The organism is Kitasatospora sp. GP82, from assembly GCF_029892105.1.
Lineage (GTDB): Bacteria > Actinomycetota > Actinomycetes > Streptomycetales > Streptomycetaceae > Kitasatospora.
Genome location: NZ_JARZAJ010000036.1, coordinates 1 through 57,671, shown reverse-complemented (window position 1 = coordinate 57,671; position 57,671 = coordinate 1). Strand labels below are relative to the sequence as shown.

The 57,671-nt window shown below is 71.3% G+C and carries 39 protein-coding genes and 1 pseudogene (1 of these 40 running past the window's edge); 11 read left to right on the top strand and 29 right to left on the bottom strand.

Annotated elements, in window-relative coordinates; translation table 11 throughout:
• On the bottom strand, positions 1–727 hold the 5' end (the start) of the coding sequence (gene kdpB, locus P3T39_RS28530; RefSeq protein ID WP_280702014.1) for a potassium-transporting ATPase subunit KdpB. 1,424 nt of this gene lie to the left of the window's left edge; 727 of the gene's 2,151 nt are visible here — the first part of the coding sequence; its start codon is at positions 725–727; its stop codon lies beyond the left edge, outside the window.
• 464 nt (positions 728–1,191) lie between these two features.
• Between kdpB and P3T39_RS28525 the strand changes: the two genes are divergently transcribed.
• A complete protein-coding gene (locus tag P3T39_RS28525; RefSeq protein WP_280702012.1) occupies positions 1,192–1,719 on the top strand; it encodes a universal stress protein in 528 nt (175 codons plus the stop codon).
• A 136-nt stretch (positions 1,720–1,855) separates the two neighbouring features.
• Here P3T39_RS28525 and P3T39_RS28520 read toward each other — a convergent pair whose 3' ends face one another.
• From P3T39_RS28520 to P3T39_RS28510, 3 genes are all read right to left on the bottom strand, one after another.
• Positions 1,856–4,375, bottom strand: a complete 2,520-nt coding sequence (locus tag P3T39_RS28520; protein WP_280702011.1) for an ATP-binding protein — start codon at positions 4,373–4,375, stop codon at positions 1,856–1,858.
• A 228-nt stretch (positions 4,376–4,603) separates the two neighbouring features.
• The gene (locus tag P3T39_RS28515) at positions 4,604–5,125 is read right to left on the bottom strand and encodes an Lrp/AsnC family transcriptional regulator (protein ID WP_280702010.1); all 522 of its coding nucleotides are present in this window, start codon (positions 5,123–5,125) and stop codon (positions 4,604–4,606) included.
• Complete coding sequence (locus P3T39_RS28510) at positions 5,122–5,445, bottom strand: SAV_915 family protein (protein WP_280702007.1); 324 nt, start codon at positions 5,443–5,445, stop codon at positions 5,122–5,124. Before P3T39_RS28510 ends, P3T39_RS28515 begins: the two co-directional genes overlap by 4 nt.
• Before the next feature lie 333 nt (positions 5,446–5,778).
• Between P3T39_RS28510 and P3T39_RS28505 the strand changes: the two genes are divergently transcribed.
• Complete coding sequence (locus P3T39_RS28505; RefSeq protein ID WP_280702005.1) at positions 5,779–6,195, top strand: DUF3592 domain-containing protein; 417 nt, start codon at positions 5,779–5,781, stop codon at positions 6,193–6,195.
• Positions 6,196–6,277: 82 nt separating this feature from the next.
• Here P3T39_RS28505 and P3T39_RS28500 read toward each other — a convergent pair whose 3' ends face one another.
• On the bottom strand, positions 6,278–7,066 hold the full coding sequence (locus P3T39_RS28500) for a BTAD domain-containing putative transcriptional regulator (protein ID WP_280702003.1): 789 nt from the start codon (positions 7,064–7,066) through the stop codon (positions 6,278–6,280).
• Between the two features lie 474 nt (positions 7,067–7,540).
• On the opposite strand from P3T39_RS28500, the gene P3T39_RS28495 reads away from it, so the two are divergent.
• Positions 7,541–8,251, top strand: coding sequence for a TetR/AcrR family transcriptional regulator (locus tag P3T39_RS28495; RefSeq protein ID WP_280702002.1), 711 nt, complete (start codon positions 7,541–7,543; stop codon positions 8,249–8,251).
• Positions 8,252–8,269: 18 nt separating this feature from the next.
• On the opposite strand, the gene P3T39_RS28490 is transcribed toward P3T39_RS28495, so the two are convergent.
• Entirely contained in the window at positions 8,270–9,229 is a 960-nt protein-coding gene (locus P3T39_RS28490; protein WP_280702001.1) for a hypothetical protein, read from the bottom strand.
• Between the two features lie 391 nt (positions 9,230–9,620).
• On the opposite strand from P3T39_RS28490, the pseudogene P3T39_RS28485 reads away from it, so the two are divergent.
• Positions 9,621–9,878: pseudogene (locus P3T39_RS28485) on the top strand (cytochrome P450); the annotation flags it as partial.
• A gap of 179 nt (positions 9,879–10,057) precedes the next feature.
• Positions 10,058–10,855 (top strand): putative protein N(5)-glutamine methyltransferase, encoded by a 798-nt coding sequence (locus P3T39_RS28480; protein WP_280701998.1) that lies wholly within the window; start codon positions 10,058–10,060, stop codon positions 10,853–10,855.
• Positions 10,856–10,972: 117 nt separating this feature from the next.
• Here the strand turns inward: P3T39_RS28480 and P3T39_RS28475 are convergent, their stop codons facing one another.
• Entirely contained in the window at positions 10,973–11,158 is a 186-nt protein-coding gene (locus tag P3T39_RS28475; protein WP_280701996.1) for a flavin reductase family protein, read from the bottom strand.
• A gap of 321 nt (positions 11,159–11,479) precedes the next feature.
• Between P3T39_RS28475 and P3T39_RS28470 the strand changes: the two genes are divergently transcribed.
• A complete protein-coding gene (locus P3T39_RS28470; RefSeq protein WP_280701995.1) occupies positions 11,480–12,334 on the top strand; it encodes a helix-turn-helix transcriptional regulator in 855 nt (284 codons plus the stop codon).
• 17 nt (positions 12,335–12,351) lie between these two features.
• Here the strand turns inward: P3T39_RS28470 and P3T39_RS28465 are convergent, their stop codons facing one another.
• From P3T39_RS28465 to P3T39_RS28445, 5 genes are all read right to left on the bottom strand, one after another.
• A complete protein-coding gene (locus P3T39_RS28465) occupies positions 12,352–13,125 on the bottom strand; it encodes a maleylpyruvate isomerase family mycothiol-dependent enzyme (RefSeq protein WP_280701994.1) in 774 nt (257 codons plus the stop codon).
• Between the two features lie 94 nt (positions 13,126–13,219).
• Positions 13,220–14,854: an MFS transporter gene (locus P3T39_RS28460; protein ID WP_280701992.1), complete on the bottom strand. Its 1,635-nt coding sequence runs from the start codon at positions 14,852–14,854 to the stop codon at positions 13,220–13,222.
• A 193-nt stretch (positions 14,855–15,047) separates the two neighbouring features.
• A complete protein-coding gene (locus P3T39_RS28455; RefSeq protein WP_280701990.1) occupies positions 15,048–15,956 on the bottom strand; it encodes a sulfurtransferase in 909 nt (302 codons plus the stop codon).
• Positions 15,957–16,167: 211 nt separating this feature from the next.
• Positions 16,168–18,402, bottom strand: coding sequence for a prolyl oligopeptidase family serine peptidase (locus tag P3T39_RS28450; RefSeq protein ID WP_280701988.1), 2,235 nt, complete (start codon positions 18,400–18,402; stop codon positions 16,168–16,170).
• Complete coding sequence (locus tag P3T39_RS28445; RefSeq protein WP_280701987.1) at positions 18,375–20,159, bottom strand: N-acetylglutaminylglutamine amidotransferase; 1,785 nt, start codon at positions 20,157–20,159, stop codon at positions 18,375–18,377. Before P3T39_RS28445 ends, P3T39_RS28450 begins: the two co-directional genes overlap by 28 nt.
• Positions 20,160–20,662: 503 nt before the next feature.
• Between P3T39_RS28445 and P3T39_RS28440 the strand changes: the two genes are divergently transcribed.
• Positions 20,663–21,781, top strand: a complete 1,119-nt coding sequence (locus P3T39_RS28440; RefSeq protein ID WP_280701985.1) for a glycosyltransferase — start codon at positions 20,663–20,665, stop codon at positions 21,779–21,781.
• A 440-nt stretch (positions 21,782–22,221) separates the two neighbouring features.
• Here P3T39_RS28440 and P3T39_RS28435 read toward each other — a convergent pair whose 3' ends face one another.
• The 13 genes from P3T39_RS28435 to P3T39_RS28375 all read right to left on the bottom strand — a co-directional run bounded on the left by P3T39_RS28435 (position 22,222) and on the right by P3T39_RS28375 (position 49,541).
• The gene (locus P3T39_RS28435; protein WP_280701983.1) at positions 22,222–23,502 is read right to left on the bottom strand and encodes a cytochrome P450; all 1,281 of its coding nucleotides are present in this window, start codon (positions 23,500–23,502) and stop codon (positions 22,222–22,224) included.
• Positions 23,499–28,592: a non-ribosomal peptide synthetase gene (locus P3T39_RS28430; RefSeq protein ID WP_280701976.1), complete on the bottom strand. Its 5,094-nt coding sequence runs from the start codon at positions 28,590–28,592 to the stop codon at positions 23,499–23,501. The genes P3T39_RS28435 and P3T39_RS28430 overlap by 4 nt, the downstream gene beginning before the upstream one ends.
• A gap of 129 nt (positions 28,593–28,721) precedes the next feature.
• Complete coding sequence (locus P3T39_RS28425; RefSeq protein WP_280701974.1) at positions 28,722–30,296, bottom strand: PqqD family protein; 1,575 nt, start codon at positions 30,294–30,296, stop codon at positions 28,722–28,724.
• Between the two features lie 316 nt (positions 30,297–30,612).
• The gene (locus tag P3T39_RS28420) at positions 30,613–31,368 is read right to left on the bottom strand and encodes an alpha/beta fold hydrolase (RefSeq protein WP_280701972.1); all 756 of its coding nucleotides are present in this window, start codon (positions 31,366–31,368) and stop codon (positions 30,613–30,615) included.
• A gap of 68 nt (positions 31,369–31,436) precedes the next feature.
• Positions 31,437–34,463, bottom strand: a complete 3,027-nt coding sequence (locus P3T39_RS28415) for a beta-ketoacyl synthase N-terminal-like domain-containing protein (RefSeq protein ID WP_280701970.1) — start codon at positions 34,461–34,463, stop codon at positions 31,437–31,439.
• Positions 34,460–37,681: an amino acid adenylation domain-containing protein gene (locus tag P3T39_RS28410; RefSeq protein WP_280701969.1), complete on the bottom strand. Its 3,222-nt coding sequence runs from the start codon at positions 37,679–37,681 to the stop codon at positions 34,460–34,462. Before P3T39_RS28410 ends, P3T39_RS28415 begins: the two co-directional genes overlap by 4 nt.
• A gap of 78 nt (positions 37,682–37,759) precedes the next feature.
• Entirely contained in the window at positions 37,760–37,981 is a 222-nt protein-coding gene (locus tag P3T39_RS28405; RefSeq protein ID WP_280701967.1) for an MbtH family protein, read from the bottom strand.
• 47 nt (positions 37,982–38,028) lie between these two features.
• Positions 38,029–41,943: an amino acid adenylation domain-containing protein gene (locus P3T39_RS28400; RefSeq protein WP_280701965.1), complete on the bottom strand. Its 3,915-nt coding sequence runs from the start codon at positions 41,941–41,943 to the stop codon at positions 38,029–38,031.
• A complete protein-coding gene (locus P3T39_RS28395) occupies positions 41,940–45,263 on the bottom strand; it encodes an amino acid adenylation domain-containing protein (RefSeq protein WP_280701963.1) in 3,324 nt (1,107 codons plus the stop codon). Before P3T39_RS28395 ends, P3T39_RS28400 begins: the two co-directional genes overlap by 4 nt.
• Positions 45,264–45,327: 64 nt before the next feature.
• A complete protein-coding gene (locus P3T39_RS28390; protein WP_280701962.1) occupies positions 45,328–46,377 on the bottom strand; it encodes a MupA/Atu3671 family FMN-dependent luciferase-like monooxygenase in 1,050 nt (349 codons plus the stop codon).
• A 50-nt stretch (positions 46,378–46,427) separates the two neighbouring features.
• A complete protein-coding gene (locus tag P3T39_RS28385) occupies positions 46,428–47,885 on the bottom strand; it encodes an MFS transporter (RefSeq protein ID WP_280701957.1) in 1,458 nt (485 codons plus the stop codon).
• Positions 47,886–48,376: 491 nt separating this feature from the next.
• Positions 48,377–49,357 (bottom strand): NAD-dependent epimerase/dehydratase family protein, encoded by a 981-nt coding sequence (locus P3T39_RS28380; protein ID WP_280701956.1) that lies wholly within the window; start codon positions 49,355–49,357, stop codon positions 48,377–48,379.
• Positions 49,358–49,412: 55 nt separating this feature from the next.
• The gene (locus P3T39_RS28375; protein ID WP_280701954.1) at positions 49,413–49,541 is read right to left on the bottom strand and encodes a hypothetical protein; all 129 of its coding nucleotides are present in this window, start codon (positions 49,539–49,541) and stop codon (positions 49,413–49,415) included.
• A 215-nt stretch (positions 49,542–49,756) separates the two neighbouring features.
• Here P3T39_RS28375 and P3T39_RS28370 point away from each other — a divergent pair, with 215 nt between their 5' ends.
• From P3T39_RS28370 to P3T39_RS28355, 4 genes are all read left to right on the top strand, one after another.
• A complete protein-coding gene (locus P3T39_RS28370; RefSeq protein ID WP_280701952.1) occupies positions 49,757–50,689 on the top strand; it encodes a sugar ABC transporter permease in 933 nt (310 codons plus the stop codon).
• Between the two features lie 22 nt (positions 50,690–50,711).
• Complete coding sequence (locus P3T39_RS28365; RefSeq protein ID WP_280701951.1) at positions 50,712–51,611, top strand: carbohydrate ABC transporter permease; 900 nt, start codon at positions 50,712–50,714, stop codon at positions 51,609–51,611.
• 35 nt (positions 51,612–51,646) lie between these two features.
• A complete protein-coding gene (locus P3T39_RS28360) occupies positions 51,647–53,035 on the top strand; it encodes an ABC transporter substrate-binding protein (protein WP_280701949.1) in 1,389 nt (462 codons plus the stop codon).
• Between the two features lie 174 nt (positions 53,036–53,209).
• Positions 53,210–53,671: a GNAT family N-acetyltransferase gene (locus P3T39_RS28355; protein WP_280701947.1), complete on the top strand. Its 462-nt coding sequence runs from the start codon at positions 53,210–53,212 to the stop codon at positions 53,669–53,671.
• A 159-nt stretch (positions 53,672–53,830) separates the two neighbouring features.
• On the opposite strand, the gene P3T39_RS28350 is transcribed toward P3T39_RS28355, so the two are convergent.
• The 4 genes from P3T39_RS28350 to P3T39_RS37635 form a co-directional block, all read right to left on the bottom strand.
• Positions 53,831–54,820, bottom strand: a complete 990-nt coding sequence (locus P3T39_RS28350; RefSeq protein WP_280701945.1) for a hypothetical protein — start codon at positions 54,818–54,820, stop codon at positions 53,831–53,833.
• Positions 54,817–55,815 carry a TIR domain-containing protein gene (locus tag P3T39_RS28345; protein WP_280701943.1) on the bottom strand — a complete coding sequence of 333 codons (999 nt, stop codon included), beginning with the start codon at positions 55,813–55,815 and terminating at the stop codon, positions 54,817–54,819. Before P3T39_RS28345 ends, P3T39_RS28350 begins: the two co-directional genes overlap by 4 nt.
• 544 nt (positions 55,816–56,359) lie before the next feature.
• Complete coding sequence (locus tag P3T39_RS28340; RefSeq protein ID WP_280701942.1) at positions 56,360–56,632, bottom strand: hypothetical protein; 273 nt, start codon at positions 56,630–56,632, stop codon at positions 56,360–56,362.
• Positions 56,633–57,047: 415 nt separating this feature from the next.
• Complete coding sequence (locus P3T39_RS37635) at positions 57,048–57,392, bottom strand: hypothetical protein (RefSeq protein ID WP_348534395.1); 345 nt, start codon at positions 57,390–57,392, stop codon at positions 57,048–57,050.
• Between the last annotated feature and the right edge of the window lie 279 nt (positions 57,393–57,671).

Genomic DNA, 57,671 nt, shown 5'->3' with positions numbered 1-57,671 from the left:
TCTCGTTGGGGGTCTTCTTCCGCTCCGCGCCCTCGACCAGGGCGATCATGCGGTCGATGAACGTCAGTCCCGGCTTGGAGGTGATCCGCACCACGATCCGGTCGGAGAGCACCTTGGTACCACCGGTCACCGCACTGCGGTCGCCGCCCGACTCGCGGATAACCGGCGCGGACTCACCGGTGATCGCCGACTCGTCCACGGCGGCGATGCCCTCGACCACGTCTCCGTCGCCCGGGATCGTCTCACCCGCCTGGACCACCACGAAGTCGTACTGCCGCAGGTCCTCTGCCGCCACCCGCTCCTCGGGGCAGTCCGCCGCGCCGACCCGCCACCTGACCAGCCGTCGGGCGACCGTTCCGGTCCGCGCCTTGCGCAGCGACTCCGCCTGCGCCTTGCCGCGCCCCTCGGCGACCGCCTCGGCGAGGTTGGCGAACACCACGGTCAGCCAGAGCCAGACGCTGATCAGCCAGGTGAACACGCTCGGCGAGACCACCGCCGAGAGGGTGGTGAGCGCCGAGCCGACCTCGACCACGAACATCACCGGGTTCCGCAGCATCAGGCGCGGATGCAGCTTGCGCAGTGCCTCGGGGAAGGAGGTGACCAGTTGCTTCGGGTCGAACAGGCCGCTGGCTGCTCGATGGCGGTGCGCGGACGGGGAGTTCGGCGCGCGGCTGGTGGTGGCGGCCTGGGTGCTGATGACATCCCTCTCGGGAGCCTGATGAAGCATGGGGCGGACCTTCTCGGGCGGGCCTGCGACGGGGTTCGGCATCGGGGCGGCGGACAGCGGGCGGGCGGTGGCGTGCAAGCTCTGAGCTGTGGACTTTGAGCTGGGGGCTAAAGGCTGCCGGTGGACATGGCCCTGGCACGGGCCTCGCCGCAGCCAACCGTGCGGCCGACGCCGCCCGCCTTGGCTCTGACGCCTTCCTGACGGAGCGACTGGGAGAATTGACGCCCGCTTGACGCCTCTGCGACCGCTCCTGTGGGCCGGTGTCAAGGCCGCGTCAAGGTTGTCGGGTGCCGCGTACGGCATGCGTCAAGCACCGGTGACGGGCAGGCCCGGCGGGGGTCCAATGGAGCTGGGAAGTCACCAGGGTCGGCCGGGCCACGGCACGGCAGCGCCCTGCGGTGTTCTCACCCGAGGCGAGAGTCCTCGCCCGAGACCCGGATGGGACCGGATGGGAGCGAATGGCGATGATCGAGAGTACCCGTGTGATCGTGGGGGTCAACGGCTCGCTGAGCAGCCTGGCGGCCGTGCACCGCGCGGTGGAGGAAGCCGCCCGCCGCAACGCGGTCCTCGTCCCCGTCGTCGCGTGGAGCGCCACGGAAGGCGAACGGCTGCGCCCGCTCTCGGAGTTGGAGCACGCCGCCCGCCGCCTGATGGACACCGTCTTCGAGCAGGCCTTCGGCGGCTACCCCGACGGTGTGGTGATCCGCCCGATCGTGGTCCGGGCCGAGCCGGGACCGGCCCTGGTGGCGGTCGCCGACCGGCCCACCGACCTGCTGGTCCTGGGTACCGGCCGACGCAGCCGCCTGCAACACGTCATCCATGGCTCGGTGACCCGCTACTGCCGCGCCCACGCCGTCTGCGAGATCCTGGCGGTCTCCCCGTCCGAGCTGTTGCAGAGCCTGGAGCTCTCCGCACGCAGCGGGGCGCCGATGCCACGCCTCTCCGGCCGCGCCGCAACCTGGGGCCGCCCGGCCGACGCGACCGCACACTGAGGAACCCGGCTGCCGCGCCCCTTGGTTTGCTCGCCCCTGCCCCGTGGGACCCGCCCCGCTTGCTCGACGGGGGTCGGTGCGGCGCCGGGAAGTTCCGGTTTCGCGCTCCTGGGGTGGCGCCTGGGCGGCCGGCGGGTCAGTGGCCGGCTCGGCGAAGGCTGAAGATGAAGGTGGCGCCGCCGGCCGGGGTGTCCTCGACGGAGAGTTCACCGTGCATCGCCTCGACGAAGCCCTTGGCCACCACGAGTCCGAGTCCCATGCCCGTCTCACGTCTGCCGTACCGGGCCGCCGCGCCGGGCTGCGGCTGGAACAGCCGTTGGCGTTCGTCCGGCGGGATCCCCGGGCCCCGGTCGATGATGCGTATGTCGACCCGGTCGGCGACCGCCCCCGCGTCCACTCGTACCGCCGCTCCCGGCGGGGACCATTCCTGGGCGTTGGCCAGCACGTTGGCCAAGGCGCCTTCCAGCAGCCCGAGATCCGCCTCGACCGGCGGCAGGTCCGCGGTCGGACCGACCACGATCTCCGCCGCCGCGCCCGGAAGGCTGGCGATCGCTGCGGCAAGTGCCTCCCCGACCGCCGTCGGATGCAGCGCCACGGGCACCCGCCCGGCCCGCAGCCTGCTCAGATCCAGCAGGTTGGCGACGGAGTGGTTCAACCGGTCCGTCTCGGCTGCGATGGTCTCGGCGCAGTCCCCGCGCTCCGCCCCCGGTAGGCCGTCCGCATCCGCAGAGCGGAGCCGCCTCGCCGCCGTTCTGATCGCGGCGAGCGGGCCGCGCAGGTCGTGGGCGACTGCCTCCAGCAGCGTGGTGTGCAGGGCGTCGGTACGCGCAAGCGACTGCGCGGCGGCAGCCTCGCGGGTCAGCCGTTCGTGTTCCTCGGCCAGTCGTAGCTGGGTGACGAAGGGGCCGAGCAGCCGGGTGTTCTCCTCGTCGATGGCCGGTCCGACCAGGACCAGAACCGTGCCCTGGTCGAGTTCGGCGGCGAACGGCGCGTCCTCGGGCCGGGCGGGCAGCGGGCCACCGGACGAGGCCACCGGGTGCCAGCCCTTCCCGGTCGGCGCGAGGATGCCCGCCGCATCCAGACCGAAGACCCGCCGCAGCTCGGCGAGCAGGCTGCGCAGCGTCCGGCCCTCACCCCGGATCGTCTCCCCCGCCAGCCTGGCCAGGGCGTACGCCTCGGCCCGCGCCCGCGCGGCCTCCTGGGAGCGGCGGGTCAGCGCGTCGATCAGGTGGCTGATGATCGCCGCGACGCACAGGAACACCACCAGCGAGGCGAGGTCCGCGCCATGCCGTACGACCAGGCTGTGCCAGGGCGTGGTGAAGAAGTAGTCCGCGGCGAGCGCGGCCACCAGGGTCGTCGCGGCGGCGGGTGCCGGCCCGCCGATCCCGGCGATGCCCGCGACCAGCAGCAACAGGAAGAGCAGGGCCCCGGAGAGACCGAGGGAGCTGCGCAGCGGCGACAGTGCGGCGGCCAGCGCCACCGCCCCGGTCGGGCCGAGCAGCAGCCCTGCCCGGCTGCGCCGCGCCGAGACGTGCGCGGGCCGTCGGCGGCGCGGGGCCTTCGGCAGCGCGATCCGGTCGGGTCCGGGCGGCGGCAGGATTCGGATGTCGATCGGTCCGGCCAGCCGGATCACCCGGTTGATCACCGAACCGGTGAGCAGTTCCCGCAGTCGCGAGCGGCTGGTCGGCCCGAGCAGGATCTGGGTGGCGCTCTCCGTGCGGGCGAAGTCCACCAGCGTTTGCGCGGCGTCCGTTCCGCTGATCTCGACGTAGCTGCCGTGCAGTTCGCGCAGCAGGGCGCGCTGGGCGGTGAGCGCGGGCGGCTCGGGCTGGAGCGTGCCGTCGTCCAGGCGGACATGGACGCCGATCAGGTCCCCGTGCACCCGGGCCGCCGTCCTGGCCCCGCGCCGGATCAGGTGCTCGCCCTGCGGTGCGCCGTTGAGTGCCACGACGATCCGCTCCTTGGTCTCCCACGGCGCCCGGATGCCGTGCCTGGCCCGGTAGTCGGCCAGTTCCTCCTCCACCCGGTCGGCCAGCCAGAGCAGCGCCAGCTCGCGCAGCGCGCCGAGGTTCCCGGCCCGGAAGTAGTTGTCCAGTGCGACGTCGATCCGGTCGCTCTGGTAGATCTCGCCCTGCGCCATCCGGGTGCGCAGCGCCTCGGGGCTGAGGTCGACCAGCTCGATCCGGTCGGCGGCCCGCGCCACCGCGTCCGGGATCTGCTCGCGCTGGACGATTCCGGTGATCTGCTCGACCACGTCGTTCAGGCTCTCCAGATGCTGGATGTTGAGCGTGGTGGCCACGTCGATACCGGCACCGAGCAGCTCCCAGACGTCCTGCCAGCGCTTGGTGTTGCGGCTGCCCGGGACGTTGGTGTGAGCGAGTTCGTCCACCAGCGCGAGGGCGGGACGGCGGGCGAGCAGCGCGTCCACGTCCAGTTCGGTGAGCACCGTACCCCGGTAGTGCACCGTACGGCGCGGGATCACCGGCAGATCCCCCAGCTGCTCCTGTGTCCCGCGCCGCCCGTACGTCTCGACCAGGCCGACCACCACGTCAAGGCCGCCCGCGCGCAGCCGGCGGCCCTCGGCGAGCATGGCGTAGGTCTTGCCCACCCCCGGCGCGGCGCCGAGGTAGACGCGCAGCTGCCCGCCACCAGCCACGAGGGACCACCCCTCAACCTGCGCCGGTCCGGTGGCTCCACTGCCCGACACCGTCCGGTGCACAGCGCCGGCGACTCACCGACGAGTCGCGGTACCGGTCCCGGTACCAGTCCCAAGATAGCCGCGGTGGCCGCACCTTTCCTTGGGTAGGCACGGCTCCTCGGGTCGGCACGGCCTCGCCGGGGCCGGTCCGGCGGGCCTTGCGGTGTGCCGGGGCGCGGGCCGGGGTCAAGGGGTGGCGCCTCTGGGGAGGGCGGCGGCGCCGGGCGCCGGGAGGGTGGCCGTCACGGCCGGTGGGCCGGGGGTGGCGGTGAGGCGGCGCAGGACCAGTTCGGCGCGGACGTGGGTGGCACCGGCCTGGCGGAGGCCGTGGACGACGGCGTGCAGCTCACGCCGGTCGACGCAGGCCAGGTGCAGCTCCAAGTCCGCCTCGCCGGCCAGGGCCAGGCCGGACTGGACGGCCGGGAAGTGGGCCGCAAGTCGGGTGAAGTCGAGCGGGTCGGGACCGTAGCGAACCCGGACCACGGCCAGGAGCGGCCGTCCCAGGGCGCCCGGGTCCACCTCGGCGCGTACTCCGGTCAGCACGCCGTCGGCGGCCAGCCGCCGTAACCGGGCGTCGACGGCGGCCTCGCTGACGCGCAGCCGCTCGGCGAGCACCCTGACCGGGGCACGGCCGTCGGCGCGCAGCGCGTGCAGCAGCGCCAGGTCCAGGTCGTCCAGCCCCGCCGCCGGTGCGGGTAGTCGCGTCACCGCTGGGGCTCCAGCTCGGAGAAGGGAAACTGCGGGGGGTCGGTGACGGCCGGGGCGACCAGTCTGGGGTCCAGTACGAGCTGCTGGACGCCCAGCGGTGCGATCAGCTGCCGCAGGGCGGGTATCGACAGCTCGATCAACTCCTGCGCAGGGCCGAGAAGCTCACGTGCCGCCGCGGCGGAGCTGAAGGCGCCGACGCAGCGGCTGCCATCGCCACGACGGAAGAAACGTAGTACCCGGACGTCACCGACGGCCCGAACCGGGACGTACCGGACAGTATGTTCGTCGGGCTCTTCAGGAGCGGTGTCAGTGCTGGTCACAGCGGGTCCTCCTGCTGCGAAGCATGGCTCGGGGGATGATTCGGGGGATGGCTCGGGGGATGATTCGGGGGATGGCTCTGCGGATCATCGTCGACCCTCGGTTGGGCACCATCGACGCTAGGCCGGTTTCACCGTAGCGCAACACCTCCTGACGGCGCTTTGACCACCAGCCCCGCTCTCCTGACGCAAACTTGATGGGCCCTGCCGTGGATTCCCGCACCACATGGCGACGGACCTGCGGCATCAAGCGCAGACTGGAGACGGTGACACCGTTACGGAAACCCCACCGAAATTCATGGACGGCCACCGAGCTCCACAGGAGGCAGGGGGACGATGAGCGGCACGGTCTGGGTGTGCCTGGCGCTGTTTGCCGGGCTCGGCGGCGCGGTCGCCGTTCTCGCCGGGCGGGCGGGGCTGAGAGAGATCCGGCGACTGCGCCAAGTGGGTCTGCCCGCGCAGGCGCTGATCAGGTACCGCACCCTGGACGAGGAGGACCGGGCGGGCAGCCCGCGTCCGCTGCTGCAGTTCACCACCGAGGACGGCCGGGTGGTGGAGGTCTTCTCGCCGGTACCGCCCAGCCGAACGCACCGTCTGATCGACGGCGGGCAGGTGTCGATCACCTACGACCCGGACGACCCGGGCCAGGTCCTCGTCGATGGCCGTGAACGCCGCTGGCTGGAGTACGCCTTCCTCGCCTTCGGTGGGACCATCGCACTGGCGACCGCGATCCTGCTGACGTACCGGATCTGATCTCCAAGTCCGGATCTGGGTACACCAATTGGAGGACCTCGGCCGAGGCCCGTCAGAACATGCCCGGCTGGCCGGTCCGAGGTCAGACCCGGCCGGCCTCCTCGGTGCGCGGCCGACGGCGGCCGGAGTCGCAGTGCAGCCGCAGCAGCGACGAGAGTTCACCGCCGGGCTCGACACCGAGTTCCCGGCGGGTGAGTCTGCGGTAGGCGTCATAGCTCCGCAGCGCCTCGACCAGGTTGCCCTCGGCCAGGTGGGCCTCGATGAGCGAGCGCTGCGCGCTCTCGCGCAGCGGCTCGACGCCGACCGCGACCATCGCCGACTCGACCGCCTCCGCATACCGCCCCGCCCGGACGAGGTGGCGGCTCTGGGCCTCCAGGGCGTGCAGCAGGCGCTGTCTGATCCGCTCGCGTTCGATCAGCACCCAGTCGTCGTACCAGCCGGGAAGCAGATCCAGCGCGTCCGCCCGCCACTTGAGGGCGCACAGGTCGCCGGTGGTGGCGGTTCCGCCGATGAGGCGGCCCGCCCAGTCGCACAGGACGTAGAGGTCGACCACGGTGTGTTCGCGCACTCTCAGCGCGTACTTGTCGGAGTCGAGTACGTCGATACCGGCGGCCCTGAGCCGCCACAGCGCGGAGCGGAGGTTGCCCGCCGCCCGCAGGTCGTCACCCAGCGGCCACAACACTCCTGCGGCATAACGCCGCTCGACCCGACCACCGTTGAGGGCAACGAAGGCAAGCAGCCGTTTACTGCCTTCGGGGACCTCCAGCCGACGCCCGGCCTGGACGACGCGCGGCCCACCGAAGAGATGGAGAGTCGGTGCGTGACCCTGACCGGGGATCAGAACCGGCGACTCCAGGAACTGTGCATGCATGGACGGCTCTCCTGCTCGAAGCCCGACCTGCAGATGGTATGCGCACTTCGTCACCTGATCGTCACCTGGAGCGACCGCCCGACGATCGAATGCCCCCACCCCCGCGATCAAGGGTGGGCCCACCGCGTCACCACAGCGTCGCCGGCGGCCAACCGGCACACCGAGTCCGTTCCATGATCAACAGTCATGCCCGGGGGCCACTCGTTCGGATGACAACGGGCATGGTCGGTCTGCGATCACGCAGGCTGCGCCGACACGGCGCGGGGCTCGGAGAGGTGCACCGGAGTCAGACCGACCGGCAATAGGGAGCGCGAGCCTCCGAGGCACCCGCACTCGGCGGTCCGCACTCTCGGCGACCAGGCTGGTGCGACGTGCCGAATGTCTGGGTGAACATCGCTGCCCGCCAGTACGTATCGGTGTTACGTAACGAGGTTACCCTTCAGGCGTACTGCCCAGCATGAAAAGATGTCAAGAGTGAGCCCACGTCAGGCAGATCCGAAACTCGGAGCGGAACTCATCGAAGCAGCCGCTCAACTCCTCGCCGAACAGGGCCCATTGGCGCTGACGACGCGGCGTCTGGCCGCCGCCGTGGGCAGCTCCACCAGCGCCGTCCACACCCACTTCGGCGGTATGGACGATCTGGTCCGGGCCATGGTGCACGAGGGCTTCGCCCGGCTGAACCGCCGGATGAGCCGCATCGGCAATTCTTCCGACCCGGTCGCGGACGTGGTGTCACTCGGTCATGCGTACCGGGCCAACGCCCTCGAACACCGCTATCTCTACAGCATCATGTTCGGCGGTTCCAGCCCGGGCGGATTCGCGCTGACCGACGACGACCGCCAGCACGGGCAGTACACCCTGGAGATCCTGGTGCAGGCGGTCGACCGCTGTATGGCGGCGGGCCGATTCCCCGTCGGGGACGCGTACTTGGTGGCACACCAGATGTGGATCGCACTGCACGGCCTGGTCACCCTGGAGCTGGGCGGCTACCTGATCGAGCCCTACGACGCCGACGCCTGCTTCGACGCTCAGGTCTGCGGCCTGATGGTGGGAGCGGGGGACGCCGTCCCCGAGGCGATGAAGTCCATGGCACGCGCACGGGGACGCCGGGGCCGACTCCCCTGCACGGCGGAACGGCACTCGGGTACGCCGGAGCCCAACCGCGCTCCGGCGTACCCGAGTTGACACTGGCATCGAACTGGATCAGCTCCAGGGCGACGGCGGGAACCAGATGTACCCGAGCCGGCCCAGGATCCGCACGTCCCAGTAGACGAGCGTGAAGACCCCGGCCACCAGGAACGCCGCCGCGGTGAGCGCACTGGCCCGAGCCGGCTCGGCCGCGAGCCAGCGCCGCAGCCGTCCGCCGACCCCGTACGAGAGCAGGACGAACAGCACCGACATCACGACGATGTTCCCGATCGACTGCAGCGCGAAGGCCGTTGCCCCGTAGAGCGGGCTGTGCGTGGTGGCGGCGTGCCGGAACAGGTCGCGGAACAGCGGATACGGGCGGCCGATGAGGAATCCACCGATCAGCGCTCCGACCAGCACCAGCGGAGCATTGGGGAACCGTCGCGAGAGCGCCGCCAGCGGATCCCCGATCAGCCCGGCCGCCGCCAGCCCCAGCACGATCATCACCACCGCGACCAGCCCGAACACCGCCATCGACTGCACGGACCTCGGTGAAAGCCCCTTGCTCGCGGCCGTCGAGAACTGCGGTAGGTGCGTCCCGACGATCCCGACGAGAGCCCCGTAGGCCGCCGAGACGGGGATCATCCCCGCCGCCAGCCAGCCCAGCGGCCGGACGGCCTGCAGAAACCTGGCCCGCCGCGACTGCGCCTGTCCGACCAGCGGACCGACCGCACCGAACGCGGCGATGTTGCAGGCCGTGAAGGACCCGGCCAGCCCGGAGACAAAGGCGAACACCACACCCGAGGCGATCCCGCCGATCGGCGTGGCATGGGCGTTGTGGCCGAGCATGGCGTTCGCGCTGGTGAACCCGATCTCGTCGTCCACCAGCTTGGCGTCCCAGGCATAGGCCGCCAGGAATCCGGCAACGACGCTGAGCAGCAGAAGCAGTCCCCGGCGGCGCGGGAACCGGCCGGTGACGAAGAGGGAGCTGTGCGGCGGGGCGGCGGCCGCCGGACCGGCGATGACTCTACTCACGCTGACATGCCTCCTTGGCTGGGCCAGTTTCTGGCAGTTCGCTCTCTGGTCGAAGCCCGGTCGTGCCGGGGCCCGACGCTGCCGAGGACCGACAGCACGGGGCCCGGTTCGGCTCGGGCACCGTGAGTATGCGTGCGCAACCGGCCTCCGGACTTCTTCCGTACTGCCCTGAGCGAGGACGCCTGCCGAAGCGCCTGCCGAGGCGCCTCCCGCGCCCAACTCCGGTGAGCACGATGGAAGTAGGCGACCGCACGACCCGGCTGGGTGATGGCCCGCCTGCCCAGATTCCGCTGGGCACCTCGCGGCCGAACGGACCGCCCACCCCGGCACCGACGGCGGCGACGTGCTCTCCCGCCTGCTCGACGCCACCCGGCGGGAGGAGGACCCGCGCCCCGACCGCTTCGATCCGGAGCGGTTCGCCGTCGACCGCACGGCGCACCGGTCCCGCGACAGCTACCTCCCCTTCGGCGCGGGGCCGCGCTTCTGCGTCGGCAACACCCTGGGCATGCTGGAGGCCACCGTCGTCACCGCCCTCGTCGCCCGCGACCTCCGGCTCACCGGCCTGCCCGGCCATGTCGTCCGCCCCGAACCGATGCTGACCCTCCGGGTGCGCTACGGCCTGCCGATGACCGTGCACGCGGCGACCTGAACCCCAGGGCGTGTGCGCCGCTCCATGACTCGGGTATTGTTGCGGCCTCAAGCAGTGAACGACCGAGGAGGTGGGACCCATTACCGCTGTAGCAGTCTGGGTGCTTTCACCTCACGGCCGTACCGCCCTTCGGGCATAGGTAGCCTTGAGAGCGCCCTTCGGTATCCCGGAAGGCCCTCATGTCGACTTCATCGTCACCTCTCTTCTTCCCCGTCATCGTCACCAGGCTTCGGGCCTCCGGCTGTGTCTTCGCCGAGGACGAGGCGCAGTTGCTCATCGCCGCGGCGCGGACACCTGAAGAACTCGCCGCCATGGTGCACCGGCGGATCATCGGTCTGCCCCTCGAACAGGTCGTCGGCTGGGCGGAGTTCTGCGGTCAGCGGATCGCCGTGGAGCCCGGGGTCTTCGTACCCCGTCGGCGTACCGAGTTCCTCGCCGGCCAGGCCGCCGCTCTCGCCCGGCCGGGAGCCGTCGTCGTCGACCTGTGCTGCGGCTCCGGTGCGGTGGGCGCCGCGCTGATGGCGAGCGTGGACGGGGTCGAACTGTACGCCGCGGACATCGACCCGGCTGCGGTGCGGTGCGCCCGCCGCAACATCGCCGGCGGCGGCCAGGTGTACGAAGGCGACCTCTACGACCCGCTGCCCGCCACCCTGCGCGGCCGCATCGACGTCCTGGTCGCCAACGCACCCTATGTACCTACCGGAGAGATAGGACTGCTGCCCGTCGAAGCCCGCGAACACGAGCCCCGTGTCGCGCTCGACGGCGGCTCGGACGGCCTCGACATCCAACGACGGGTCACCGCCGCAGCACCGCTGTGGCTGGCACCCGGTGGCCACCTGCTGATCGAGACCAGTGAGCGCCAGGCACCACAGACCGCCGAGGCCTTCGCCCGCAACGGCCTGATCCCGCACATCACCAGTTGCGACGACCTCTACGCCACCGTCGTCATCGGCACCAGGCCCGCCCTCCGGAGCTGACCGGACAGCCGGCGCCGAAGCCCTCCCGGGAAGCAGGACACGGAGCGCGGCCGAGCAACGCTGCTCGGCCGCGCTGTGCGGCTGCGGTTCTCACGCCTCGGTGTGGTGTCGCGGCCGTTACGGGGTGTCGGGGTCGAGACGGTGGAAGGTGCCGGTGCGGCAGAGGAGGGGCTGGGTGGCGAGGCCTTGGCCGAGGGCCAGGACGGAGCCGAGGAAGATGGAGTGGTCGCATCCGTCGTAGGTGGCGGCCAGACCGGACTCCAGCCAGGCCAAGGTCTCCGCCAGAATAGGGGACTCAGCCAACGTAGTTGACGGTCCGCCAGGGGTAAGTCACCGAGGTCAGGCCCCTGTTGGCCACCCGGATATCCGCGCAGGGTCACCACGTAATCCGCCGGAAAACCTTACTGGCTACCCATTGGCCGCGCGCATTTAACCCGCACATCAAGCTTGAGTGCACCAGAGGACTCCGCTACTGTCGGAGGCATCGGGGGATAGTGAGTTACCCGGAAATCCGATCCGGGGTCCAGCCAAGCAGCACGGCGCATCTCTGTCATGACATCTCCGTCATGACATCTCCGTCATGCTCGCCATGCGGGCGGAATTCACCGGTCGGATCCGGCGTCATTGGCTGCGTTCGACCGTGCGGGCTGCACGCGCATGGACAAGAGCACCCAGTTGCATATTCCTCTTCGCATGGACTGGAGAGATATCCTGCAAAGCGCTGTCGAGCGTGCAATCGCCACCATGTGGGACCGGTTTGACGAGCCATTGCTGCTGGAGGATCTGGCGGACGCCGCGATACTGAGCAAATTCTACTTCTCGCGGGTCTTCCGAGATCTCACCGGCACTTCGCCCGGCAGATTCCTGACCGCGATCAGGATCTGCCAGGCCAAGGGCCTCCTGCTGGAAACGTCGCTGACCGTCACCGACATTTCCTACCGCGTCGGCTACAACAGCCTCGGCACATTCACCAGCCGTTTCACCCGGAGCGTCAGTATCTCGCCGGCCCGCTTCCGGGCGCTGTCCCACGCGGGCATCCCGGTTCTGCCGCGGCTGTCCGCACCGGCCTCCGGACCCGACCTCGGTACGGTGGAAGGCTCGGTGAGCGTTCCGGAGACGGATCTGCCCACCCGGATCTACGTCGGTGCGTTCAAGGACCCGATCGTGCAGGGCATACCGAGGTCCTGCGACATCCTCGACTCCCCCGGCCGGTACCGGCTGGACGCCGTCCCGGACGGGCTGTGGTTCATCAAGGTCGCGGTCGTACCGGTCTGTGACCCGGGCCCCTTCCGACGGGGGCGTCAGCCGCTGTTCATCGGCACCAGCCAGGTGGTCACCGTCCGGGCCGGGCGGGTGATCGAGGTGGATATCGCGACCCGCGCCGGCTGCGTCTTCGACCTGCCCATCCTGCTGGCCCTGCCCGAGCTCGACAGCCAGCGGCTGCCCGCGCTCGAACTGGTCGCCCCGCGATCCAGCTGACTCGGCGACGGGTTGACTCAGCCGTGCTCGACGGCCTCCACGGACTCCATGGCTTCGGCGGCCTCGGCGGCCTCGGCCGGCGGGCTGAACGGTCCCCAGGCGAAGGCCTGCAACCACGGCTCGGCCGGAGCGCTCCAGTCCAGCGCCGCGATCTGCGCCGCCGTCCGCCGACCCGCGAGCGAGCGGTGGAGGTCGTGCCTGCTCCCGCGGAGCGTGGCGACCGGTGCCCCCTCCCCGACGGTCCACTCGGCGCCGGGTGCCCGAAGGCTGAACGCCGGCAGGCCGTTCGCGTTCACCGAGGCCGACAGGCCGTCGGTGAGCACCTCGAACGCGACCGGGTAGGCGGGGTGGTCTGCGGGCACCGGCGCGTCCAGCACCTGCCGCAGATCGACCTCGTGCGTGAAGGCGTCCATCGTCACGACGCGTGCGCGCCGGCCGTCCCGTTCGGCCAGAGCCTCGATCCGCTCGGCCAGTTGCTCCCACTCCACGAGCAGCTCGGCGACGCCGACCCCCTCGTGGGCCTGCACGGACTCGGCCACCGCGGCAGGGATCGACGCCGGGTCGGTCACCGCATCACTGGTAACCACTCCGCAGACCACCACCAGATGGGCGACCATGTCGCGCACCGTCCACTGCGGACAGGAGGGGACGCCGAGAGGCGCCGCCTCGGGACAACTGCCGAGCAGTTCGGCGATGTTCTTCCTGGCGTGGTCGTAGGCCAGGTGCACGGGCACCCGCTCCCAGCCGGACGAGGACTGCGGCTGCCCTGCATACTGCTGCTGCACTGTCATGTGCGCTCTCCCACATCGGCCGTGTGGACCGCGAATCAGCGATCTGATCAGCAGTCAACCATACAGAGTTTGCATATCCAACTGTCTCCGCCCGCTACGACTCGACGACCATGACGCCCCGGCTGATCTCCTCCAGGCGACGCTGCCTGGTCTCCGGACCGATCCACAGCAGCATCAACACCGCCAGGAAGAGCGGGATCGCACCGATGACCGCGGTCGTGGTGATGGACGGGATCGCAGCGGCCGCCACCGTGAGCGAGAGGATCAGCACACCGCCGGCCTTCGTCATGGCGGCGGCCAGACCCGTCCCGCGCGAGCGGACGAGGGTCGGATAGACCTCGGCCGCGTACGCGATCATCACAGCCACCACCGAGCTGACCCCGGACAGCGGCACCACCAGCAGCAGCGAGAGCAGTGTCGTCTCGTGCGCCAGCGCATCACCGGCGAACACGAACCCCATGAGGGTGACGCCGGTGGCAGCCGCCACCGCGATGATCGTCTTCCGGCTGCCCCAGACCCCGTACATCCACGCGGTGAGAACGGTCAGCGGCAGGCCGAGCAGCGCGGCGTTGCGTACCACGTAGTCGGACTGCACCGCCGAATAGCCGAGGTGCTGAAGGTTGGTGGGCACCCACAGCTGGAAGCCGTAGGTCATCAGCCCGACCCCGACGCCGAGGACGGTGAGCGCGATCGTCGGCCCCGCGAGCGGGCGGCGGAAGAGGTGAAGGTAGCTGCCGCGCCCGACGGCCGAGCCGAGCGCCGCCTCGTCCTCCCCGATCTCGCCGGCGGTGGCGCCGTAGCGCGCCATGACCTGCTCGGCCTCCTCACGACGGCCGAGCGCCAGCAGAAAGCGCGGCGATTCGGGGATCCACCGGTTCAGGGCGATGAACAGCAGACCGGTGGGCAGCCCGAGCAGCCACAGGATCCGCCAGCCGTAGGTCGGGGTGAGCCACCCGGCCAGCCAGCTGGTGAGGACGTACGCACCCGCGATGTCACCGCCGATCAGGACCATCAGCCAACCCCGGTGCCTCGCCGGGATCGTCTCGGCGAGCAGGGTGAAGGTGATCGGGAGCATCCCCCCGGCGCTCATCCCCATCACCAGGCACATTCCCAGGTTCCAGATGTAGCCGGGCATCGCGCCGCAGATGGAGGTCGTGACGAAGAGCATCCCCGCCAGCAGGATGGACGAGCGCCGCCCGATCCGGTCGCCGAGCCAGCCCCACACCCACGAACCGATGACGGTACCGGTGATACCGGAGAGCGGCAGCCAGGACACCGGGATGTGCCCGTGCGGATTGCCCGGTGACTTCAGCCCGTACTCGTGCGCGAACCCCGGTACGACAAAGGCCAGCGTGGTCGGCTTCATCACGTCGATCGTCACCGCGACCGCCATCACGAGGAGCAGCGCGACATGCGCACGGCCGATCGGTGCGTCGTCCAGCGCCCTGATCCGGATCCGCGCCGCAGTCCGCCGGATCTCCCGGCTCCCGGTGGGCACCACGCCGTAGACCACCGCGAGCAGCCCGACGACGATCAGCGCCATACCGCCGATCATCTCGGGATCGGGCGCCATCCCGACCAGTTCGTAGCCCATGTCCCGGGCGCCCAGGTACATCGGCAGGTGCAGCAGCACGCCGACGGTGCAGGCCAGCGTCCCCAGCCAGAAGGCCACCGGGTGTTCGAACGCCCGGCCGCGCTGTCCGCCGGCGCCTTCTGTGGACATAGGCATGGGCAGGTATCCTCACGTCTCGGGCCACGGGGCGTCACTGTCTTGATCCGTGGTGCTCCCAGACATGGTGAGGCCCAAGGGCATGTCATGCCTTCTCACAACGTGCCCTCTGACACCAATGGTTGACGCACCGTCGGCTGCTGACGCACTCACCGCCTCGGACCGGGACCCCGGTCTCCCGGGTCGGGGTGTCTCAGACCACCGGGCCCGCCGGGACCGGGCCCGCCGCCACGGGCAGCTCGGACGGAAGCCCCCACTCGCTCCATGATCCGTCGTACACGGCGAGATCGCGGTACCCGGCCAGTTCGGCTCCCAGGGCCAGGTTGCAGGCGGTGACCCCCGAGCCGCAGCTGAAGATCAGGCGCTCGCGCCGTCCGACCAGATCAAAGAAGAGGGCCAGGAGTTCACCGGCGGGACGCATCCGGCCGTCCGTCTGGAGATCGCCGAACGGCAGGTTCACGGCGCCGGGCATGTGTCCGCTCCGCAGTCCCGGCCGAGGCTCCTCGACCTGCCCCGCGAATCGCTCCCTGGAACGGGCGTCGAGCACCGCCGAGGCGCCGTCGGACAGTGCCGCCTGCACCACGCCGCTGTCGACGATCAGCCCCTCGCGCGGCCTTGCCACGAAGTCGCCGGGCGGAGGGGCTGCCACGCCGGGGGGAAGTCGGGGCAGCCCGGCGGCGACCCAGGCAGGCAGACCACCATCGAGTACGGCCACCCGGTCGAAGCCCATCGCCCGCAGCATCCACCACGCCCGAGCGCTGGAGTAGATGCCCACCCGGTCGTAGGCCACGACGGCGCTGCTGTCGTTGACCCCGAGCGCGCGCATCTCCCGTGCGAAGTGCTCCGCGCCGGGCATCGTGTGGGGCAGCGGACTCGACCGGTCGGACAGCGCGCCATCGAGGTCGAACAGCCGCGCACCCGGGATCCGCAGCTCCGCACCGCGATCCGCCCCCACGCTGGCATCGAGCACCACCAGATCGGGGTGGTCCAGCCGCTCCGCAAGCCAGCCGACCGTCACCAGCGGGCCCGGGACGGACAGCGGACTCGTCGCGCCACTCCCCCGGCCCGGCCCGCTCGCCACGTTGTCCGTATTGGTCGTCATATCCTCTTCTCTTCCTCCGATACTCCAGCGACCACGTAGCCTGCCAGAAAGTCAGCGGACCTGACGGCCGTCGCCGGACTCATCAGCCAGTACCGCGGCACCGGCTGACCACACGCCGGATCTGCGGCCCGGAGCCGGTGAACCCAGCCTGGGCACTACGGCCCGGTGAGTACGACGTGTCTGTGACGGCCCGTCACCGCCACGGCGCGGCTCACGGCTCGAGGTGCCTCTCGATCCAGCTCGCCGCGGTGCGGCGGAACAGCACCCGGTTGCCCGTGTGCAGGAACTCGTGGCCCTCGTCACGCAGCATCAGCAACTCGGCCGGGACACCACGTCGGCGCGCCGCCTGCACGACCTGCTCGGACTCGCCCGGTGGCACGTTGGTGTCGTGCTCGCCGTGGACCGCCAGCAGCGGCGCCCGCAGCGCGTCGATGCGAGTCATCGGGGACAGGGCGTGCAGGAGTTCACGGTCGTGCTCGGGGTGGCCGTACTTGGCTGCCGCCGACGCCGCGATCCACGGCTCGGTGCCGGCGAAGAACGTCTCGAAGTCGGACATGCCGCAGACCGCGACACCGGTGCGGAACAGCTCCGGGTGCCACACGAGGGAGGCCAGGACCAGGTAGCCGCCGTAGGACCGTCCCATCACGGCCAGCCGCCCCGGATCGGCGAGTCCGGCTGTGACCGCGTGAGCCGCACAGTCGGCGACGTCGTCGATCGCCGCGAACCGCCCGGTACCCAGATCGGCGTCCCGGAAGGACCGCCCCCAACCCGACGAGCCGCGCACGTCCGGTGCGAAGACGTCCAGACCGCGGCCCAGCAGCTCGTGGTAGAGGGGATCGAACACCGGCCGTTCCTGCTCCTCGGGCCCGCCGTGCAGGTGGACGACGCACGGGCTCGGGCGACCGTGCTGTCGGGGTGCGCGGTAGTACCAGCCGCCCAGCGACAACCCGTCGCGGGCGGACAGCCGCAACGGCTCGGGCCGCACCGGTGGCCGGCCGGCCGGGACGGCGTCCGCATCGCGTGAGGACCAGCCGGTCCGTACGGGGGACGCGCCGGAGGGCAGCCACCACACGCCGGGGCGCCGCACCGAACCCGACAGCGCCAGCAGCAGACCCCCGGGGCCGGCCGGGGTGATCCGGGTGACCACTTCGTGCGGCAGTGCCACGGGACGGGGCGGGGCGACATCGACCACACCACCGCCGGGCAGGGCATGGGCCTCCACCTCACTGCGGCCCTGCACGTTCCAGGCCAGAACGGCTGACCCGCCGTCGTCGGACACGGCCAGCAGTTCCAGATCGGCGTCATCACGCTCGGCCGCCACCGCCAGGCGCAGACAGTCACCGTCCGGGCCGAGCTCGGCGGTGAGCAGAACCGCGAATTCGCGGCCGGCGTCGCTTCGCAGCCACAGGGTGCGGCCGTCGGGCGAGAAACGGCCGATCCACGGGTCGCCGTCCGCCACCGGCACTACGCACGCCCTCTCCAGGCCGGCGGTGCGCAGCACCACCGCCTCGCGGCGGCCGCGCGGGCCACGGCGCAGCAGCGCGAGGCGGCCGTCCGGGGTGGTGTCGCACAGTCTCAGGGTGGCGGCGTCGGCATCGGTGGCCAGCAGCACCGGGGAGCGGACGCCGCCGGGGTCGACCAGGTACACGGCCAGGTCGTCGCCTGCGCCGAGGTGCTCGGCCTCGTGCGCGGACTCCGCGGCGGACGGGCCGGGTTCGAGGTGGGCGGGGAACTCGCTCTGCGGCGGCATGCTCGGTGCAGCGGCCACCCCGACCTCACCGGGGTGCGCGCCGCCCAGGAGCACCGCGGGTCCGTCACGGCTGCTCCGCCCGGCGGACGGTGTCGCGGTGTACGGGCCGGTGGAGGTGTCCGGCAGGGCGCTGCCCGGCTCGTCGTGGGTCTGCTCCGCACCACCGTCCACGGGCCTGGCCACGGCGGGCTCGGCGATGGTGACGGCCAGGGCCGAGCCGTCGCGCGTCCAACGGCCCAGGTAGGCGGAGGTACCCGGCTCGGCCCCGCCCAGCAGCCGGCGTCCGGTGCCGTCCGGGCGGATGCACAGCACCCGGGTGTGCTCTCCGCCGCCCGGTGCGACGGTGTACGCGATCCAGTGGCCGTCGGGTGACCAGGACACCTCCGTCACGGGATCCGGGCTCGCGTCCAGCAGGTGGGCCTCGCTGCCGTCCACAGGTCCGGCCCACAGCTGCGGCACACCGGCACGGTTGCAGATGAAGGCCACCTGCCCGCCCGTCGGGTCGGCCGACGGATACCAGCAGCCGTGCGCCGTCACCGGGGCCGGGGTGTCCCGCGAGCCGGGTAGGTCGGGCAGCGGGACCGCGACGGGGGCCGCCGGCGCGGTAGCGGAGTTGCCGGGCCCGAACGCGAGGGTGGGAGCAGCCGTCCGAAGCCCCGGGGTGCCCGTCAGCCGATTCCGTGTCTCTGCAGCCATAGCTCCAGCACCGCTACCTGCCAGAGGGCGTTCGCCCCGCGCTTCGTGCGGTTCGCGTCGGGCGCGGCCAGGAGCCGGGCCACGTACGACTCGTGGAAGACGCCCCGAGCCCTGGCCTCGGGGGCCGTGAGGGCCTCACGGACCCGGTCGAGCACCGGGCCGGCCATGTGGCGGATCGCCGGGACCGGGAAGTAGCCCTTGGGCCGGTCGACGATCCCGGACGGCAGCATCCGGCGGCCGGCGTCCTTGAGCACGCCCTTGCCGCCCTGGGCGATTTTCAGCTGCGGTGGGCAGGCGGCGGCCAGCTCCACCAGTTCGTGGTCCAGGAACGGCACCCGTGCCTCCAGGCCCCAGTCCATGGTCATGTTGTCGACCCGTTTGACCGGGTCGTCGACCAGCATGAGGTGGGTGTCCAGCCGCAGCGCCGCGTCCAGTGCGGTATCGGCCCCGTCGGCCGCCATGTGGATCCTGACGAGCTCACCGGAGGCGTCGTGGTCCGTCAGCATGTGTGGCTGGAGCATCCTGGCCAGGTCGGCGTGCGGACGGTCGAAGTACACCTGGGCGTAGGTCTCGGCCACCCGGTCGCGCCGCGCGGCGGCCAGCTCCGGATACCAGTGGTACCCGGCGAAGACCTCGTCCGCGCCCTGCCCGCTCTGGACGACCCTGACCTCCTTGGAGACCTCCTCCGACAGGAGGTGGAAGGCGATCACGTCGTGGCTGACCATCGGCTCGCTCATCGCGGCGACCGCCCCGTCCAGCGCGGTCGACAGCCGGTCCGAGGGAACCATGATCTGGTGGTGGTCGGTGGCGAACTGCTGAGCGACCAGATCCGAGTACACGAACTCGTCGCCGGCCTCGCCGGCCTCCGCCTCGAAGCCGACGCTGAACGTCGCCAGGTCCCTCTGGCCCGCCTCGGCGAGCAGTGCCACGATCAGGCTGGAGTCCAGCCCGCCGGAGAGCAGCACGCCCACCGGCACATCTGCGACCATGCGGCGGCGGACGGCGGTACGCACGGATTCCAGCACCGCGTCCCGCCAGTCGGCGGCGTCCATGCCCTCATGCTCCGGCCGGCGGTCGTAGGACGGCTGCCAGTAGCGGTGATCGCGACACCTGCCGTCCGGTTCCACGACACGAACGGTGGCCGGAGGGAGCTTGCGCACCCCGGCCAGCACCGTCTGTGGCGCGGCCACCACCGCGTGCAGAGTCAGGTACTGGTGCAGTGCGACGGGGTCGAGCGAGGTGTCCACGTCGCCGCCGGCGAGCAGGGCGGGCAGGGACGAAGCGAAGCGCAGCCGGCCGGGCCGTTCCGCCAGATACAGCGGTTTGATGCCCAGCCGGTCCCTGGCCAGCACCACACGGCCGGTGTCCTGCTCCACCACGGCGAAGGCGAACATCCCGAGGAACCGGCCGACACAGTCCGTACCCCACTGGCGGTAGGCCTTCAGCAGCACCTCGGTGTCGGAGCGGGAGAAGAAGCGGTGCCCCAGGCCCTGCAGCTCCTCCCGCAACTCCCGGTAGTTGTAGATACAACCGTTGAAGACGCCGGTGAGCCGGCTCTCCGGGTCGGTCATCGGCTGGGCCCCGCGCTCCGACAGGTCGATGATCTTCAGCCGCCGATGGCCGAGGGCCACGGCGCGCTGCGCCCACAGCCCCCTGCCGTCAGGCCCACGGGCTTCCAGCCGATCGGTCATGCGCTCGACGGCGGCAAGGTCGGGCCGCCCGCCATCGAAGCGGATCTCTCCGCTCAGTCCACACATAGTGACCAGCTTTCGGCGTTCTGGCGGCCGTTACCCGCCGTAGCGCGGCCCGCAGTTCTCCACCGCACCATGCCATCGCCTGCCCGTTCCCTCAACCGATCACTCGCCAGACTCTCATGCCCCGAGCCTGTCGGCACGTCAGCGCTCACGTGCAGCCTTGACCGGAACCTGCCCGCCCGAGCTGCTCCGGAAGGCCCTTGAAGATCTTGCTCACAGCGCCCGACTCGGACCGCCCCGGCAGCGCGCCGCCCTGCCCGAGCGTGGACAACCCGTGCTCGCCCGCTTCCTCACCGACACTGCGTCAGGAAGCCGGCGTTCCCCGGCCGAGGATCGCCGTGGAGACCGGATAACGTGTCCGGGTGCCCTTGTTCTCACCCCGCGATCTCGCCACACCGTTGGCAGCGCTGATCGCCCGTGACGTTCCGGTCGGGCCAGTACCGCTCGGCCTGTGAGCCTCCACCGCCGTCGGGTCGCGATCGCCGCGGGGGCGATAACCTCGGCCGATGCGAATCCTGTTCACATTCATCGGTGGCAGTGGTCACTTCCGTCCGCTCATCCCGGTGGCCCGCGCAGCTCAGGCGGCGGGGCACACGGTTGCCGTTGCCGGTGCGGGCGGTAGAGGGTCCGAGATCGCGGCGGCCGGGTTCACCGCCTTCGCCACGAGCGGGCCGCGCAGGCGCACCGAGACCACGGAGCGCAGGACGCTGGACACACCCGATCCGGAGGCGGAGGTCCGGCAGCTCACGGAGGGCTTCGCCCGGCGCGGGGCACGGCGCCACGCTGCGGCGGTACTTGAACTCGCCCGTACGTGGAAACCGGATGTCCTGGTGCGCGACGAGGTCGACTTCGGCACCGCAATCGCGGCCGAATCGCTCGCACTTCCCTGCGCGACCGTCCTCGTGCTCGCGGCCGGGGGCTTTCTGCGCAAGGAGGTCGTCGCCGAGCCGCTGCACGAGCTGCGGAACGAATACGGCCTGCCGCTGGATCCCGAACTCGCCATGCTGGAGCGGAACCTGGTCCTGGCGCCGTTCCCGCCGAGCTTCCGAAACCCGCGTTTTCCCCTGCCGGCCGACGTGTTCTCGTTCCGGCAGTCAGCCGTCGCTCCGTCCGCGAGCACGTCACGCACGCCCACCGTGTACTTCACCCTCGGCACCGTGAACAACACCAGTGACCTGTTCTCGCGCGTCCTCACCGGACTCCGGGAGCTCCCCGTGAACGTCGTCGTGACCGTCGGCGACCGCGTCGACCCCGCAGAGCTCGGGCCACTGCCGGACCGTGTCCGGGTGGAAAAGTTCGTTCCGCAGGAGCTGCTTCTGCCGCAGTGCGATCTGGTCATCTCGCACGGCGGTTCCGGCAGCCTCGTCGGAACGCTCGCCCACGGCCTGCCGTCGGTCCTGCTCCCGCTCGGCGCGGATCAGCCGTACAACGCGCAGCGGTGTGTCGAACTCGGCACCGCCCAGGTGCTTGACCCGGTGACTGTGACGCCGGACGAGGTGCGGACGACGGTGTCGGCCGTGCTGGCCGACCAGAGCTACCGCCGCGCCGCCGAGCGGATCCGGGACGAGATCAACGACCTGCCGGGACCGGAGCAGACGATCCCCCTGCTCGAAGCGCTCCGCTGATCAATCCCCCTGCGAATCCGAGCGGTTGCCCCGAAAGTCCGTGGCCGTGCTGATCTCGCTGCGGTGCGGCCGTCGGCCGGTGCCGAGCCGGGAGCGGCTTCGTCCAGCCAGGCGGTGAGTACGGAGGCGAGGAGCGCGGCGGCCTCGGCGCGGGCCTGGTCGACGCCACACGCCGCCCTGATGCACAGCGGCTGCGGATCAAGGAGAGCATCGGACTCTGGGGAGTGGGCGGCCTGGGCGTCCACGCCATGCAGCTCGCGGTCACGTTCTCGACGTCGCGCATCGGGTAGGCGATGCGGCCGTGCAGGGTGCCGGTGGCCGGGTCGGCGAGACAGTGGCCGCTCGGGCCTGTTCCAGCCTGTTCGGGCCTGTGCGGGCCTGTGCGGGGCCTGCGGGGCGGGAGTGACGGTGTGGGTCCGTCGCTTCCGCCCCGCAGTGGTCTATGCGCCGGTCAGGGCGACGGGGAGGGTGGAGACGCCGCTGATGAAGTTGGACGGGAGCCAGTGGACCTGGCCGGTGACCTCGACGGTGGCGACCATCTCGCGCAGGGCGTGGAGCAGGGCGCGGATCTCGATCCGGGCCAGTTGGGCGCCCAGGCAGAAGTGCGGACCGTAGCCGAAGGTGAGGTGGCGGTTGGGGTCGCGGGCCACGTCGAAGGTGTCGGGGTCGTCGAAGACCGTCTCGTCCCGGTTGGCCGAGGCGTTCCACAGGGTCACCACGTCGCCGGGGGCGATCCGTCGGCCGTGAAGTTCGGTCGTGGTGACGGCCGTGCGGCCCACGTGCGCGGCGGGGGTGGTCCAGCGCAGGATCTCCTCGACCGCGGTGTCGACCAGTTGAGGATCGGACCTGAGCCGGTCCCACTGGCCCGAGGTGTCCGAGGCCAGCGCCAGCAGGCCGCCGGCCATCGAGAGCCGGGCTGTCTCGTCACCGCCGATGATGAGGTTGTAGCAGTTGAGCAGCACCTCCTCCTCGGTGAGCGGGTGTCCGTCGATCTCGCTGGCGACCAGCAGGCTGATGACGTCGTCGCCGGGTGTCTTTCGCCGCTCGGCGGCCAGACGGGTGTAGTAGAGCAGGATCTCGCTCTGGGCGATCCTCGCCTCCAGTCCGAGTTCCTCGGTGTGTTCGCCGAGCATGGCCCGGTTGGTCAGGTCCAGCACGTTCGGGCGGTCGGCGTGCGGGATGGCCAGCAGTTCGCAGATCGCGCCGAGCGGGACCTGAGCGGCGACCTCGGTGACGAAGTCGCCGCCGCCGCGCTCCACCAGGCCGGCCACCAGCTCGCGGGTCGCGGTGGTGATGGACTCCCCGATCGGCCCGAGCGAGCGGGGGCCGAAGCCGCCGGAGAGCAGCTTGCGCAGCTCGCCGTGGCGGGGGCCGTCGGTGACGACGAGCATCCGGCCGGAGCCCGGGTCGTGGCCGCGCAGCAGCGTGCCGAGCATATTGCCGTGGATCGAGGTGAACGACCGGGTGTCACGGGCGATGTTCAGCACATCGGCGTGCCGGGTCACCACCCAGAACCCCGGGTTTCCGCCCCTGGCGGGCTGCCACCGCACCGGCTCGTCGGTGCGCAGCCGGCGCCAGACCTCGGTGAGGTCACGGGTGGCGTGCAGATCGGGGTCGAGCAGGTCGACCGCGTCGAGGGGGCCGGTCTCGACCGGGGGCTTGCTGGTCAGGGTGGTCACGGGTGCACCGTCCCTTGCGAGGTGGGAGAGGATCTGGGTCACGGCCGGGCCTCCCCGGCGGGGGTGCGGCGGGCCCGGGGCAGGCGCGGGATGGGCGCCTGGGCCGGCGGCTGCGCCCCGGCCGCCGCCTGCTCGCCGAGCAGCCGGGCGAAGGCTTCGACGGTGGGTGCCTCGAAGAACTGGGCGGTGTTTGCGGGCCGGCCCTCCGAGCTCTCGATGCGCGCGGCGGCGCGGACGGCGCGTAGTGAATTGCCGCCCAGGTCGAAGAAGTTGTCGCGGACGCCGACCCGGTCCAGGTGCAGCACCTCGGCCCAGATCCCGGCCAGCCGCTGCTCAAGGCCGGTACGCGGCGCGAGGTAGCCGGGGCCGAGCTCGGGACGACGGTCGTCCGGTGCGGGAAGGGCCGCCCGGTCCACCTTGCCGCTGGTGGTGAGGGGCAGGGCGGTCAGCGCGACGAAGGCGCTGGGGACCAGCGCAGCGGGCAGAGCCGCCGCCGCGTGGAGTCGCAGGACGTCCGGACGTGTCTCGTGGCCGGGGCTCGGGACGACGTACGCGACGAGTCGCAGGTCGCCGGGTGTGTCCTCGCGGACGGTCACCGCCGCCTGGGCGACGGACGGGTGTCCGGCGAGGACGGCCTCGACCTCGCCGGGCTCGATCCGTACGCCCCGCAGCTTCACCTGGTCGTCGGTGCGTCCGAGGTACTCCAGGGACCCGTCCGGGCCGAAGCGGCCGAGGTCGCCGGTTCGGTACATCCGGGCGCCGGGCAGCGTGGCGTAGGGGTCGGGGACGAAGCGCTCGGCGGTGAGGCCGGGGCGGCCGACGTAGCCGCGGGCGAGTCCGGCGCCGCCGAGGTGGATCTCGCCGGGCGCACCGACCGGGACGGGGCGCAGCCGCTCGTCCAGGACGTAGACCCGCAGGTTGGCCAACGGGCGGCCGATCACCGGGGTGTCGCCGGGGGCGAGTTGCGCGAGTGTGCCGCAGACGGTGCTCTCGGTCGGCCCGTAGGCGTCGATGAACCGCCGGCCCTGCGCCCACCGCTCGACCAGGTCCGCCGGGCAGGACTCCCCCGCCACGACCAGGGTCCGCAGCTCCGGCAGCTCCGCGGGCCCGGCCGGGAGCGAGGCCAGCACGGACGGGGGCAGCGTGACGGCGGTGATCGCGGAGTCGCGCAGGCGGGCGGCCAGCCGCTCGCCCAACTTCTCGTCCTCGGCGGCGATGTGCAGGGCCGCACCTGCCGTCCAGGTCACGTAGAGCTCGGAGACGGAGGCGTCGAAGCCGAGTGAGGCGTACTGGAGGACCCGGTCGGTGGGCGTCACGCCGAAGTCGCGCCCCTGGGCGGTGGCCAGGTTGGCCAGCGAACGGTGGCCGACGGCGACGCCCTTGGGGCGGCCGGTGGAGCCGGAGGTGTAGATGACGTACGCGAGGTCGTCGACGGCGTCGGGCGCCGGGGCCGCCTCGGTATCCGATGTCTCGTCGAACAGAAGTGTGTGTACACCTGTTCCGGAGAGCCGTGCCGCGGTCGAGGCGTCGGCGAGGAGCAGCTGCGCGCCGGAGTCGGCCGCCATGTAGGCGATCCGGTCGTCGGGGTGGGCAGGGTCGAGCGGGAGGTAGGCGGCGCCTGCGCGGTGCACCGCGAGGACTGCGACGGCCATCTCGGCCGACCGGGGCAGGCAGACCCCGACCAGGGTCTCGGGACCGGCGCCCTCGGCGCGCAGCCGGGCGGCCAACCGGTCGGCCCGGGTGAGCAGTTCGCGGTAGGAAAGGGTGGTGTCGCCGTGGACGACGGCGGGGGCGTCGGGGTGCTCGGCGGCGCGGTCGGCGACGAGCCGGTGGACGGGCCGCTCGGGCGGGGCCGCCGTCCGGTCGTTCCAGCTGTGCAGGATCTCGTCGCGTTCCTGCGCGGAGAGCAGCTCGATGGCGCCGATCGGCGCGTCCGGTGCGGCGGCCATGGCGTCGAGCACCCGGGTGAGCGCATCGGACAGCCGCAGCATCGTGTCGCCGTCGAAGGCGTCGGCGCGGTACTCGACGGTGAGGTCGATGCCGTTCGGGGCGCCGTCGCGGGTGTAGCTGTCGGTGGCGTCCAGGACCAGGTCGAACCGGGCGGAACCGGTCCTGACCACCTCGACGCGGGATTCTACGCCCGGAAGGGCGAGTTCGGCCCGGTCGTTGTTCTGGAGCGCGAGCATGACCTGGAACAGCGGGTTGCGGTTCAGCGACCTGGTCGGGCGCAGCTCGTCCACCAACTGCTCGAAGGGGACGTCCTGGTGGGCGTAGGCGGCCAAGTCGGTGTCGCGGATCCGGGCCAGCAGTTCACCGACGGTGGGGTCTGCGGAGACGTCGGTGCGCAGGACCAGGGTGTTGACGAAGAAGCCGACGAGGTCGTCCAGGGCGTCCTCGCCGCGACCGGCGATCGGGGCACCGATCGGGATGTCCTCGCCCGCGCCCAGTCGGGACAGCAGGACGGCCAGGCCGCCCTGGAGCACCATGAAGAGCGTGCACCCGTGTCGCCGGGCGAGTTCGACCAGACGGGTGTGCCGGTCGGCGTCCAGTCGGCGAAGGACGGTCTCGGCGCGGGTCGAGTCCCGCTGCCCGCGGCTGCGGGTGCGCGGCAGCCGCAGCTCCTCCGGTATTCCGTCCAGTGTCTGCCGCCAGTGGGCGAGTTGGCGCCCCAGCAGGCTGTCGGGCCCGCCGGGTTCGCCGAGCAGCTCCTGCTGCCAGAGGGTGTAGTCCGCGTACTGGATCGGCAGTGGCGTCCAGTCCGGCGCACTGCTGCCGATCCGCGCCCGGTAGGCGACGGACAGGTCGCGCATCAGCGGCGGCAGCGACCAGCCGTCGGTGGCGATGTGGTGCATCAGCAGCAGCAGTGCGTGTTCGGGGACCGCCGATGCGCTCTCCCGGACGGTGAACAGGACGGCGCGGAGGGGGAGTTCGGCGGCGAGGTCGAAGCGGTGGCGGGCGGCCTCGGCGATCCGGGCTTCGAGCTCGGTCCGCTCGACGGGCACCGTCTCGAAGGCCGGGTGGGCCTGCTCCGCCGGCAGCACCCGCTGGACGGGCTCGCCCTCGACCTCCGGATAGAGGGTGCGCAGCGCCTCGTGCCGGACGACCACGTCGCCGAGCGCGGCGGCCAGCGCCTGCGGGTCCAGCTCGCCGCGCAGCCGGACCAGCATCGGCATGCTGTACGCGACACCGTCGCCCACCCGGTCGAGGAACCAGAGGCGGCGCTGCGCGGAGGACAGCGGGAGGGTGGCCGGGCGGTCGGCAGGGCGCAGCCGCGGTCGGGCCGCCCCCTCGGCGGAGGCGGCGGCAGCGGCGGTGAGGCGCTGGGCGAGGGCCGCCACGGTCGGGCCCTCGAAGAGTGCCCGGACACCCGGCTCGGCTCCCAGGGCGGCGTGGATACGGCTGAGCAGCCGGGCTGCCAGCAGCGAATTGCCGCCGGATTCGAAGAAGTTGTCGTCGATGCCCACCGAGGGAAGACCGAGGACCTCGGCGAAGACGCCGCAGAGGATCTCCTCGCGGGCGGTGCGCGGTGCGCGACCGGTGGCGTGGGTGGCGGGCTGCGGCGGTGCGGGCAGGGCGGCCCGGTCCAGCTTTCCGGCGGGCGTCAGCGGCAGCGCGTCGAGGGTCACGAAGGCCGCCGGCACCAGGTGGTCCGGGAGTACGGCGGCGGCGTGGCGGCGCAGTTCCTCGCCGATCCCGCTGCCGATCCCGTCGGCGGCTGCGGCCGTACCGCCGGCGGGCGCGCCGGCTGCGGCCGGGACGACGTAGGCGACGAGGCGCCCGTTGCCGGGGGTGTCCTCGCGGGCGAGGACCGCGACCCGCTCGACCGAGCGGTGGCGGGCGAGTACGGCCTCGACCTCACCGGGCTCGATCCTGAAGCCCCGGATCTTGACCTGGCGGTCCGCGCGTCCGATGAACTCCATTGGCCCGTCGGCGTGTTGGCGCACCAGGTCGCCGGTTCGGTACATCCGCTCACCGGACGCGCCGAAAGGGTCGGCCACGAAGCGCTCGGCGGTCAGCTCGGGACGTCCCGTGTAGCCGTGGGCGAGCCCCGCCCCGGCGGCGTACAGCTCGCCGACGGCACCGTCGGCGACCGGCCGCAGCTTCTCGTCCAGGACATAGACCTGCTTGGCCGCGATCGGGCGTCCGATCGGTATCGAGGAGCGGTCAGCGTCGGCGGCCGCGACGGCGTGGGTGGTCATGAAGACCATGCCTTCGACGGGTCCGTACCCGTTGGACAGCCGCAGCTGCGGGTGGCGGGCGAGGGCCCGCCGCACGTGGGCAGCCGAGAGCGCCTCGCCTCCGACGACCAGCCGGTGCAGGCCCGCCAGTGCGTCGGGGTACTCGTCGGCGACGACGTTGAACAGCCCGGCGGAGAGGTAGAGGTTGGTGACGGAGTGCCGGGCCACCAGGGCCGACAGCACCGCCGGTTCGGGACGCTGTCCGGGCTGGAGGACACAGGTCGCCCCGGTGAGCAGGGCGCCCCACAGCTCCAGGGCGAAGGCGTCCCAGGAGACCGGCGAGCACTGCAGCCAGACGGCGGAGGCGTCGAAGTCCAGATAGTCCTGGCCCAGCAGGGTGGCGGTGATCGCCAGATGCGGGGCCGCGACGCCCTTGGGCCGCCCGGTGGATCCGGAGGTGAACATCACGCAGGCCAGGTCAGCCGCGTCGAGTGGCAGGCCCAGGTCCTCGGCCGGGTGCGCGGCGATCCGGGCGGCGTTCGCGTCCACGTCGACCAGCAGGGTCGGCAGGCGGCGGTCGAACAGGCCACGGGCGGTGGCCGACCAGTACACCACCGCAGAGACCTGTGCGTCGGCCACCACCTCGCGCAGCCGGTCCGGGGGGAAGTCCGGGTCCAGCATGGTGTAGGCGGCGCCGGCCTTGAGCACGGCGAGCACCGCGACGACCATCTCGATGCCGCGCTCAAGGTGCACGCCGACGAGCGAGCCGGGCCTGACGCCCTGGCCCACGAGGTGGCGGGCCAGCCGGTTGGCGCGCGCGTTCAGCTGCCCGTAGCTGATCGGCTCGATGCTTGGCGGCTCGATGCTCGTCGACTCGGAGCCCGAGTCACTGCCGAGGATCAGCGCCACGGCGTCGGGGGTCTGCGCTGCCCGCGCCTCGAACAGCGTGTGCACACACACGTCTACCTGGGGTTGAGCCACAGTTACCATTCCGATCGGTCCTGGGAGTGCGAAGGTCGTGGTCGTACGCGAGGGGCCGGGGCTGCGCCGGGCCAGGGGCGGGCCTGGCCCGGCGGACGCCGGTCAGCGTCCGGAGATCAGTTCCAGGACGGCCGGGCCGTCGGCCCGGTGCCTGGTGCGGATGGCCTCCTTGTGCGGATCACCGTCGAGGATGGCGCCCAGTAGGCCGGACTCCTGGCCGCCACCCGGCAGCAGCGAGGCCCGGTACAGCACCCGCAGGCGGCTGAGCGTCAGCCCGCTGAACCGGGCCAGCTCCTCGGCCAGTTCCGTAGGGCGCCCGGCGCGCTCGCCCTCGCCCTCGCCCTCGCCCTCACCCTCACCGGACAGCAGCTCGTGCACCTCGGCCAGCCTCCCGGCGAGGTGCGGCTGCTCGGCGGCGAGGTAGTCGGCCAGAGCGGCGCCCTTGTCCACGAACGGGGCGTGGACCATGCAGATCAGCTGCTCCTCGGTGAGCCCGTAGGCCGCCCGCGCGTAGTCGTCCATCAGGGCACGCATCCTGGCCACCCCGGCCTCACCCTCGTACCGGCGCTGGACGAGGTCGACCAGCCGGTCGGGGAAGTCCTTGCGGCGCATGATCCCGGTGGCGAAGGCCACGTACTCGTCGAGCCCCTCGGCGTACGAACGGCCGTACCGGTGCTCGCACTTGAGGCCCCGCAGGTGTGCCATCAGGCCCGGGTTCCCGCAGTCCGACTCGCTGAAGCTGAAGGCCAGGTCGTCGAAGACGAAACCCAGGAACCCGGTCAGGAACTCCCAGTGGCTGCCGCTCGCGTAGTTGGTCTCCTGGTAGATCGAGAAGAACTCGAGGCCCTCGCGGACCTGGTGCGGCACACCGTGCACGGCGGCATCCACGGCCTCCGCCCCGTGGATGTCGGCGAAGTAGGACTGCGAGATCCCGTCGAACTTCTCCAGCACCCGCTTGAACCCCCGGCGTTGACCGTTTGGAGCCGGCACCGCCGCCGGGCTCGCCACCGTGGCGGTGCGGCCCAGACGGCGGGACAGGCGGCTGGTCCAGCGGTAGTACGCGCGCTGTTCCTCAGGCGAGTCACCGGTGACGATGAGGTCCACCCCGCCCGCGTGGGCGGCAGCGAGGCCGAAGGACTTGACCATGCTCAGGTTGCAGGCGTTGCAGAAGGTCGGACGGCCGTCGCCGGCCGCACGGTGCCCGGTCATCAGGATGTCGGCGCGGTTGCGCTCCACCACCCTTTCGGGGATGGGCAGATCGGCCCGGAACGGAACGATCTCCTCGCCGTCGACCAGCAGCAGCTCGCAGTCGGGGTCGGCTGTCAGTTCGAGCGCGCGGTAGACGCGGTCGATGTTCTCCATCACCGCCGGGGGCATACCGGCATGACGGTTGGTCACCACTCTCATCCGGAAGGTGCGGCCGTGGATCCGGTGCAGGACCAGCTGCATCGCCCGGACGAAGGCCAGCGCGTAACTGCTGTCCTTGCCGCCTCCGTACGCGACCAGGACCACGCCCTGGTCCGAGGTGCCGCCCCGGGCGAGGGCGGCGTGCAGACGGACGGCCGCCTGGGCGGCGCCCGCCAGGTCGGCGGCGGGCAACTCGGCGCGTAACCGGGCGTAGGCGCGGTCGAGTTGCTGCTCGCGGGTGGTTGTGGAGTCTTGGGTCGAGGTGGTCATGTGTGGTGCGTCCTCTCGGCTATGGGTCCGCACGCAGTCGATCCAGCAGGGCCCCGCACCCCGAAGACGTTCCCGACTGCGCAAGGATCCGGGGGCGGGCCTGGGCCCTGTCCGGTCGATCCTGTCGGCTGTGACACCTGCGGCTGACGCCGCGGGGCGCGCGGCGCCGGGCGCCCGGCTGGGCGTGCGACCGGATCGGCCTCGTACTGGGCGTACTCGGGCAATCCGGTCGTGCGTCCGAGGGGGCACCTCCCGGCCGGAGGCCGGGGGAGGGATGCCCGGCGTCGCGCGCCCGGCAGGATCGGCCGGACAGGGCCTAGCGGTGGGAAAGGTCGGCCAGGTGGCGGCGGACGATCTGGAAGAGCTGGTCGGAGTCGCGGAAGTAGAAGTGGCCGCCGGGCAGCAGTTCGAGGGTGAACTCCGCCGTCGTGTGCTCCGCCCAGCCGGAAAGGTCCTCCGGTGACACCACCGGGTCGCTGCTGCCTCCCACGGCCAGGATCGGGATGTCGAGCGGTGGTTCGGGCCGGTGGCGGTAGTTGGTCAGCAGCGCCAGGTCCGAGCGCAGCACGGGGATGATCAGTTCCATCAGCTCCGGCGTGGCGAGGACCTCGGGCGAGGTGCCGCCGAGCAGGCGCAGATAGTCCTCGTAGGCTTCGTCGCCGTCGGCGGGCTGCGGCCGCCCCTCCAGGGGACGTTGGGGCGCCGGGGCGGCGGAGACCACCAGCAGGTCGGGCAGGCGGGCGGCGCGGCGGCGCAGTTCCCGGACCACCTCGAAGGCCACCACGGCACCCATGCTGTGGCCCAGCAGGGCGTAGCCGGTGAAGGTGTCCGGCTCCAGCTCTGCGGCGATGTCCCGGGCCAGCGCCCGAAGATCGACGGCAAGGGGTTCGACGATCCGGCTCTCGCGGCCCGGGTACTGCACGGGTTCGACCGCCGCCGCCCCGGCGAGCGGCGCCCGCCACGGCACGAAGCCGGAGGCGCCGCCACCGGAGGGCGGGAAGCAGTAGAGCCGACGAGTCGTCGCCGGGTCCGGCGTCCTGGAAGCGAATGGCAGGAGCTTGCTGGTGGCCATGGTGTCGGTCTTTCCTCGTTCTTGGGACATTCCTCGGGCCCGCTGCTCGGGGCTCGTTGCTCGGCGGGTCAGCCGCCCGACTCGATTTCGCTGAGCAGGGAGTCGATCAACCCGTCGCTGTCCCGACTCTCCCTGGTCTCGGCGATCCTGTCGATCAGCTCGCGGAGCGTGATCTGCTCCAGCAGCAGGGCGATCGGGATCTCGATCTCCAGGGAGTCACGGAGTTTGCCCGCGAGGTGGACGGCGGCGAGGGAGTCCCCTCCGGCGTCGAAGAAGGAGCGGTCCAGCCCGGCGTCCGACTCGATGCCGAGGGACTCCATGAGCAGCTCGGCGATCCGGTCGCGAACGGAGTCCTGAGGCGTCGGCACGATCGGTGACTGCGCGGCAGGTGACTGCACAGCCGGTTCGGAGCCGGCCAGCGTCTGTGTCGGCACCGATGGCGCAACCGGAGCGGCGGGCTGGGCGACGGTACGGGTGAGGGCCCCGCGCGGGGCCCCGTCGAAGACGTACCCGGGCAGGTGGGCGCGCCGGACGTCGGGGCCGGTCACCGCCGGCCAGTTCACCTGCTGCCCGGACGTCCACAGCTCGCCCAGGGCGCGCAGGGTGCGGGCCTGTTCGGTGTCCTCGGCCAGCGTGGCGTGCGCGGGCCGGCCCGGCAGCACGCGTCGGGCCTGACCGGTCAGCGCATTGCCGGGGCCGAGCTCCAGCAACGGTCCGTCGGTGAGCTCTCCCGCCGCTGCCACGGCATCGGCGAACCGTACCGGCAGCCGCAGTTGGTCCCGCCAGTAGGCCGCCGTGGCCACCCGCGCGGGGTCGGCCGTGCCACCGGTGACGGTGGAGACGAACGGTCCTGCGGGGCGGCGCGGTCCGATCCCGGCGACCTCGGCCTCGAAGGCGTCGAGGATCTCGTCCATCGCCGGGGAGTGGAAGGCGTGGCCGGTGGCGAGAGGACGGGCGCCGATGCGCCTGGCCGCCAGTTCCGCGGTGATCCGGTCCACGTCCTCCACCGGTCCTGACAGGACGCAGGCCGCGGGGCCGTTGACGGCGGCCAGCGCGACGTTTCCGTGTCCCTCCAGCAGCGGCAGCAGTTCGGCCTCCGCAAGCGCGACGGCCACCATCCGGCCCGGCGCGGTGCCGGCCATCAACCGGGCGCGGGTCACCACCAGATCCAGCGCCTCGTCCAGGGTGAAGACCCCGGCGAGCACCGCGGCCGGGTACTCGCCCAGGCTGTGGCCGACCACCGCCGCCGGGGTGACGCCCCAACCGGCCCACAGGCGGGCGGCGGCGTACTCCAGGCTGAACAGTGCCGGCTGCCAGTAGGCGGTGGAGCCGGCGTCGTCGCCGGTCGGTGCGGCGCCGGGCAGCCAGGAGCGCGGGTCGATGCCGTGGCGCTCCGTCAGCCGTTGGGCGCAGGCGTCGAAGGCGTCCCGGAAGGCCGGGTACGCGCGGTACAGGTCCGCGCCCATGCCGGGGTAGTGACCGCCCTGACCGGACAGCAGGAAGACCGGTGCGCCGGGCGAGCAGACCGTGCGGGTCCGGCCCGACCCGGCCAGCAGCCGCAGCTCCTCGGCGGCCTCCACCGCCGTCCTGGCCACCACACAGCCGCGCACGCCGAGCGCCGAGCGGCCGCTCTGGAGGGTGTGGGCGACGTCGGCCAGCGGCACCGTGGCGGGCTCGGCGAGGTGACGGCTGAGCGCCTCGGCGGCGCCGAGCAGGCTGCGCTCGGTACGGGCGGAGAGCGGCAGCAGCTGGGTGGTCTGGGCCTGGGTGTCGGGTGCGGGCTGGTCAGGGGCCTCCTCCAGGACGACGTGGACGTTGGTACCGCCCAGGCCGACCGAGGTCACTCCGGCCCGGCGGCGCGCACCCTCGGGCCTGGGCCACTCGGCGGTGCGGTCCACCACGTAGAACGGCGTCTTCTCCAACTCCAGTTCGGGGTTGGGCCGTTGGAAGTTGGCGGTCGGGACGAGGCTGCGGCGTCGCAGCATCAGGACGACCTTGAGCAGTCCGGCGATTCCGGCGGCGGCGTCCAGGTGCCCGATGTTGGACTTGACCGAGCCGATGCCGCACCAGGCCGTCTCGCCGGGCTCGGCGCCGAACGCGGCGGTGGCGGCGCCGACCTCGATCCGGTCGCCCAGGGCGGTGCCGCTGCCGTGCATCTCGATGTACTGGAGGTCGCGCGGGGAGACACCGGCCGCCGCCATCGCCTCGGCCAGGACAGCCTGCTGTCCTTCCGGACTCGGGGCGGTGAAGCCGACCTTGGCGGCCCCGTCGTTGGTCACCGCGGAGCCGCGGATCACCGCGTACACGCGGTCGCCGTCGCGCAGTGCGTCCTCGTAGCGCCGCAGCACCACCAGGCCCACGCCGTTGCCGCCCAGCGTTCCGGCGGACTGCTCGTCGAAGGGGCGGCAGCGGCCGTCCGGGGAGGCGACACCGCCCTCGTAGTAGAGGTAGCCGCGCCTGGCGAGGTTGTCCACCGCGACACCGCCTGCCAGCGCGAGCGAGCACTCGCCGAGCAGCAGGCTCTGTACCGCCAGGTGGACAGCGGTCAGCGAGGTCGAACAGGCGGTCTGCACCACCATGCTGGGGCCGCGCAGGCCGAGCCGGTAGGAGATCCAGGAGGCCAGATAGTCCTTGTCGGTCAGCAGCTTCACCTGCATGACGCCGCGTTCCTCGGCGAGCCGGAAGTCGCCCTGGGCGGCGACGGCGTGCTCGGTGAGTCCGCCACCGACGTAGACGCCGGTCGTTTCGGGTACGGCGCGCGGGTCGTACCCGGCATCCTCCAGGGCCTTCCAGGCGGTCTCCAGCAGCAGGCGGTGCTGCGGGTCGAGGACGGCGGCCTCCCTGGGGTTGAAGCCGAAGAGCTCCGCCTCGAAGCGGTCCGCGTCGGCCAACAGGCCCTTGGCGGGGACATAGTCGGGCCTGGACACCTCGGCGGGGTCGGCACCGTCGGCGAGCGCCTCTTCGAGGGTGAAGTCGGTGATCGAGCAGATACCGTCCCGCAGGTTGTCCCAGTAGGCGTCGAGGGTGGCGGCGCCCGGGAAGCGCCCGCTCATCCCGACGACCGCTATCGCGTCCGAGAGGGGGTTGTCGTTCAACGTCCGGCCTTTCCGTCAGTGTCTGCCCCGCGCCTGGCTCCCAGAGCGGCTACGCGTCGGCGGCGCTCCGCGCCCCGGTTGGAGGATTCGGTACTGCCCGCGGCCGGAGCGTCCGCGGCGGTGCTGCTGTCCAGGTGGGCGGCGAGCGCGCCGACGGTCGGGAAGCGGAACAGCTCGGGCAGTCGGATACCGGCATCCAGCCCGTGCTCCTTCAGCTGCGCCTGCACCGCCAGCAGGCGGATCGAAGTCCCGCCCAGGTCGAAGAAGTTGTCGTGGACGCCGACCCGGTCCACCTGGAGCACCCCGGCCCAGATCTTCGACAGCCTGCGCTCGGTGTCGCAGCGCGGCGCGACGTACGTCTGCGCCAGCTCGGGCCGTACGGCCTGCGGTGCGGGCAGCGCGGCCTTGTCCACCTTGCCCGCCCGGGTGGTCGGGAAGACCTCCAGGGCGACGAACACCTCCGGCACCATATAGGTCGGCAGCCGGGCACTCAGCCAGGCGCGCAGTTCCTCGCCCGGCGGGACGCCGTCGCCGCTGGCGCCGAGGTAGGCGACCAGCCGGGCCTCCGTCGCCCCCTCCTCGCGGCGGGCCACCACCACCGCGCGGTCCACGCCCGCGTGGGCGCGCAGTGCCTCCTCGACCTCGCCGAGTTCGATCCGGAAGCCGCGCACCTTGACCTGGTCGTCGACCCGGCCGAGGAACTCCAGTCGACCGCCGTCGCGCCAGCGGGCCAGGTCCCCGGTGCGGTAGAGCCGCGAGCCGGGCGGCCCGAACGGGTCGGCGACAAAGCGCTCGGCCGTCAGGGCCGGGCGGCCCACATAGCCCCGGGCCACACCGACACCACCGACATACAGCTCCCCGGCCACACCGAGCGGCACCGGTTCGAGGAGCCCGTCCAGGACGTACACCTGAAGGTTCGCCAGCGGGCCGCCGATCAGCGGCGTCCGTCCGGGGTGGAAGGCCGCGAGGGTGGTCCAGACCGTGCTCTCGGTCGGCCCGTAGGCATCCACCACCAGGCGGTCCTGGGCCCAGGGCTCGATCAGGTCGGCTGCGAACGCCTCCCCGCCGACGTTGAGGATCTCCAGGTCGGGCAGTGCACCGGGAGACCAGGGCAGCGAGGCGACGGCGGACGGGGGGAAGGTCACGGAGGTGATCCGGGAGTCCCGCAGCCGGTCGAACAGCGGGCGGCCCAGGCGCTCGTCCTCGGCGGCGATCTGGAGATAGCCGCCGGCGACCCAGGTGAAGAACATGTCGGAGACGGAGACGTCGAAGCTGAAGGAGGCGAACTGCAGGACCCGGGACTCGGCCGTGATACCGAACTCCGGCCCCTGGGCGACGGCGAGGTTCAGCAGTGAACCGTGTTCGACCGCCACCCCCTTGGGACGACCCGTCGACCCCGAGGTGTAGATCACATACGCCAGATCCGACCCACCCACCACCGGCAGCGCAACCTCCGGCGCCTGCGCCACCCGCACCGCATCCACACCGTCCACCACCACCAACTCAGCGCCCAGACCGGCGACCCTGCCCGCCAACGCCTCCTCGGTCACCACCACCCGAGCACCCGAGTCCGCCACCATGAACCCCAACCGCGCCACCGGATACGCCGCATCGAGAGGCACATACGCACCACCCGCCTTCAACACACCCAGCACCGCCACAGCCATCTCCACCGACCGCCCCAGACAGATCCCCACCACCACACCAGGACCCACCCCCAGCCCCCGCAGACACCAGGCCAGCCGATCCGAACGCTCCCCCAACTCCCCGTACGACAACACCACATCACCACAACCCACCGCCGCACGCGACGGATCCCGCCCCACCAGCCCATGCACCACACCAGGCACGACCGCGACCTCAGTGGCGTTCCACCCCGACAGCACCTCCACCCGCCGCTCCCCCACCACCAGCGGCACCGCACCCACCGGACGGCCACCACCCACCAACAACCCCTCCAACAGCGCCACGAAGCTCTCGACCCACTGCTTCACGGTCTCGGGGGCGAACAGGTCCGAGCGGTACTCGAAGCGGGCGCGGAGCTCGCCGCCGCTGCGCTCCATGTACAGCATGGAGTCGAACTTGGCGATGTCCAACAGGAATTCGACCCGCCGGACGGAGGTGCCGGGAAGGTCGAGGGCGATGTCGGTCTCGTCGTCGAAGGAGAACATCACCTGGAACACCGGGTCGTGGCTGAGCTCCCGGACCGGGGCGATGGCCGAGACCACGCTGTCGAACGGCGCGTCGTGGTGGGGCTGCCCCTCCGCCGTCCGAACGCGCACCCGCTCCAGCAGTTCGGGGAAGGAGGGGTCGTCCGAGAGATCGGTGCGCAGCGCGACGGTGTTGACGAACAGACCGACCACATCGTGCAGTTCGGGCCGCTCGCGGCCGGCGGTGGGAACGCCCACCACCACGTCCGGCTGCCCGGAGAGCCGGGCCAGAAAGACGCTGTAGGCGGCGAGCAGGGTCATGAAGAGGGTGGCACCGGACTGCCGTCCGGCCTGCTCCAGTCGCTCGACCAGCTCGGCGGGCAGTACGAACCGTTCGTTTCCGCCGTGCGGGGTGAGCACCTGCGGTCGGGGGAAGTCCACCGGCAGTTCGAGGAATTCGGGCGCTCCGTGCAGCGAGTCCCGCCAGTACCCGATCTGGTCGCGGTACTCGCCCGACTCGATCCGTTCGCGCTGCCAGGCGGCGAAGTCGGCGTACTGGATCGGCAGTTCGGCAAACGACGGGATCCGGCCCTCGGCCAACTCGCGGTAGGAGAGGGAGAGTTCCCTGAGCAGGACCTCCAGCGACCAGCCGTCGGCGATCAGGTGGTGCATGGTGAGCAGCACGGCCCAGCTGCCGTCGGTGACCTCCGCGAGTACGCAGCGCAGCAGCGGACCTTCGGCCAGGTCGAAGGAGCGCTGTGCCCGGTCCCGCAGCAGCTCGGTCACCTCGTCGGGGTGGATGTGGCGCACCGTCTCCAGGTCGGCGCGGCCCTCGCTGCGGACGACCTGCCGGTGGACGCCGCCGACCACCCGGAAGACCGTTCGCAGCGCCTCGTGGCGGTCCACGGCCAGCGACAGGGACTCCTCGAACACCTTCGGGTCGAAGGCGCCCCGAACGAGGAAGGCCGCGAACAGGTTGTACTGCGGGCTTCCGGGGTTCATCCGATCGAGTACCAGCAGCCGGTCCTGGGCGGCGGAGACCGGAAAGCAGTCCTCACTGACAGTCATTTGGGCGTCGCCTCTCAGATTCACGTTCGGTTCTCTCGCGTTCGCTGCCGCCGGGCCGTGGGCCGGACAGGGCCTGGGTCAGCTGCGGGCGTCGGCCTCGTGCCGGGCGGCCAGGCTGCGCGGGCGCAGGTCGGTCCAGTGCTCCTCGACATAGGCGAGGCAGGCGGCGCGGTCGCTCTCGCCGAAGACGGCCGTCCAGCCGGCGGGGACGTCCAGGAAAGCCGGCCACAGGGAGTGCTGGCCCTCGTCGTTGACCAGGACCCGGTACTGCGCCTCGTCGTTCTCGAAGGGGTTGCTCATCGGTCGCTCCTTGGGAGTTCGGTGCTGGGTTGAGGGCATTGCCGACGTCACGGGGCAAGTGCCTCGGTGAGGACCCGGCCGACCTCGGCGGCCGTCCGGGGGGAGAGCACATCGTGGTGACCGCAGTCGAGTCGGTGGGTGCGGACCGCGTCGGCGTGGCGGTGCCAGTGGTCGACGGGGACCGGGTCCGGTTCAGCCGTGGCGGTGAATGCGAGCAGTTCGCCGCGGAAGCGGCCGGGGCGGTACGTCCGGGCGATCCGGGCGTGGTCGGTGTAGGCGGCGACCACCGCGTCCAGCTGCGGCTCCGTCAGCTCGGCAAGACCGCTGCCCGCCCGGCGCAGCAGCTCACGGGCGGCCGCGCGGTCCACCGGGGCTTCGACAGCGAGGCCGAGGTCCTTCAGCAGGATCTCCAGGGCCTCCCGCTCGGCCTCGGCGGCCGCAGTGATCGGCAGGTCCTCCCGGGCCGGTGTCCGAAGATCGGTGTCGAGGAGGGCCAGCAGCTCCACCTGTTCGCCCTCGGCCTGGAGTCGCAGCGCCAGTTCGAAGGCGACCAGCCCGCCGAAGGACCAGCCCAGCAGCCGGTAGGGGCCGTTGGGCTGCACCTTGCGCAGCCGGTCCAGGTAGTCGGCGGCGAGGTCGCCGACCGACTGCGGCGGCGGTCCCGGCTGTTCGAGTCCCGGCGACTGGAGCGCGTACAGCGGCAGGGCCGGGTCGAGGTGGCGGAGCAGGGCGGTGTAGCTCCAGCCGAGGCCCAGGGCCGGATGGACGCAGAACAGCGGTGCCTGCGCGTCGCCCGTGCCCGGGGAGTCGCCCGCACGCAGGGGCAGGAGGGCGGCGAAGGCGCTCTCCCGGCTGCCATGGTCGAGGCGGCGGGTCAGCGCTGCGGCGGTGGGAGCCTGGAACAGGTCGCGGATGCCCACGGGTACGCCGAGGACGTCGCGGATCCGGGCGGCCAGCCGGGCCGCCAGCAGCGAGTGCCCGCCCAGTTCGAAGAAGCCGTCGTCCATGCCGACCCGGTCCAGACCGAGCACCTCGGCGAACATCCGGCCGACGAGTTCCTCCAGCGGGGTCTCCGGGCCTCGGCTGCTCGTCGGCGCGGTCTGCGGCTCGGGCAGCGCCGCCCGGTCGAGCTTTCCGCTGGTGGTCAGCGGCAGTTCGTCGAGCAGCACCACGACGGAGGGCACCAGGTGCCCCGGCAGCAGCGTGGCCAGTTCACCGCGCAGCCGTCCCGGGTCCAGCTCTGCGCCCTTGGCCGGCACGACGTACCCGACCAGCTGTTCACCGCGTGCGAGCGCAGCGGCCCTGGCCACGCCCGGCAGCCCTGCGAGGTGGGCCTCGACCTCGCCGAGCTCGATCCTGAAGCCCCGGATCTTCACCTGGCCGTCCGCCCGGCCGGCGAACTCCAGCCGGCCGTCCGTCCGCCACCGCACCAGGTCGCCGGTGCGGTACATCCGCTCGCCCGGCTCGCCGTAGGGGCAGGCCACGAAGCGCTCGGAGGTGAGCCCCGGGCGGCCCAGGTAGCCCCGGGCGAGTCCGGCTCCCGCGATGTACAGCTCGCCGACCACACCGGTCGGCACCGGGCCGAGCCGCTCGTCCAGGACGTAGACCCGGACGCCGGGCAGCGGACGGCCGATCGGCAAGGAGGCGCCGAGCACGCTGCCGTCGTCGTGCCAGAGCGTGCTGTAAACCGTCGTCTCGGTCGGCCCGTATGCGTTGACCAGGGTCGCACCGGGAAGTTCGGTGCGGAGCCTGTCGAGCAGGGCGGGTGGCAGGGCCTCTCCGGCGGCGATCACCGTCTGCGGCCGGCCGCCGTCCAGGCCGAGTCCCAGCAGCCCGGCCAGCGCCGAGGGCGCGCCGCTGAGCAGCGCGCCGTCCAGCCGGTCGGGGCCGACCCCTGCCGCGAGGAGCAGGTTCTCGACCACCTCGACCACCGCGCCGCGGACCAGTGCCGGGAAGATCTCGAAGACCGACACGTCGAAGCTGAGCGAGGTGGTGAGCAGCACCCGGCGGCTGCGGCGCAGCAGTTCGGTCCCGCTCCCCCAGCGGGCGAAGGCCGCGAGGCTGCGGTGTTCGACCACCACACCCTTGGGGGTGCCAGTCGATCCGGAGGTGTGGATGACGTAGGCGGCGTCGCCGGGCAGCAGCGGTGCGCTGCGCTCGGCGTCGGTCACGTTCTCGACCCGCTGCTCCGTCAGGAGGGTGCCGAGACCGTGGACCGGCACGTCCGCCGCCGCGACGGCCGCCTCGGTGGCCGGGTCCGCGAGCACCAGCAGCGGCCGGGCGTCGGCGACGGTGCGGGCGATCCGCGCTGCGGGATGCGCGGGGTCGATCGGCAGATAGGCGGCGCCGGACTTGAGCACCCCGAGGACGGCCACCACCAGGTTCTCGGTCCGCGACAGGGCGAGACCGACCAGCTGTCCGGGTCCGGCGCCTCGGGCGATCAGCTCCCGGGCGAGCCCGTTGGCCCGCTCGTTCAACTGGCGGTAGGTCAGAGTGCGCTCGCCGCAGGAGACGGCCGGGTCCTGCGGCGCGGCCGCGGCCTGTCGCTCGAACAGCTCGACCACGGTGGCGGCCTCCTCCTGCACCGGCGAGCCGTTCCACTCGACCAGCAGCCGGCGCCGCTCCGCCGCCTGAAGGATGTCGAGTTCGCCCACCCGCAGGCCGGGGTCGGCCGTGACCGCCTCCAGCACCCGCAGCAGCCGGGCGGCCAGGGCCTCGGCCGTCGCCCGGTCGAAGAGTTCGGTGGCGTATTCGATCACGCCGTGCAGGCCCTGCGGGGTGCCGTCGGGCGCGTACTGGTCCACCAGATGGAAGGAGAGGTCGAACTTGGCCGTCCCGGCATCCGTGTTGAGCTGCTCGGCGCGCAGGCCCGGCAGGTCGAGGGGCGCACCGTGGTCGCTCTCGAAGGCCACCATCACCTGGAAGAGCGGGTGCCGGGCCGTGGAGCGGACCGGGTTGAGGGCCTCCACCAGTCGTTCGAAAGGCAGGTCCTGGTGCTCGTAGGCGCTCAGGTCGGCCTCGCGCACACGGTGCAGCAGCTCACGGAAGGTGGGGTCGCCGCTCAGATCGGTGCGCAGCACCAGGGTGTTGACGAAGAAGCCGACCAGGTCCTCCAGAGCATCGTCGGTGCGGCCCGCCACGACCGAGCCGAGCGGGACGACCGGCCCGGCGCCCAGGCGCCCGAGCAGCGCGGCGAGGGCTGCCTGCACCACCATGAAGGCCGTGCTGCCGGTCTCCTGCGCCAGGGCGGTGAGCCGCCGTTGCAGTTCGGCGCCCGCCCGGATCGGCACCTGCTCGCCGTGGTGCCCGGCGATCGCGGGCCGAGGGCGGTCGAAGGGCAGCCCGAGCTCGTCCGGAAGGTCGGCCAAGGCCCGGCGCCAGTAGGCGAGTTGCTCGTGCTGGAGGCTCTGCGGATCGTCCGCCTCGCCGAGCAGCTCCTGCTGCCAGAGCGTGTAGTCGGTGTACTGGACCGGTAACGGCTCCCAGCCCGGCGAGGTGCCCTTGAGCCGGGCTGCGTAGGCGGTGGCGAGATCGCGGCCGAGCGGGCCCATCGAGTAGCCGTCGGTGGCGATGTGGTGCATCAGCAGGACCAGGACATGCTCCTGGTCCTCCAGTCGCAGCAGGGTGGCCCGGAGCGGCGTCTCGGCAGCTAGGTCGAACGGGCGGCGGACGGCTGCACCGAGCGCGTCCGCCAGGTGCTGCGGCGCGCAGTCCGCCCGGTGGAGCGTCGGACGCCCCTGCGCCGGGTCCAGTACGCGCTGGTAGGGCTCGCCGTCGGCCTCGCCGTAGACCGAGCGCAGCACCTCGTGACGGTCCACGAGGTCGGCGATGGCGGCCTCCAGCGCCGCCACGTCGAGCGGGCCGGTCAGGCGCAGTGTGAGGGGCAGGTTGTAGACGGCGCTCGGACCGTCGAGGCGGGCGAGGAACCAGAGCCTGCGCTGGGCGTAGGAGAGCGGCCTCATCGTGCGTCTCCGGCGGCGGCCTGGCGGCGCACCAGAGCGGGACGGGCGCGGCGCTTGCCGCCCTGGGCGTCCAGGCGCTGGGCGAGGGCGGCGACATTGGGCGCCTCGAAAAGGGCCCTGATGCCGACCTCGGCGCCCAGGGTGGCGCGGACCCGGGCGATCAGCCGGGTGGCCAGCAGCGAGTTGCCGCCGAGTTCGAAGAAGCCGTCGTCGATGCCGACTTCGGCGATGCCGAGTACTTCGCCGAAGAGTTCGCAGAGCGTCTTCTCCCGCGGAGTCCTGGCTGCGCGTCCGGACACCAGCGCGGCGTAGTCGGGGGCGGGCAGGGCGGCGCGGTCCAGCTTGCCCGAGGGGGTCAGCGGCAGTGAGTCGACGAGTACGACCACGGAGGGCACCAGGTGTTCGGGGAGCGCGCCGACGAGCAGTCCGCGCAGCGCGTGCGGGTCCGGCTCGGCACCGGGCGCGGCGACCGCGTAGGCGACCAGCCGGCGGTCACCGGGACGGTCCTCGCGGATGGCCGCGACCGCCTGCACCACCTCGGGCCGGGTGCGCAACGCGGCCTCGATCTCGCCGAGTTCGATCCGGAAGCCGCGCAGCTTCACCTGTCCGTCCGCTCGTCCGGCGAACTCCAGTTCGCCGTCCGCCCGTCGACGCGCCAGGTCGCCAGTGCGGTAGAGCCGCGAGCCGGGCGGCCCGAACGGGTCGGCGATGAAACGCTCGGCCGTCAGAGCCGGACGGCCGACGTAGCCGCGCGCCACTCCGGCGCCGCCCAGGTACAACTCACCGACCACACCCACAGGTACGGGCTCAAGGCGGCCGTCCAGCACATGGGCGCGGACGTGCGGCAGCGGTCGGCCGATCGCCGGACGCCGCCGGGCCTCGACGGGCGTGACCAGGTGGCCGGTGGCGGTCACCGTGGTCTCGGTCGGACCGTAGGTGTTGCGCAGCTCGGCCCGGGTCTCCGAGGCGAACCAGCATGCCAGCGCACCGGGTTCGACGGCCTCGCCGCCGATCACCACCAGACGCACCGAGCCGGGGAGCGGATCGTCGGCGGAGACGGCCCGCACCAGCTCGTGCCAGTAGGCGGTGGGCAGGTCGAGGACGGTGACGTCCTTGCTGCGGACGAGGGCGAAGAGGTCGTGGACGGAGGTGTCGGCAATACCGGCGCCGATCTCCAACCGGGCACCCGCGAGCAGGGTCGGGAAGATCTCCTCGATGCTGGCGTCGAAGCTGAAGGAGGCGAACTGCAGTACGCGGTCCTCGGCCGTGATGCCGAGCTCCCGCCGCTGGGCGACGGCGAGGTTCAGCAGTGAACCGTGTTCGACCGCCACCCCCTTGGGACGACCCGTCGAACCCGAGGTGTAGATCACATACGCCAGATCCGACCCACCCACCACCGGCAGCGCAACCTCCGGCGCCTGCGCCACCCGCACCGCATCCACACCGTCCACCACCACCAACTCAGCACCCAGACCGGCGACCCTGCCCGCCAACGCCTCCTCGGTCACCACCACCCGAGCACCCGAGTCCGCCACCATGAACCCCAACCGCGCCACCGGATACGCCGCATCGAGAGGCACATACGCACCACCCGCCTTCAACACACCCAGCACCGCCACAGCCATCTCCACCGACCGCCCCAGACAGATCCCCACCACCACACCAGGACCCACCCCCAGCCCCCGCAGACACCAGGCCAGCCGATCCGAACGCTCCCCCAACTCCCCGTACGACAACACCACATCACCACAACCCACCGCCGCACGCGACGGATCCCGCCCCACCAGCCCATGCACCACACCAGGCACGACCGCGACCTCAGTGGCGTTCCACCCCGACAGCACCTCCACCCGCCGCTCCCCCACCACCAGCGGCACCGCACCCACCGGACGGCCACCACCCACCAACAACCCCTCCAACAGCGCCACGAAACCGTCCGACCACTGCTCGATCGTGGCCGCCTCGAACAGGTCCGAGCGGTACTCGAAGCTGCCGGCGATGCCCTCGGCGACGTCCCGCAGGATGAGGACGCAGTCGTGCTCCTCGGAGCCCGTGGTCAGGCGCTGGAAGCGCGCGCCCTCCGGCAGGGTGGAGACGCTCTCCTGCTCGGGGAGGTGCATGAAGACCCACTGGAAGAGCGGTGAACGGTTGGGCAGCCGCTCGGGGTTGAGGTCGGCGATGATCCGGCCGTTCGGCACGTCGGCATTGGCCAGCACCTGGGCGAAGGACTCGTTGAAGGCGGCGACGATGGCCTCGAAGTCACCCTCCGGGTCGATCGCCCAGCGAGTGGCGATGATGTTCATGACGTAGCCGATGACCCGCTCCAGGCCCCGGGTCGTCCGGTTGGCGGTCGGCGTGCCGATGAGCAGGTCCCGCTCGCCCGAGACGCGGTGCAGGAAGACCGCGAAGGCCGCCATCAGGACGACGAAGACGGTGGTGCGGTGCTCACGCGCGTACCGCCGCACCTCCGCCGCCAACCCGGCGGGCAGCTCGAACTCGTGGCGTCCGGCCGCGAAGCCCACCGGGGAGGTCGGGTCGAGCGGTGCGGCCACCGACGGGGCACCGGGCAGCTCGGCCAGGTAGGAGCGCCAGAACGCGAGCTGCTGCGCATGGACCCCGGCCTCCTCCCACTCCCGCTGCCAGACGGCGAAGTCCGCGTACTGCACCCGGGGACGCTCCGGCGCCACCGCACTGCCATCCGTCAACGAACGGTGGGCCAGGGCGAATTCGGTGTGCAGCACGTCGAAGGACCACCAGTCGGTGACGACATGGTGCATGCCCAGGAGCAGCATCGAACGGTCGTCGGCGAGTTGGACGAACCTGGCACGCAGCAGCGGGTCCTCGGCCAGGTCGAAGGTACCCCGGCGGAAGGTGTCGACCAGTTCCCGGGCCGCCTCCTCGCGCCGCTGCCCGGGGAGGGAGCGCAGATCCGTCCGCTCCAGCTCGAAGGCACCGGTCGGCCCCGGCACCATCCGCAGCCCCTCGGGCGTCTCGACGATCGAGGAGCGCAGGATGTCGTGGTTGTCCAGCACCAGGTTCAACGCGGCCTGTAACAGGGCCGGTTGGACCTCGTGGTCGAAGTGGTACGCACCGCACAGGTTGATGGTCGCGGTCTCCGGATACATCGACTCGAAGACCCACAGGTCCTCCTGCGCCGGGCTGAGCGGCGCCGGGGCACCCGGCTCGCCGCCCCGCAGCGGCACGGCGGCCGGAATGGCACCCACCTGCTCGCCCTTCGCCACCAGCTGGCGCAGGAAGCGGACGCGCTGCTCGCTGCTGAGGGCCGCGATGCGTTCGGCGAGAGAGGCTTCGGCGGACATGCTCGACTCCAGGTGCGTGAGACCGATGAATGGGTACCGATGGGTGACGTCTGCCGACGGACGGTCAGTCGAGGGACGCCCTGAGCTCACTGAGCCGGTGCAGGGACTTCAGCACCTCGTCGCGCTCCAGCCCGAAGTCCACGAAGCAGGCGATCTCGTCGACGCCCAGTTCGCGCAGATCGGCCATGGTGTCCAGGCAGCGCTGGGGCGAGCCCAGCAGCGAACCCCAGGCGAGGTAGCGCTCGAAGGCGAACTCGACCAGCATGGCGTGGTCCCGCTCGCTCATCTTCGCCATCGCCGCTTCCGTGGCCCCGACCTTGTTGCTGGAGATCTGCCGGACGAAGGACCGCAGGTAGCTCTGCAGCGGAGCGCGGACATGCTGACGGACGGCGGCGTCGCTGTCGCCCACATAGGCGTGCATCATCAGCGTCACCACGTTCTGGGCGCCGCCTGCGGCGGGTGCCGGCGCCGCCCGGTGGGCCTCGCGATAGCGCCGGATCTTGTCGGCCAGCTCGTCCCTGGTCTGGCCGATGGAGGCCGCCAGAATGCCGGTCTGCAGGGTGCCGGCCGCCGCCCAGGTCTCCGGGTTGCCCGAGGTGGTCAGCCAGATCGGCAACTCCCGGCTGGCCGGCACCGGTTGAGGGCGAACGGCGACCGGCTCGCCGATTCCGTCCGGGAACTCGACCGCCTCGCCCGCCCAGAGCCGCCGCAGCAGCGCGATATCGCTCAGCGCGCGCTCACGCCGGTCGGCGTAGTGGTCGGGTGCCAGCACAAAGTCCGTCGAGTGCCAGCCCGTTGCCACCGAGAGACCCACCCGGCCCCGGGAGAGGTTGTCGACGACGGACCACTCCTCGGCGACCCGCAGCGGGTGGTGCAGCGGCAGGACGACGCTGCCAGCCCGGATGTCGATCCGCGAGGTGGACACCGCGAGCGCGGCACCGAGCACGGCCGGGCTCGGGAAGACCTGGCCGAAGTCCTGGAAGTGGCGCTCGGGCGTCCACACCGCCTTGAACCCGAGCTCGTCCGCGGTCCGGGCGATCGCCAGGATGTCCTCGTACTTGTCGGCGGGCGCCATCGTGCTTTCCGCGCCGAAGAACATCACGCTGAGATCCATGTGCTTCTTCCCCTGGGGAGAGAGAGTGGGACGGACTGGGTGACGTTCAGTCAGGTTGTACCGCCCTCGGCCTCGCTGAACTCGGGGACGTGCCTGGTGGCGGGGCCGTCCCGGCTTTCCTCCCCGTCCGGCTCCTCGCCCCCGTCCGGCTCCTCGCCCCCGTCCGGCTCCTCGCCCGCGTCCGGCTCCTCGCCCGCGTCCGGCTCCTCCTCCAGGTCGGGCAGCAGCCGGTCGATGTTGCGCAGGGACGGACTCAGCAGCCCGACCAGGGCGCCCAGCACCCCGAGGAAGCCGCCGAGCGCCAGCATCACGGCCATACCGCTGCCGTGGCCGTGGCCGAAGAGCGGGCTCAGGAACCCCACCAGACCGCTGTCGGAGGCGGCAGCCGGTTCGAAGACGTGGTCGGCGAGCGGGCCGGAGAGCGCGAACCCGACCGGGGCGGCGATCTGCGCGATGAACATCACGCCGCCGAACACCCGGCCCTGGTGCGAGCCCGGCACCTTGTTCTGGATGATTCCCTGCATCGAGACGCCGATCACCGGGATGATCGCCGACCCGACCAGCTCCGCCGCCACCCAGAGCGGCGCGTTGTCGGCCATCGCCATCATGATCTGGTTGACCACACTGGTGGCGATGACACCGAGCATCATTCCGCGCACCCGGTTCTTCGGGTTTCCCCAGAGGGTCAGCAGTGCCCCGCCGATAATCCCGCCGACACCGGTTGCGACATTGACCATCGCGAGGGTCGCGGTGTCGTTCCCGGTCCGGGCCAGAATCATGGCGTTGAGGACCGCGAATCCGAAGGTGGCCGCCAGGTTGATGACGAAGAAGACCAGGCCGAGCGTGCGCAGGCTGGGCCGCTCGAAGATATAGCGCAGGCCGACGAAGGAATCCGCGAAAATCTTCTTCCGCTCGGCCGGGACGTCCTTGCCCCCACCCGATTCCCTGCGGTTCTCGGCGATCTTCGCGGTCCGGATCGTGGTGAGGGCGAAGAGGAAGCTCGCGACGTCCACCAGCAGGATCGAGCCCATGCCGCCGACCGCCACCAGCACACCGCCGAGCGCCGGCCCGCCGATCTCCGCAGTGCTGCGCGCTGTCGCCAGCAGGCTGTTGGCGCCGGTGAGCTGGTCCTTGCGGACCATGTCGGGGACGGCGGAGGAGAACGCCGGGTACTGGAAGGCCTCGGCCGCCCCGAGGACCACCACCGCCAAGTAGAGGTGCCAGGGGTGGAGGCTGCCGGTGAAGTAGACCGCGGCCACCCCGCTCATCGCGAGCAGGCCACCGAGGTCGGTGATCTGAAGGACCGTCTTCCGGCGCCAGCGGTCGACCAGCGCGCCCGCCGTCGGACTCAGCAGCATGCGCGGCAGGAAGGCGGCGACCGACATCAGCACGACCTGGGTGGCGGTGCCGCCGTGGGTCCATAACCAGACGATGAAGGCGAACTTGGTCATGCCGCTGCCGGTGAGCGTCACCAGCTGCCCGGCCCAGATCAGCCAGAAGCTTCCCATACCCTCGAAGCGCCTCAGCCACGACCGCACCCCGCCGGATTTCTGAAGGTCGTCAACCGTTCCCAAGAATCTCCCCTTAGCGCCTGTGCCAGCCGGGTGGGAATTTCCGGTGAGCCGGTTGCGCTTGTGGCTCCGCGACACCTGGAAATCCGAGCTGAGATAAAGACGAAAGCTTGGACAACATGGGGTTGATCGGACCCCCGAATCCGCTCTCACACACTAGGTGACAAGATCCGCCGCACAAATAGCTGTCCGTTTCACCCTCATTGTGGCTATACGCCCGGAACTACCCTGTTCGCGCCACAGGCAAAATTGACCATACGCGGACACTTTCACCGCCAAACGAGACGCATATCACAGTCTGGGACACATCCACTCCATCGGTCTGCGTACTCAAATCAGCCCAAACACGTCGAAGCGGCCCGTCCCGGCCACCACACCAGGACGGGCCGCCTCGGCCCACGGGAGTACGCCCCGCTCAGAGCCCGACCTCAGGCCAGCAGCTGATCCGCCAGCTCGGCCGGCAGCCCGTAGGCCCGCTCTCCGCTCGGCAGTACGCCTGGCCCTGCCTCACGCATCCAGGCCCACAGATCCGTCACGGTCTCCTCGATCGGCCTGCTCGGCAGGCCCAGTCGGCGAGCGGTGGCGGTGTCCGTCCGCCAGGCCGTCCCGGCAAGCTCCGACGGCATCCAGAACGGCAGATGCTTCCACGGCTGAACACCGGCGGACAGCAATTCCGCCTCCCCGATCGGGACCAGCTCGGACGCGGGCGCACCGGTCGCGGCCACGGCCTGCTGACAGGCCCTCAACAGCCCTCCGTAGCTGGTCATCCCGTACGGACCGGTGGCGTTCACCGGCCCGGACAGTCCCTGCTCCGCCGCATCCAGCAGCCAGCCGGACAGATCGCGGACGTCCACAAAGGCCATCGGCTGCTCCAGCACGTCCGGGACGACCACACGGCCACCCTGCGCGATCCGGTGCAGCCACCACGGGAGCCGACCCGAGGTGTCCCCCGGGCCGATGATCAGACCCGCACGGGCGCTGAGCAGCCGCCCGCCGAAGACCTCTCCCAGGATGCGCTCGCTCGCCGCCTTGGCCGGCCCGAAGTCGTCCGACTCCTCCTCCCAGAGCGGACCGTCCTCACCGACGATCGGCCCGGGCGGCCAGTGACGGTAGGCGTTGAGGCTGCTGACATAGACGTAGGACTTGGCGTCCGCCAGCAGCCCCGCCGCGCTCCGGGCGGCCGCGATGCTCTCGCCCGAAGCGTCGATCACGGCGTCGGGGTCCACCCCTTGCAGTGCCGCCGCCATCGCCTGTGCGTCGTTGCGATCCGCACGCACGGCCCGCACACCCGCCGGCGGCTCCCCCGAGACTCCTCGCGTCAACGTGGTGACCTCGTGGCCCCGCTCCAGCGCCGCCACCGCGACCGTGCGACTGAGAAACCCGGTCCCACCCAGAATGAGCATCTTCATCTCCGCACCCTTTCCGGGCCCGGCTCACCCGACCACCCATTTCGCCACCGGCGAACTACGGCAGAGCGCCACCGGCGAACCACAGCAGGGCGCCACCGGCGAACGGCAGCACAGCGCCACCGGCGAACCACGGCAGAGCGCCACCGGCGAACCACAGCACAGCGCCACCGGCGAACCACGGCACAGCGCAACCGCCGGCCGGGACCCCGGTGCCGCATCGTCAGTTTCCGCAGGACAGGGTGGCAGACCGCTCCGCGCGGGGTAGAGATCGAGATCGGCTGGGTCTGATGGGAACACGTAAATCGGGCGCCACCCGGCGGCCATCAGGTGGTAGCCGCCGCGTCGTTCGAGCGCGACACGGTTTCGGCCGAGCGCATTGCAAGGAGAGGCGGACGCCCTATGCCCGAATCCACGCCGAGAGGCGGACGCACGCCGAGAGGTGAACGCACCAGGCGCGACTGGGGCGAACGGGCGCTGGCCTGGGCCTTTCTACTGCCCTCACTGGTGGTGTTCGCGCTCTTCATCGGCTACCCGCTGGGGCGGACACTCTACCTGAGCGCCCACGGCAACGACCTGTTCGGCGCCCCGTCCCGCTATGTGGGGCTGCGTCACTACACCGATCTGCTCGCCTCCGCGGAGTTCCACAAGACGCTGGTCACCACCGTGCTGTTCGTGCTGCTGACGGTGCTGCCCGGGGTGCTCGGTGCGCTTGTGCTCGTCCTGCTGCTGGAGAGCAGGGTCAGGGGCGTGCGCTGGCTGCGCTCCGCGTTCGCCCTGCCGTTCGCCTTCTCGGTGGCCAGCGCCTCGGTGGTCTTCTCGGTCTTCTTCAACCCGGCCATCGGCGTACTCAACGGCGCACTCTCCCAGTTCGGCGCGGGACCGGTGGGATGGCTCACCGACCAGCGGTACGCGCTGGTCTCGGTCGCCGCCGCCACGGTGTGGATGAACCTCGGCTACAACGTCCTGGTGCTCTCCGCCGGAGTCGGCTCCATACCCCAGGAGACCGTCGAGGCCGCCCGGTTGGACGGAGCGGCGGGCTGGCGGCTCGCCCGCAGCATCACCGTCCCGCTGCTGGGACCGCACCTCTTCTTCCTGGTCGTGGTCTCCACCATCAACGCCCTGCAGAGCTTCGGGCAGATCCACATCCTGACCGGCGGCGGCCCGGACGGAGCGACCCGCACGCTCGTCTACTCGGTCTACGAGAAGGCCTTCGCCTACGGGAACAGCGACTTCGGTACCGCAAGCGCTCAGGCGGTGGTGCTGCTCGCGGTCGTACTCGCCTGCGCGGGAGTCCAGTTCGGCGTTCTGGAGCGGAAGGTGCACTACACGTGAGCGAGCGAAGCGAGGCGGGCGCATGAGCGAGCAGGCCATCGAGCAGTACGCGACCGCCGCCAAGGGCGCCGAGTTGCGCGGAGCCGGCCAAGGTGCGAGCCGGGCAAGGGAGTTGCTCGGACGTATCGCCGTCTACACGATGCTGGGCGCAGCGGTGGTCACCGTCGCGTTCCCGGTGTACTACGCCTTCGCCGGGTCCGTCATGGGGCCCTCCGAACTCTCCAGCTATCCACCGGCGTTGCTGCCGCACTCGGTCACCGGGCGGAACTTCACCGGTGCGATCGACGCGATTCCGCTCGGGCGGCAGTACCTCAACTCGGCCGTCACCGCCGGGGCGATCACCCTGGCGCAGCTGCTGACCTCCATCCTGGCGGCGTACGCCTTCGTCTTCCTGCCGCTGCGCTGGCGGGCGGCCGTCTTCGGGATCTTCCTGGCGACGCTGATGGTGCCGTGGGAGGCGGTGATCATCCCCAACTACCTGACGCTGTCCGGGTGGGGGCTCGGCAACACGTACTTCGGGCTGATCCTGCCCTTCCTGGCCTCGGGCTTCGGAACGTTCATGCTGCGCCAGTCCTTCCGGCAGTTCCCGGCCGAACTGCGGGACGCGGCGCGAATCGACGGCGCCGGGCACTGGCGCTTTCTGTGGCGGATCCTGGTGCCGCTGAACAAGCCGTCGCTGGCGGCGATCGCCATCTACGTCTTCCTCTCCGCCTGGAACCAGTACTTCTGGCCGCTGATCATCACCCGCACCGCCCAGATGCAGACCCTCCAGATCGGGCTGGCCGGCCTGCGGGACGCCGAGCGCGCCGACCCCGGGCTGATCCTGGCCGGCGTCGTCCTCACGCTGCTGCCGACCCTCGCCCTGGTGGTCTTCGGGCAGCGCTTCATCGTCCGCGGCCTGACGGCCGGTGCCGTCCGCTGATATTCCAACCCTCCATCTCCAAACGGGAGTTGTCCATGAACAAGTGGAGTCTCAGGCTCGCGGCCACGCTGGCGGCGGCCACCCTCTCGCTGACGGCCTGCAGTTCCTCCGGCGGCTCGGGCGGATCATCCGATGCGGCCGCGCCCGGCCCGCAGGCGCTGGACCGGGCGCAGGGCGTCACCACCGTCAACTTCTGGCATGCGATGACCGGTCAGAACGCCGCGACGCTGACCTCGCTGGTCAATGCCTTCAATGCCGCTCATCAGGGAAAGATCGAGGTCAAGCCGCTGTTCCAGGGCACTTATGACGACGTGATCGCCAAGTACAAGGCGTCGGTCCAGCAGAAGGCCACGCCCTCGCTGGTGCAGGTCTACGACATCGGCACCCGGTTCATGATCGACTCCAGGCAGACCGTCCCCGCCCAGTCCTTCGTGGACAAGGACTCGTATGCACTGGACGACATCGAGCCCAACATCCGCAACTACTACACCGTCGGCGGCAAGCTCGCCGCGATGCCGTTCAACTCGTCGATGCCGCTGCTCTACCTCAACGCCGACGCCTATCGGGAGGCTGGTCTCGACCCGGCCAAGCCACCTCGGACGCTTGACGAACTCGGCGATGCGGCCAAGAAGTTGACCAAGAAGGACGCCAGCGGACAGACCGTCAGGTACGGCTTCGGCGCGGCCATCTACGGCTGGTTCGTGGAAGAGCTGATCGCCGAGTCCGGCACTCTCTACTGCGACCAGGACAACGGGCGCAGCGCCAAGGCGGGCAAGGTGCTCTTCGACTCGGCGCAGGGCGCGCAGGCCGTTCAGTGGTGGGCCGACCTGGTCAAGGGCGGGTACGCGGCCAACACCGGGCGCGTCCCCGCGGATGCCCAGGCCGCCTTCAAGGCCGGGAAGGTGGCGATGCACCTGGAGTCCACCGGCGTGCTGCGCGGCTACACCGAGGCCGCCAAGTTCACCGTCGCGACCGCCGCCTACCCCAAGCTCACCGCCGCCGACCAGGGCGGTCCGGCGATCGGCGGCGCCTCGCTGTGGATCGACGGCCCCGGGCACTCCGCCGCCGAACAGCGGGCCTCCTGGGAGTTCGTGAAGTTCCTCGCCGCCCCCGAGCAGCAGGCCGCCTGGCACACCGGCACCGGATACTTCCCGGTCAACCGCAAGGCCCTGGACGACCCCAAGGACAAGGAGTGGCTGGCCAAGTACCCGCAGTTCCAGACCGCCATAGACGAACTCCACGCCACCAAGCCCACGCCCGCCACGGCCGGCTGCCTGCTCGGCGTGATGCCCCAGGCCCGCAAGGGGGTCGAGACCGCCATAGAGCAGACCGTCAGCGGCGCCAAGACCGCCCAGCAGGCACTGGCGGACGCCGCCAAGGAGCTCCAGCCCGCCATCGACAACTACAACAGCTCGGTCGGCTGACCCGGGCCGGGGTCTCGCTGCGCTGCGCCGTACCGGGGTGCAGCGCGGCCTGCCCGGTTGTCGGAGGCTCGGCCGATCAGTCCGTTGCCCGTTGCCCGTTGCGAGAGTTGTGAGAGTGGATCAAGGTCGTAAATGAACAGGTGCGGTGGGGCTGGGCACTGGCATACTCGCGCCATGACGACCGATCACGGCAGCGGCACCACTCTGACCACCGGCGAGCGCGACACCGAGCTCAACGACCGGCTGTCCGAGGAACTCACCGCCTTCAACACGGCCGCCACCGGCGCGGCCGACTACGGCACCCTGTCGGTCAAGGTCACCGATGAATCGGGCGAGCTGGTCGGCGGCCTGGCCGCGTGGACCTGGGGCGGTCTCTGCGGCATCGAGCTGCTGTGGGTGCGCGAGGACAGCCGCAAGGACGGCTGGGGCAGCAAAATCCTGCGCGCCGCCGAGGCGGAGGCGCTGCAACGCGGCTGCGACCGTATGACCGTCTCCTCCTTCACCTTCCAGGCCCCCGGCTTCTACCAGCGCCACGGCTACGCCGAAACCGGCCGGACCCTGGGCATCCCCGGCGGACACGAGGACGTGCACCTGTTCAAGTCGCTGACGGATCAGGCCCCTTCGCACCCGCTGTAGACCTGCCGCCCGCCCGGTCGGCAACTGTCCGTCGCCGACCTCGGGATGCGGCCCTTCCCCGCCTACGGCCCTTGCCGGCATACGGCCCTTGCCAGTGTCCGGCTGCACCGTGGGGCTGCTCCGCAGTCGGGCGGCAGAGCAGCCCCGGCGCCGAGCGGCCTAGAGCTGCTCGGTCGCTCCCACGCCGCCCGCGCTGCGCGTTCCGTAGGCGTGCAGTGCCTTCCGGATCTCCGCGAGCACCGCCTCGGCGCGTGACCGCATGCCCTGGGTCAGCATGTCGGTGCCGCCGAACTGGTTCGCCTGCTCGATGCCGACGACGACGCTGATCCGGTCCCCGGCCACACCGATCTCCATCAACTGCTTGGTGGTGATGTGCCAGGCCCGTCCCTCATCGTTGCCCTCGACCCAGAAGGACGACGGCGGGAGGGCCGGTCGCTGCTGTTCCGGGCCGGCCGGCTGCGGTGCCATTGCGGTCTCGGGCAGGGTCACCCGGTCGCTCCGAGTGCTGAGCGTGTTGATGTGCTGGTAGAAGAACTCGTGGGTGGCGTCACCCACGGATGCTCCGGCGGCGAGGTCGAGGGTGCACTGGTAGGCGCAGAGCTTCTGCCGGGTGAGGAAGATCAAGGTCACGTCGTAGAAGGAGAATCGGGCCTCGCCGTCCTTTCCCCGAGCCGACTGGATCCGGGTGCCCTGGTCGGGGACGCCCAGGACGATCAGGGGATCCTGACCGCCGTGGCCGCTGTCGGCACCGGCGAGATCGGCCGCCGCCAGGTTCAGCCGGCCGAACCCCTGGCGCTTGATCTCGCCGATGGACTCGTGGAGCCAGAGGTCCATCTGCTCGTCACTCGGCTTGGGCATGGCCTTGGCCCACAGCTCTTCGAATCTGGCGCGTTCCGCCTCGTAGGTGCTCTGCACCCTGCGCAGTTCCAGCCCCCTGTTGATCGCCAGCGCGCAGCCGCCCGCGAACAGCAGGAACCCGAGGAACGCCGTCCCCGCACCACTGCCGCCGAACATCATGATCAGGCCGAGCAGCACCATCGCCCCGCCGATGCCGCACAGGACCTTGAGCGTGTCCAGCTGCGGCAGCTCGGGCGCGGTCGGTGTGGGGCGGAAGTACTTCGGCACCGCTTGCTGGCGCGTCTCGTTCATGGGTTACCTCCCGATTGTCCGCTCCGCAGGCCCCTCCAGCAGGTGGAGGAGGGTGCGTTGAGATGTGTCAGCAGCTCCGCCCGGCGCGCGCCGTCGATTCCGGCGGCCTTGGCGACCAGCTCCCGGATCGGGGGCGTTCCGTCCCCTCGTCCGGCCGAGATGAAGTGCTCCTCCTTGAGCACGGCCCAGAGCGCCCAGGCATGGCTGGCGCCGGGATCCGACTCGGTCACCTGTTGCAGGCAGGACTCGGCCCTGCTGATCCGCTCGCTGGTCGCCATGGCGATGTTCCGTCCGGCGAGCAGCGCGAGCGCCAGGTAGTACCGGGCCTCGCTGTCCGAGGGAATGTCCCGGACGGCTGCGGAGAAGGCGATCCTCGCGTCGTCGTACCGCTTGTTGGCAAGATGCAGCCGGCCGGTCCTGGCTGCGGCACTCGACAGCCCGGCCGGTCCGCCACGTCCGGCGCCGTGGTCCCTCGGCGGAAGATCAGGGATCGGGTCCAGCACGGCTTCGGTTTCGAAGGGCCGATCGGCCATGGTGCGGATCAGTTTCTCGACGCCGCTCAGATCGAACCGGCTCACCCGGTACACCGTGGTGGAAGCCGGGTTCAGCCAGGACGGAAGGTCGTCGGCCGAGCAGCCGGGCAGCACGACCGGAAGGACCTTCCGCAGGTTTCCCCGCAGGTCGCGGTAGAGGTAGTCGGCGATCCGCTTCGACTCCCACTGCACGCCGCGGCCTTCGTCGGGACCGGCCGCCCCCGACTCCCGTCGCCGGTACCCCGGTGAGGCGACGATGAGGATGAAGTCGGCGAGCCGGAGCTCCTGTTCCATCCAGTCGACCCAGTTTTGACGCTGCTCCGCCGCAGGCAGGTCCCACTTGGCATCAATGCCGTTGGATCTCAGCGCCTGGTACAGCGACCGCACATTTTCGACGTGCGCTGGATTGTCATGCGCATATGAAATGAATGCCCGGGGCGGTCTTACCGGCGCCACTGGCATACCCCCTGCGATCAGGCGCGATGAAGCGCGGTGCGGCGAGCGAACGGGAGGGGCATTGGTGTGATCGAGCGATGGCGCAATTGAACGACAGTGCGACAGCGCAGGTCGAGATTGGTGCTGTGCCCGGATTGGCGAGATTACACCTGGACCTGTTGCTCAGTCATATTCTTTGAAAAATAGGGAAGTTGGAAAACGTTACACCGGGGCTGCTGTTCATGGAGCGCCTCCCGGGATCCCTGAGTCCGGCTGGGACGCGGCACCTTCGTCGGCAACCACGCGGTGCTGCCCTGCGGCGAAACGCTGCCCGACGATCTGCTGATCGGCATACGAGGGAGTGCCGACCCGACCCCAGTGAGAAGTCGCGCCTCAGCGCCTGGTCCGGCGGGCAGCACTGGAGCAGACTCACGTGGCGTCCGCCGGGCGGGCGTTGCGCCCGGCGGACGCCCGCCACACAGCCGGTCGGACGAGCGAGACCGCACCGGGCCCTGTGCCGGCCCGACTCCGGCGCCGTCTGCCCTGGCCTGCCGGCCACGGCTTCGCGGCGCTACGCCGGTGGGCCGTCCGCCCCGCCCGCCTCGACCTCACCCTGGCTGTCTCCGGCCGTCGTCTGCTTCCGGCCTTCCTCCGCCTCCGCCAACTCCTGCCGACGCCTCGCCTTCGCTGCCTCCTCCGCCAGCAGCAGAGCTCTTCGCCGCTCGGAAAGCGCCGCCTGGGAGGCCGCGAACAGCAGGAAGTTCGACAGACTCAAGGTGACCACCGCGAAGCCCACGTCCCCCGCACCGAACATCAACCACAGCGTCCAGACCAGTACTGCCATCCCGGCAAGTCTCAGTAGAACCGACATCTGCCCCCCACCTCATCCGCTCCGCCCTGTCCGCCCACGCCCCTGACACGCCCCCTCGCCGGCCGGAGGACCAGCGGATGCCGCACCGCCCCAACTCCCGTACGGCCCTGCGCCTCTGCCCCAGACCACCGCCGGCGAAGCCGGGTCAGGAGCACGCTGACGCAGGAGCCGAGCCCCGAGAGCCTGCCCGGCCCATCCGTGGCGTCCGAGTCACTGCTGCTCGTTCAGCATCCGCACCGTGCCCGGCGCGAACACCATGGCCGTCGCCATCGGCCCGACGAAGCTCGCGGCCGTGCCGCCACCCCGCCCTTGATCCGTCCCCTTCGGCATACGAGCGGCCCGCAGGTGCTCTCAATGACACCGTCGCCCTGTCACACCGTCAAGATGTTCAACACCCGTCCGGGATACCGAAGCCGGTGTCACGACGGCCAGTAGCTGCCGCCTGGTCGATCGGTGTCCATCCGCGAGGCATTCGGTCATGCCGGCGCACACGACCGGCAGGCGTCCCGCACGACCATTCCAGTTCGGCCTGCAGTTCGGTGACGCCATTGGAGGTGCCGAACAGGAAGCGGAAGTCGATGTGCTGGTGGGCGGGTTCGCCCTTGGCATCGTTGGCCGGGATGGGGTGCACGTCGATGTGCAGGGGCTGGTCGCGGAGCGGGACGACGTGTTCGGGCCGGATGCCGGTCTCCTCGACGAGTTCACTCAGGGCCGCGCTGATCAGTCGGACCACCGAGCAGTTCCAGCAGCGGCACGTCCGGCCGATGCCTGACGACAACGTGTGGATGATCCAGCGAAGTGCCGAACGTGACGCTCTTGTCCGGCTGCTCGACGCTATGCGGGGCAGCGCGGACCGGGCCTGCCAGGGGGCAGGAAGCCCAATCAGCAGGCCGGGCACCTTCGGCTGCCACTCCGAGGATCTTGGTGGCTAATTCCAAGTTCCTTGCGATGCCCCAGAGTTGAGTTGCTCTGGGGTGGCCCGGGGAGCGGTATCGGACCTGTTCCTTGGGCC

Coding starts and splice junctions, on each gene's coding strand:
- P3T39_RS28525 (WP_280702012.1), top strand. CDS start 1,192: ATGATCGAGAGTACCCGTGTGATCGTGGGGGTCAACGGCTCGCTGAGC.
- P3T39_RS28505 (WP_280702005.1), top strand. CDS start 5,779: ATGAGCGGCACGGTCTGGGTGTGCCTGGCGCTGTTTGCCGGGCTCGGC.
- P3T39_RS28500 (WP_280702003.1), bottom strand. CDS start 7,066: ATGCATGCACAGTTCCTGGAGTCGCCGGTTCTGATCCCCGGTCAGGGT.
- P3T39_RS28480 (WP_280701998.1), top strand. CDS start 10,058: ATGTCGACTTCATCGTCACCTCTCTTCTTCCCCGTCATCGTCACCAGG.
- P3T39_RS28465 (WP_280701994.1), bottom strand. CDS start 13,125: ATGACAGTGCAGCAGCAGTATGCAGGGCAGCCGCAGTCCTCGTCCGGC.
- P3T39_RS28460 (WP_280701992.1), bottom strand. CDS start 14,854: ATGCCTATGTCCACAGAAGGCGCCGGCGGACAGCGCGGCCGGGCGTTC.
- P3T39_RS28455 (WP_280701990.1), bottom strand. CDS start 15,956: ATGACGACCAATACGGACAACGTGGCGAGCGGGCCGGGCCGGGGGAGT.
- P3T39_RS28450 (WP_280701988.1), bottom strand. CDS start 18,402: ATGGCTGCAGAGACACGGAATCGGCTGACGGGCACCCCGGGGCTTCGG.
- P3T39_RS28445 (WP_280701987.1), bottom strand. CDS start 20,159: ATGTGTGGACTGAGCGGAGAGATCCGCTTCGATGGCGGGCGGCCCGAC.
- P3T39_RS28440 (WP_280701985.1), top strand. CDS start 20,663: ATGCGAATCCTGTTCACATTCATCGGTGGCAGTGGTCACTTCCGTCCG.
- P3T39_RS28425 (WP_280701974.1), bottom strand. CDS start 30,296: ATGACCACCTCGACCCAAGACTCCACAACCACCCGCGAGCAGCAACTC.
- P3T39_RS28420 (WP_280701972.1), bottom strand. CDS start 31,368: ATGGCCACCAGCAAGCTCCTGCCATTCGCTTCCAGGACGCCGGACCCG.
- P3T39_RS28410 (WP_280701969.1), bottom strand. CDS start 37,681: ATGACTGTCAGTGAGGACTGCTTTCCGGTCTCCGCCGCCCAGGACCGG.
- P3T39_RS28405 (WP_280701967.1), bottom strand. CDS start 37,981: ATGAGCAACCCCTTCGAGAACGACGAGGCGCAGTACCGGGTCCTGGTC.
- P3T39_RS28400 (WP_280701965.1), bottom strand. CDS start 41,943: ATGAGGCCGCTCTCCTACGCCCAGCGCAGGCTCTGGTTCCTCGCCCGC.
- P3T39_RS28395 (WP_280701963.1), bottom strand. CDS start 45,263: ATGTCCGCCGAAGCCTCTCTCGCCGAACGCATCGCGGCCCTCAGCAGC.
- P3T39_RS28390 (WP_280701962.1), bottom strand. CDS start 46,377: ATGGATCTCAGCGTGATGTTCTTCGGCGCGGAAAGCACGATGGCGCCC.
- P3T39_RS28385 (WP_280701957.1), bottom strand. CDS start 47,885: ATGGGAAGCTTCTGGCTGATCTGGGCCGGGCAGCTGGTGACGCTCACC.
- P3T39_RS28380 (WP_280701956.1), bottom strand. CDS start 49,357: ATGAAGATGCTCATTCTGGGTGGGACCGGGTTTCTCAGTCGCACGGTC.
- P3T39_RS28370 (WP_280701952.1), top strand. CDS start 49,757: ATGCCCGAATCCACGCCGAGAGGCGGACGCACGCCGAGAGGTGAACGC.
- P3T39_RS28365 (WP_280701951.1), top strand. CDS start 50,712: ATGAGCGAGCAGGCCATCGAGCAGTACGCGACCGCCGCCAAGGGCGCC.
- P3T39_RS28360 (WP_280701949.1), top strand. CDS start 51,647: ATGAACAAGTGGAGTCTCAGGCTCGCGGCCACGCTGGCGGCGGCCACC.
- P3T39_RS28355 (WP_280701947.1), top strand. CDS start 53,210: ATGACGACCGATCACGGCAGCGGCACCACTCTGACCACCGGCGAGCGC.
- P3T39_RS28350 (WP_280701945.1), bottom strand. CDS start 54,820: ATGAACGAGACGCGCCAGCAAGCGGTGCCGAAGTACTTCCGCCCCACA.
- P3T39_RS28345 (WP_280701943.1), bottom strand. CDS start 55,815: ATGCCAGTGGCGCCGGTAAGACCGCCCCGGGCATTCATTTCATATGCG.
- P3T39_RS28340 (WP_280701942.1), bottom strand. CDS start 56,632: ATGGCAGTACTGGTCTGGACGCTGTGGTTGATGTTCGGTGCGGGGGAC.